This is a genomic window from Crystallibacter permensis (genome assembly GCF_025960875.1).
Classification (GTDB): Bacteria; Actinomycetota; Actinomycetes; order Actinomycetales; family Micrococcaceae; genus Crystallibacter; species Crystallibacter permensis.
This window is the reverse complement of the sequence record NZ_JAODLR010000014.1, coordinates 56,989-114,659: the sequence shown is the minus strand read 5'-3', so window position 1 is coordinate 114,659 and position 57,671 is coordinate 56,989. Positions and strand designations below refer to the sequence as shown.

Annotated in this window: 56 protein-coding genes (2 of these 56 only partly in view); 39 read left to right on the top strand and 17 right to left on the bottom strand. The window is 62.8% G+C overall.

What is annotated here, in order from left to right; translation table 11 throughout:
• From B0G38_RS15865 to holA, 4 genes are all read left to right on the top strand, one after another.
• Positions 1-640: the 3' portion of a DegV family protein gene (locus tag B0G38_RS15865; protein ID WP_264670292.1), read on the top strand. Its footprint begins 314 nt before the window's first position; only the last 640 of its 954 coding nucleotides appear in the window; its start codon lies off the left edge, out of view; its stop codon occupies positions 638-640.
• Between the two features lie 86 nt (positions 641-726).
• Positions 727-1,512 (top strand): ComEA family DNA-binding protein, encoded by a 786-nt coding sequence (locus B0G38_RS15860; RefSeq protein ID WP_264670291.1) that lies wholly within the window; start codon positions 727-729, stop codon positions 1,510-1,512.
• Positions 1,509-4,232 carry a ComEC/Rec2 family competence protein gene (locus B0G38_RS15855; RefSeq protein WP_264670290.1) on the top strand — a complete coding sequence of 908 codons (2,724 nt, stop codon included), beginning with the start codon at positions 1,509-1,511 and terminating at the stop codon, positions 4,230-4,232. The genes B0G38_RS15860 and B0G38_RS15855 overlap by 4 nt, the downstream gene beginning before the upstream one ends.
• A gap of 69 nt (positions 4,233-4,301) precedes the next feature.
• Positions 4,302-5,309 (top strand): DNA polymerase III subunit delta, encoded by a 1,008-nt coding sequence (holA, locus tag B0G38_RS15850; RefSeq protein ID WP_264670289.1) that lies wholly within the window; start codon positions 4,302-4,304, stop codon positions 5,307-5,309.
• 85 nt (positions 5,310-5,394) lie between these two features.
• Here holA and rpsT read toward each other — a convergent pair whose 3' ends face one another.
• Entirely contained in the window at positions 5,395-5,655 is a 261-nt protein-coding gene (gene rpsT / locus B0G38_RS15845; protein WP_169997508.1) for a 30S ribosomal protein S20, read from the bottom strand.
• A gap of 186 nt (positions 5,656-5,841) precedes the next feature.
• On the bottom strand, positions 5,842-6,207 hold the full coding sequence (locus tag B0G38_RS23255; protein WP_319801257.1) for a type II toxin-antitoxin system PemK/MazF family toxin: 366 nt from the start codon (positions 6,205-6,207) through the stop codon (positions 5,842-5,844).
• 328 nt (positions 6,208-6,535) lie between these two features.
• On the opposite strand from B0G38_RS23255, the gene lepA reads away from it, so the two are divergent.
• On the top strand, positions 6,536-8,389 hold the full coding sequence (gene lepA / locus B0G38_RS15835) for a translation elongation factor 4 (RefSeq protein WP_264670287.1): 1,854 nt from the start codon (positions 6,536-6,538) through the stop codon (positions 8,387-8,389).
• A 41-nt stretch (positions 8,390-8,430) separates the two neighbouring features.
• Positions 8,431-9,660 carry a radical SAM family heme chaperone HemW gene (gene hemW, locus B0G38_RS15830; RefSeq protein WP_264670286.1) on the top strand — a complete coding sequence of 410 codons (1,230 nt, stop codon included), beginning with the start codon at positions 8,431-8,433 and terminating at the stop codon, positions 9,658-9,660.
• Between the two features lie 49 nt (positions 9,661-9,709).
• Here the strand turns inward: hemW and B0G38_RS15825 are convergent, their stop codons facing one another.
• Both B0G38_RS15825 and B0G38_RS15820 read right to left on the bottom strand, forming a co-directional pair.
• Positions 9,710-10,132, bottom strand: coding sequence for a DUF4870 domain-containing protein (locus tag B0G38_RS15825; protein ID WP_169997499.1), 423 nt, complete (start codon positions 10,130-10,132; stop codon positions 9,710-9,712).
• 136 nt (positions 10,133-10,268) lie between these two features.
• Complete coding sequence (locus B0G38_RS15820; protein ID WP_264670285.1) at positions 10,269-11,111, bottom strand: DUF3097 domain-containing protein; 843 nt, start codon at positions 11,109-11,111, stop codon at positions 10,269-10,271.
• Between the two features lie 181 nt (positions 11,112-11,292).
• Here B0G38_RS15820 and hrcA point away from each other — a divergent pair, with 181 nt between their 5' ends.
• The 3 genes from hrcA (at position 11,293) to B0G38_RS15805 (ending at position 14,285) form a co-directional block, all read left to right on the top strand.
• Positions 11,293-12,306 (top strand): heat-inducible transcriptional repressor HrcA, encoded by a 1,014-nt coding sequence (gene hrcA / locus B0G38_RS15815; RefSeq protein ID WP_169997495.1) that lies wholly within the window; start codon positions 11,293-11,295, stop codon positions 12,304-12,306.
• Between the two features lie 78 nt (positions 12,307-12,384).
• A complete protein-coding gene (dnaJ, locus tag B0G38_RS15810) occupies positions 12,385-13,512 on the top strand; it encodes a molecular chaperone DnaJ (protein ID WP_264670284.1) in 1,128 nt (375 codons plus the stop codon).
• A gap of 2 nt (positions 13,513-13,514) precedes the next feature.
• Positions 13,515-14,285, top strand: a complete 771-nt coding sequence (locus B0G38_RS15805) for a 16S rRNA (uracil(1498)-N(3))-methyltransferase (protein WP_264670283.1) — start codon at positions 13,515-13,517, stop codon at positions 14,283-14,285.
• Positions 14,286-14,301: 16 nt separating this feature from the next.
• Here the strand turns inward: B0G38_RS15805 and B0G38_RS15800 are convergent, their stop codons facing one another.
• Entirely contained in the window at positions 14,302-15,168 is an 867-nt protein-coding gene (locus B0G38_RS15800; RefSeq protein ID WP_264670282.1) for a Gmad2 immunoglobulin-like domain-containing protein, read from the bottom strand.
• Positions 15,169-15,558: 390 nt separating this feature from the next.
• Between B0G38_RS15800 and B0G38_RS15795 the strand changes: the two genes are divergently transcribed.
• The 5 genes from B0G38_RS15795 to B0G38_RS15775 all read left to right on the top strand — a co-directional run bounded on the left by B0G38_RS15795 (position 15,559) and on the right by B0G38_RS15775 (position 21,060).
• Entirely contained in the window at positions 15,559-16,596 is a 1,038-nt protein-coding gene (locus tag B0G38_RS15795) for a PhoH family protein (protein WP_169997487.1), read from the top strand.
• Between the two features lie 3 nt (positions 16,597-16,599).
• On the top strand, positions 16,600-17,073 hold the full coding sequence (gene ybeY, locus B0G38_RS15790; RefSeq protein ID WP_264670281.1) for an rRNA maturation RNase YbeY: 474 nt from the start codon (positions 16,600-16,602) through the stop codon (positions 17,071-17,073).
• Between the two features lie 20 nt (positions 17,074-17,093).
• Positions 17,094-18,413, top strand: a complete 1,320-nt coding sequence (locus B0G38_RS15785) for a hemolysin family protein (RefSeq protein WP_264670300.1) — start codon at positions 17,094-17,096, stop codon at positions 18,411-18,413.
• Positions 18,410-19,378 carry a GTPase Era gene (gene era / locus B0G38_RS15780; RefSeq protein WP_413542080.1) on the top strand — a complete coding sequence of 323 codons (969 nt, stop codon included), beginning with the start codon at positions 18,410-18,412 and terminating at the stop codon, positions 19,376-19,378. Before B0G38_RS15785 ends, era begins: the two co-directional genes overlap by 4 nt.
• A gap of 215 nt (positions 19,379-19,593) precedes the next feature.
• Positions 19,594-21,060 carry an LCP family protein gene (locus tag B0G38_RS15775; protein ID WP_264670280.1) on the top strand — a complete coding sequence of 489 codons (1,467 nt, stop codon included), beginning with the start codon at positions 19,594-19,596 and terminating at the stop codon, positions 21,058-21,060.
• Between the two features lie 96 nt (positions 21,061-21,156).
• Here the strand turns inward: B0G38_RS15775 and B0G38_RS15770 are convergent, their stop codons facing one another.
• A complete protein-coding gene (locus B0G38_RS15770) occupies positions 21,157-23,097 on the bottom strand; it encodes a M13 family metallopeptidase (RefSeq protein ID WP_264670279.1) in 1,941 nt (646 codons plus the stop codon).
• A 211-nt stretch (positions 23,098-23,308) separates the two neighbouring features.
• Here B0G38_RS15770 and leuA point away from each other — a divergent pair, with 211 nt between their 5' ends.
• The 3 genes from leuA (at position 23,309) to B0G38_RS15755 (ending at position 26,711) form a co-directional block, all read left to right on the top strand.
• A complete protein-coding gene (leuA, locus tag B0G38_RS15765) occupies positions 23,309-25,063 on the top strand; it encodes a 2-isopropylmalate synthase (RefSeq protein ID WP_264670278.1) in 1,755 nt (584 codons plus the stop codon).
• 95 nt (positions 25,064-25,158) lie between these two features.
• Positions 25,159-25,911 carry a DNA repair protein RecO gene (gene recO, locus B0G38_RS15760; protein WP_264670277.1) on the top strand — a complete coding sequence of 251 codons (753 nt, stop codon included), beginning with the start codon at positions 25,159-25,161 and terminating at the stop codon, positions 25,909-25,911.
• A complete protein-coding gene (locus B0G38_RS15755) occupies positions 25,908-26,711 on the top strand; it encodes an isoprenyl transferase (RefSeq protein WP_264670276.1) in 804 nt (267 codons plus the stop codon). Before recO ends, B0G38_RS15755 begins: the two co-directional genes overlap by 4 nt.
• Here the strand turns inward: B0G38_RS15755 and B0G38_RS15750 are convergent.
• A complete protein-coding gene (locus B0G38_RS15750; protein WP_264670275.1) occupies positions 26,708-27,775 on the bottom strand; it encodes an alpha/beta hydrolase in 1,068 nt (355 codons plus the stop codon). The genes B0G38_RS15755 and B0G38_RS15750 overlap by 4 nt on opposite strands.
• Before the next feature lie 85 nt (positions 27,776-27,860).
• Between B0G38_RS15750 and B0G38_RS15745 the strand changes: the two genes are divergently transcribed.
• Entirely contained in the window at positions 27,861-28,940 is a 1,080-nt protein-coding gene (locus tag B0G38_RS15745) for a quinone-dependent dihydroorotate dehydrogenase (protein ID WP_264670274.1), read from the top strand.
• 127 nt (positions 28,941-29,067) lie between these two features.
• On the opposite strand, the gene B0G38_RS15740 is transcribed toward B0G38_RS15745, so the two are convergent.
• A complete protein-coding gene (locus B0G38_RS15740; RefSeq protein ID WP_264670273.1) occupies positions 29,068-29,661 on the bottom strand; it encodes a DUF3043 domain-containing protein in 594 nt (197 codons plus the stop codon).
• Positions 29,662-29,722: 61 nt separating this feature from the next.
• Here B0G38_RS15740 and B0G38_RS15735 point away from each other — a divergent pair, with 61 nt between their 5' ends.
• From B0G38_RS15735 to B0G38_RS15710, 6 genes are all read left to right on the top strand, one after another.
• On the top strand, positions 29,723-31,147 hold the full coding sequence (locus B0G38_RS15735) for a dipeptidase (protein ID WP_264670272.1): 1,425 nt from the start codon (positions 29,723-29,725) through the stop codon (positions 31,145-31,147).
• Positions 31,148-31,301: 154 nt separating this feature from the next.
• The gene (locus B0G38_RS15730) at positions 31,302-31,688 is read left to right on the top strand and encodes a HesB/IscA family protein (RefSeq protein ID WP_074702333.1); all 387 of its coding nucleotides are present in this window, start codon (positions 31,302-31,304) and stop codon (positions 31,686-31,688) included.
• A gap of 191 nt (positions 31,689-31,879) precedes the next feature.
• Positions 31,880-32,725, top strand: coding sequence for an aa3-type cytochrome oxidase subunit II (gene ctaC, locus B0G38_RS15725; RefSeq protein WP_264670271.1), 846 nt, complete (start codon positions 31,880-31,882; stop codon positions 32,723-32,725).
• An 18-nt stretch (positions 32,726-32,743) separates the two neighbouring features.
• Positions 32,744-34,471 (top strand): aa3-type cytochrome oxidase subunit I, encoded by a 1,728-nt coding sequence (ctaD, locus tag B0G38_RS15720; protein ID WP_264670270.1) that lies wholly within the window; start codon positions 32,744-32,746, stop codon positions 34,469-34,471.
• A 3-nt stretch (positions 34,472-34,474) separates the two neighbouring features.
• The gene (locus tag B0G38_RS15715) at positions 34,475-34,876 is read left to right on the top strand and encodes a cytochrome c oxidase subunit 4 (RefSeq protein WP_169997463.1); all 402 of its coding nucleotides are present in this window, start codon (positions 34,475-34,477) and stop codon (positions 34,874-34,876) included.
• 215 nt (positions 34,877-35,091) lie between these two features.
• Positions 35,092-35,880, top strand: coding sequence for a GntR family transcriptional regulator (locus B0G38_RS15710; protein ID WP_264670269.1), 789 nt, complete (start codon positions 35,092-35,094; stop codon positions 35,878-35,880).
• A 305-nt stretch (positions 35,881-36,185) separates the two neighbouring features.
• On the opposite strand, the gene qcrB is transcribed toward B0G38_RS15710, so the two are convergent.
• From qcrB to ctaE, 4 genes are all read right to left on the bottom strand, one after another.
• A complete protein-coding gene (gene qcrB / locus B0G38_RS15705) occupies positions 36,186-37,862 on the bottom strand; it encodes a cytochrome bc1 complex cytochrome b subunit (protein ID WP_264670268.1) in 1,677 nt (558 codons plus the stop codon).
• Between the two features lie 2 nt (positions 37,863-37,864).
• The gene (gene qcrA / locus B0G38_RS15700; RefSeq protein WP_264670267.1) at positions 37,865-38,893 is read right to left on the bottom strand and encodes a cytochrome bc1 complex Rieske iron-sulfur subunit; all 1,029 of its coding nucleotides are present in this window, start codon (positions 38,891-38,893) and stop codon (positions 37,865-37,867) included.
• A gap of 96 nt (positions 38,894-38,989) precedes the next feature.
• The gene (gene qcrC / locus B0G38_RS15695; RefSeq protein WP_264670266.1) at positions 38,990-39,802 is read right to left on the bottom strand and encodes a cytochrome bc1 complex diheme cytochrome c subunit; all 813 of its coding nucleotides are present in this window, start codon (positions 39,800-39,802) and stop codon (positions 38,990-38,992) included.
• An 86-nt stretch (positions 39,803-39,888) separates the two neighbouring features.
• Entirely contained in the window at positions 39,889-40,527 is a 639-nt protein-coding gene (ctaE, locus tag B0G38_RS15690; protein WP_169997455.1) for an aa3-type cytochrome oxidase subunit III, read from the bottom strand.
• A gap of 148 nt (positions 40,528-40,675) precedes the next feature.
• Here ctaE and trpD point away from each other — a divergent pair, with 148 nt between their 5' ends.
• Entirely contained in the window at positions 40,676-41,728 is a 1,053-nt protein-coding gene (gene trpD / locus B0G38_RS15685) for an anthranilate phosphoribosyltransferase (protein WP_264670265.1), read from the top strand.
• A gap of 72 nt (positions 41,729-41,800) precedes the next feature.
• Here the strand turns inward: trpD and B0G38_RS15680 are convergent, their stop codons facing one another.
• Both B0G38_RS15680 and B0G38_RS15675 read right to left on the bottom strand, forming a co-directional pair.
• Complete coding sequence (locus B0G38_RS15680) at positions 41,801-42,082, bottom strand: Lrp/AsnC family transcriptional regulator (RefSeq protein ID WP_169997451.1); 282 nt, start codon at positions 42,080-42,082, stop codon at positions 41,801-41,803.
• Between the two features lie 42 nt (positions 42,083-42,124).
• Entirely contained in the window at positions 42,125-42,532 is a 408-nt protein-coding gene (locus B0G38_RS15675) for a DUF3054 domain-containing protein (RefSeq protein WP_264670264.1), read from the bottom strand.
• 67 nt (positions 42,533-42,599) lie between these two features.
• Between B0G38_RS15675 and B0G38_RS15670 the strand changes: the two genes are divergently transcribed.
• From B0G38_RS15670 to B0G38_RS15645, 6 genes are all read left to right on the top strand, one after another.
• A complete protein-coding gene (locus B0G38_RS15670; RefSeq protein WP_264670263.1) occupies positions 42,600-42,989 on the top strand; it encodes a VOC family protein in 390 nt (129 codons plus the stop codon).
• Between the two features lie 110 nt (positions 42,990-43,099).
• Complete coding sequence (locus B0G38_RS15665; protein WP_264670262.1) at positions 43,100-43,624, top strand: SatD family protein; 525 nt, start codon at positions 43,100-43,102, stop codon at positions 43,622-43,624.
• Positions 43,621-44,145: a hypothetical protein gene (locus B0G38_RS15660; RefSeq protein WP_264670261.1), complete on the top strand. Its 525-nt coding sequence runs from the start codon at positions 43,621-43,623 to the stop codon at positions 44,143-44,145. Before B0G38_RS15665 ends, B0G38_RS15660 begins: the two co-directional genes overlap by 4 nt.
• Before the next feature lie 104 nt (positions 44,146-44,249).
• Positions 44,250-44,726: an SRPBCC family protein gene (locus B0G38_RS15655; RefSeq protein WP_264670260.1), complete on the top strand. Its 477-nt coding sequence runs from the start codon at positions 44,250-44,252 to the stop codon at positions 44,724-44,726.
• A gap of 155 nt (positions 44,727-44,881) precedes the next feature.
• The gene (locus B0G38_RS15650; protein WP_264670259.1) at positions 44,882-45,076 is read left to right on the top strand and encodes a dihydrofolate reductase family protein; all 195 of its coding nucleotides are present in this window, start codon (positions 44,882-44,884) and stop codon (positions 45,074-45,076) included.
• Between the two features lie 3 nt (positions 45,077-45,079).
• Complete coding sequence (locus B0G38_RS15645) at positions 45,080-45,295, top strand: dihydrofolate reductase family protein (protein WP_319801258.1); 216 nt, start codon at positions 45,080-45,082, stop codon at positions 45,293-45,295.
• 121 nt (positions 45,296-45,416) lie between these two features.
• On the opposite strand, the gene B0G38_RS15640 is transcribed toward B0G38_RS15645, so the two are convergent.
• Complete coding sequence (locus B0G38_RS15640) at positions 45,417-46,781, bottom strand: MFS transporter (protein WP_264670258.1); 1,365 nt, start codon at positions 46,779-46,781, stop codon at positions 45,417-45,419.
• 281 nt (positions 46,782-47,062) lie between these two features.
• On the opposite strand from B0G38_RS15640, the gene B0G38_RS15635 reads away from it, so the two are divergent.
• The 3 genes from B0G38_RS15635 to B0G38_RS15625 all read left to right on the top strand — a co-directional run bounded on the left by B0G38_RS15635 (position 47,063) and on the right by B0G38_RS15625 (position 49,167).
• Positions 47,063-47,284, top strand: coding sequence for a hypothetical protein (locus tag B0G38_RS15635; protein ID WP_264670257.1), 222 nt, complete (start codon positions 47,063-47,065; stop codon positions 47,282-47,284).
• 495 nt (positions 47,285-47,779) lie between these two features.
• Entirely contained in the window at positions 47,780-48,451 is a 672-nt protein-coding gene (locus tag B0G38_RS15630; RefSeq protein WP_264670256.1) for a maleylpyruvate isomerase family mycothiol-dependent enzyme, read from the top strand.
• Positions 48,452-48,468: 17 nt separating this feature from the next.
• Positions 48,469-49,167, top strand: a complete 699-nt coding sequence (locus B0G38_RS15625) for a maleylpyruvate isomerase family mycothiol-dependent enzyme (RefSeq protein ID WP_264670255.1) — start codon at positions 48,469-48,471, stop codon at positions 49,165-49,167.
• 685 nt (positions 49,168-49,852) lie between these two features.
• Here B0G38_RS15625 and B0G38_RS15620 read toward each other — a convergent pair.
• Positions 49,853-52,240, bottom strand: a complete 2,388-nt coding sequence (locus tag B0G38_RS15620) for an excinuclease ABC subunit UvrA (protein WP_264670297.1) — start codon at positions 52,238-52,240, stop codon at positions 49,853-49,855.
• Positions 52,241-52,389: 149 nt separating this feature from the next.
• Here B0G38_RS15620 and B0G38_RS15615 point away from each other — a divergent pair, with 149 nt between their 5' ends.
• Together B0G38_RS15615 and B0G38_RS15610 are read left to right on the top strand one after the other, a co-directional pair.
• A complete protein-coding gene (locus B0G38_RS15615) occupies positions 52,390-52,953 on the top strand; it encodes a hypothetical protein (RefSeq protein ID WP_264670254.1) in 564 nt (187 codons plus the stop codon).
• A 135-nt stretch (positions 52,954-53,088) separates the two neighbouring features.
• Entirely contained in the window at positions 53,089-53,721 is a 633-nt protein-coding gene (locus B0G38_RS15610; RefSeq protein ID WP_264670253.1) for a peptide deformylase, read from the top strand.
• A gap of 2 nt (positions 53,722-53,723) precedes the next feature.
• Here the strand turns inward: B0G38_RS15610 and B0G38_RS15605 are convergent, their stop codons facing one another.
• Positions 53,724-55,808, bottom strand: a complete 2,085-nt coding sequence (locus tag B0G38_RS15605) for a S9 family peptidase (RefSeq protein WP_264670252.1) — start codon at positions 55,806-55,808, stop codon at positions 53,724-53,726.
• An 85-nt stretch (positions 55,809-55,893) separates the two neighbouring features.
• Here B0G38_RS15605 and B0G38_RS15600 point away from each other — a divergent pair, with 85 nt between their 5' ends.
• The 3 genes from B0G38_RS15600 to B0G38_RS15590 form a co-directional block, all read left to right on the top strand.
• Positions 55,894-56,781 carry a putative RNA methyltransferase gene (locus B0G38_RS15600; RefSeq protein ID WP_264670251.1) on the top strand — a complete coding sequence of 296 codons (888 nt, stop codon included), beginning with the start codon at positions 55,894-55,896 and terminating at the stop codon, positions 56,779-56,781.
• Positions 56,782-56,976: 195 nt separating this feature from the next.
• On the top strand, positions 56,977-57,450 hold the full coding sequence (locus tag B0G38_RS15595) for an NfeD family protein (protein WP_169998500.1): 474 nt from the start codon (positions 56,977-56,979) through the stop codon (positions 57,448-57,450).
• 97 nt (positions 57,451-57,547) lie between these two features.
• Positions 57,548-57,671, top strand: partial view of an SPFH domain-containing protein gene (locus B0G38_RS15590; RefSeq protein ID WP_264670250.1) — the 5' end (the start) only. Its footprint extends 833 nt past the window's final position; 124 of the gene's 957 nt are visible here — the first part of the coding sequence; it begins with the start codon at positions 57,548-57,550; its stop codon lies beyond the right edge, outside the window.

The following is a 57,671-nucleotide window of genomic DNA, read 5'->3' as shown; positions in this document are numbered from 1 at the left end:
AGAACTGCAGCGGCAGGGCTTCGACGCCGTCGTCTCCATCCACCTTTCCGGATCCCTTTCAGGCACCGTGGAAGCCGCGGCACTGGCTGCGGCAGAGGCGGATATCCGCGTGGAGATCGTCGATACCAGGTCGGTGGCGATGGTGGAGGGATTTGCCGTTGTCGCTGCGGTGCTGGCGGCGCAAGACGGCGCGGAGGCATCCGCGGTGGCGGAACGGGCCCGCGAAGCGGCGGCAGCGGGCGATGTCCTTTTCTATGTTCCCAGCCTGGACCAGCTGCGCCGGGGCGGGCGGATCAATCCGGCCGCCGGGTTCTTCGGGTCGCTGCTGGCTATCAAACCTATTCTCACCATCCGCGACGGTGCCATCGCGGAGGTGGAAAAAATCAGGACGGCTTCCAAGGCACTCGTCCGGATGCAGCAGCTGGTGGTCCGGCGGATCGAAGAACTCGAGTATTCACCGCAGCTGGCTGTCCATTATTTCGGCAATGAAGCAGAGGCGAGGTCGCTGGCCGAAGAGCTCAGTCCTCATGTCGGTGATGAAATCCTGGTCACCGCAGTACCGTCGGTGCTGGCCGCGCATGCCGGACTGGGAGTCCTCGCCGTCGTCATAGGACCCGCCATGCCCGACCCGGTGTCCTGATCTCCACAATGTGGGCCGGGATGCTCCTCTCCACAAGGCGCAGGAGCGTCCTGCCCGGCCGTTGATTTCCTCCATAGCGTAGTGCCATGGGCCGCCACCGCTGGGGAACAGCCGCTACAGAAGCCAGCCACGGCCTGAAAATATCTGCCCGCCGCCCGCGTCTGCGGGTGGCACTGGGAGCAGCGCTGATCGCTGCAGGACTGGCCGTCGGCTACGCTTTGGTGCTGCTCCTGACAGCAGATACCCACCGGGAAGAGAGCAATGTGCTGCTGTCGCTGCCCGTCACGAGCTCCGCGGCAGAGACCGGACCCTCTGGGGAGGGACAGGGCCCGGAGCAGGCCGCCGAGCCGGTACCCTCGGCCCAGGCGGACGAGGAGGGTGTTTCCCCAGGGCCGGAGGCCGGTCCCGGCGATGCTGCGCAGATCATCGTTCATGTCGCCGGCGCCGTCGGCCGTCCGGGCATTGTCCGTCTACCGGCATCGGCGCGGGTTTTTGAAGCACTGGAAGCCGCGGGAGGTGCCAGCGAAGACGCAGATCTGGCATCACTGAACCTGGCGGCGCCGCTCATGGACGGCCAACAGGTCTTCGTTTCTTCACCCGAGCACCAGTCCGCCTCCGGCAACAGCGGGAGTGCAGCGGGTCCCGAGGGCGATGCCGGCGGAGCAGAAGACCAGCCCGCAGCCAAGATCAATCTCAACAGCGCCTCGCTGGAAGAACTTAAGACGCTGCCGCGGGTCGGGCCCGTTCTTGCTCAGCGCATCATCGACTTCCGCGAGCAGCATGGCAGCTTTGGCCGGCCCGAAGACCTGGATGCAGTGCCGGGCATCGGCGAAGTCATGCTCGCAAGCCTCGTGGACTTGGTCACGGTATGAGCCCGGCGCCGCCCTGGCAGCACTATGCGCGGGCCGCCCGCCAAGTGGCCAGCGAAACGGTCAAGGACACCACCAGCGACCCGAGCCCCGCCGGAAAGCGAAGCTTGAAGGCCCGGTTGTTCCGGGAAAAATCTGCAAGTGATCCCGCCGCGGCCAAAGCGCTGCGGCCGGGAGTTGGAGATAGCGGTCCCGGAGCGGTCCGGCTGGATCTGAGATTAGCCGCCGCGGCGGCAACCTGCTGGCTAGTGGCGCTCGTTCTGCTGCGGCTACCGCCCGGCGTGGGGATGGCCGGCGCAGCCCTGTGTGGTGGAGCGGTAACGGCGTTCTTGCTGGCCGGGCTGCGACGACGCCGGCGGAAGTCTATTCCTTCGGTGACCGGCACAGTGTTCCTGATGGTGTGCACTGTCGGACTGCTGGCACTGGTCATCGGCGTCAAACACACGGAACGGCTCAGCGGGCCGATCGGGCCCGCCATAGAATCCGGAGCGTACATCACCGCCGAACTCACGGCCCTCTCGGATGCCTCTCGCTCAAAGACGCCGTCGATATTCGGCTCCGGTCCACGGTATCTCGTCACCGCCGAAATCACCGAGGCATCGCACGCGGGACGCAAATTCGAGGCTGCAACCCCGGTGCTTGTCATCGGTAACCAGACATGGCAGGCAGTCCGCTACGGGGATCGTTTGCACGCCGCCGGAACCCTGGCGCCGATGGAACCGGGATCGTCGGAAGCCGCCATGCTGAGTGCCTCAACGGCACCCGATGTGACATCGACTCCGCCGGCTGCTGAGGCGGTCAACGCGCTCCGGAGCTTATTCGTCGAACACACCGGGAGCCTGCCGCCGGATGCGCGCGGACTGCTGCCAGGAATGGTGTTTGGCGACAGGGAACAGCAGACTGACGATTTGGAAGAAGCCATGCGCCGCACCGGCCTGACGCATCTTATGGCGGTTAGCGGAGCGAACTGCAGTTACTTGCTCGGATTTGTTTACCTGCTGGCGACAGCCTGCAGGGCACCTCGGTGGCTGAGCTCGGTGCTGGGCATTGTCGCGCTGGCCGGATTTGTGCTGTTGGTGCGGCCGGAGCCGAGCGTCCTGCGTGCAGCCGTGATGGGAACGATCGGAGTGGCAGCACTGGTCTCCGGCCGGCGGCGGGCGTCGCTGTCCTTCCTCGCGCTGGCCGTCCTCATCCTCCTTCTGGCCAATCCATGGCTGGCCGGCGAATACAGTTTCATTCTCTCGGTGCTGGCTACCTTGGGGCTGGTGCTGCTCGGCAGCACGTGCTCGCGATGGCTGCAACACTTTATGCCGAAGCTACTCGCTGACGCCATGGCGATTCCGCTGGCTGCCCAGCTGTTCTGCACGCCCGTCCTCGTCCAGCTCCAACCGGAGTTGGCCATGTTCTCGATACCGGCTAACATCCTGGCGGCGCCGGTGGTTCCCTTCGTCACCATCGGCGGCATGGTCTCCCTGGCGCTGCTCCCATGGGCGCCACTACCCGGCGGTTGGCTCGTCCACGCTACAGGCTTTCTCACACTCTGGGTCGCGCAGATCGCCCGGACCTTCTCCGGACTTCCACTGGCCACTCTTCCGTGGCTTGGCGGACCGGCCGGCGCGGTCTTGGCGGCCGCGGCCGCGGTCGTCCTTCTCGCCCTTTTGTGGCTGGCTGCGCAGGGACGGGCCGGCATTTCCTCCTTGTGGTTCAGGGTCGAGCAGACGTCCTGCCGTGGCCGTGGCTCGGGGCGGCGGTACACGCCTGAACTGCCTGCGTCCGCAGACCAGGGGACCTCCCTGGGCGAGGATCAGGAAGCCCAACGCGGGAGGGGGACCACACGGCGCGCCGGAACGCGGTGGACCGGGAAACAGCGGGTGGGGGCTGCGTTTTGTGCGGCTGTCGTCGCCGGTGCGCTGCTGGGCTGGCTGCTCTCAAGCAGGGGTGTCCCCGCGCTGCCCGAACGCTGGGATGCCGTGGTCTGCGACGTCGGCCAGGGCGACGGGCTGGTGATCCGCACAGGTACGGGCCAGGCCATGGTTATTGATGCCGGGCCTGAACCCGGCGCTATGGATTCCTGCCTGGATTCGCTGGGAGTGGAGAGCATCGGGCTTTTGGTCCTCACGCACATGCACCTGGACCATTACGGTGGCCTGGACGGCGTGCTGGATGGACGTAAGGTGGCCCGGGTGCTCGTTGGAAGTTCGAAGAAGGAGCTGCCCGACCTAGTCGGGGGCACACTGGCCGAACACGGATTGGATCCTGAGCTCGGCAAGGCGGGACAGTCGGGCAGGACGGGCAGCGCTTCGTGGCAAATACTCTGGCCGACGGCGGCACGGACCGGTGCTTCGGAGAACGATTCAAGCATCGTCATGCTGGTCACAGTCACTGGCGCCGACGGCGGGGTACTGCGCATACTGCTGACCGGCGACCTGGAAGAGGAGGCCGCGGCCGACCTGCTCCGGGGCTTGGCTCTTGAACCGGGCAGCGTGGACGTCCTCAAGATCAGCCATCACGGCGCGCGTAACGGTGGGACAGCGATCTTGGACCGGGTGCAGCCGAGAACGGCGGTCATTTCTGTTGGCCGTGACAATGACTACGGCCATCCGGCGCCCACGATCCTCTCGGCCTTGGAACGGCTTCGGATACCGGTTTTCCGGACGGATCAAATCGGTACCATTGTCGTCGATCTCGCAGACGGCAGCCTGGCCGTGCGTCCGGCGGAATGAGCGGTTTTCGGCTTGGGAAAATCGGCTGCCCGTGACAATGTTGACTCTGATACTAGGAGGACCTGACCTGTGAATCCACCCCCGGCCCGTCCGGCCGCAGGCAGCAAGACTGCCGGCCGAATCGTTTCCTGGCGCGACGTTGAACCGGCTCCGGTCGTGCTCATCAGCGGGCCCGAAGAATATCTGGCACACCGGGCCAGAGACCGTATCCGGTCGATGACCCGGGGAGTTCATCCGGACGTCGAGCTCACTACGCTGGAGGCTGCATCCTACTCGTCCGGCCAACTGACCATGATTGCCAGCCCCAGCCTCTTCGGCGAATCAAAGCTGGTTGAAGTGGACGGAGTGGCACAGATGAACGATGAGTTCTTGGGCGACACATTGGCATATTTGCAGGCCCCGGCAGAGGACGTCACTCTAGTGCTGCACCATTCGGGCGGGGTCCGGGGCAAGAAATTGCTGGACGCTATCAAGGCGAGCGGGGCACCGGTGGTCGACTGCCAGGCGATGAAGAAGGACTCGGACAAACTGGACTTTGTCCGGCGGGAGTTCAAAGCTGCCCGGCGCGGACTTGATCCGGCGGCTGGTCAAGCACTGGTCGCTGCCGTCGGCGCATCCCTCCCGGACCTAGCAGCGGCGTGCGCCCAGCTGATCTCGGACGTTCAGGGAACGGTCACGGAAGAGACGGTCGAGAAGTACTACGGCGGCCGCGTGGAAGCCACCGGCTTCAAAGTTGCTGACGCTGCCGTCTCCGGCAGGGGAGCGGTCGCTTTGTCCACGCTCCGGCATGCATTGGCCACAGGCGTGGATCCGGTGCCGATAGTCGCTGTCCTGGCCATGAAACTTCGGCAGATCGCCAAGGTAAAGGGAGCATCAGTCAGTGCTAAAGACGCCGGCCTGGCCCCGTGGCAATTCGATCAAGCACGTAAGGACGCGAGGAACTGGGACTCGGCTGCGCTGGCTGCCTGCATACAGATGCTTGCCGAAACAGATGCCCAGGTAAAGGGCGCAGCCCGGGATCCCGAATACGCCGTAGAGCGTGCCGTCACGGTTATCGCAGCGAGCGTTGGCCACTAGCTGCCTACTCTTAATGCAATGAAGGCCCCCGCCGAGCGGCGGGGGCCTTCATTGCATCGGCGGTAAACGCCGGTGAAGCTGCTTCCTAGAGGGCGTTGACCTTCTTGGAGATAGCGGACTTGCGGTTAGCAGCGTTGTTCTTGTGAATAACGCCCTTGCTGACAGCCTTGTCCAGCTTGCGGCTGGCCGTAGCCAGAGCAGCGGTTGCACCGTCCTTATCGGAGGACTCAACGGCGCTGCCGACTGCGCGGATAGCAGTCCTCAGCTCGGACCGGACAGCGATGTTGCGCTGGCGGGCCTTCTCGTTGGTCAGGATGCGCTTCTTCTGGGACTTGATATTAGCCACGTATAAACTCTCTTTGTTGCGGACTGGTCGGTGAGGGCAGTCAGACCGGCCATTGACTGAGCGGCGTGGGGATACCGTAATGGCAGCCGGCCTGAGGTGCCCGTCGACCTGCGCGGACACACAGCTATAAATGTTAGCAGAAAAGCTTCCAGGGCTGCGTCCGCCGCCGAGGCGGCGCGCCGAAGCCTAATTCCAGCCGCGCGTCTGTCTCAGTGCTGCCGCCACCTGGGAAAACTCGCGTTCGCCCAGGACGGCTCCCTCGCGCCGGATATCCCGCGGATCCAACTGCAGTACACGGTCGAGTTTTACCTCGCTGGGCCGTCCGCGTGGGTCCCAGGATCCCTGGCCTATGTCTACGTAGTCCTCGTGGCTGTTCGAGCCGTTGTTCCGGTCCCTGCTGGTCATCATCAATGCCAGCAGCCATGGGCCGTTATGGCCTATCAGCAGCACAGGGCGGTCCTTGCCCTTGCTGTGGTCCTCTTGGTATGGCACCCAGGTCCAGACGATTTCCCCCGGATCCGGTTGGCCGTCCGGGCTGGGGGAGTAAGCCACGGAAGTCCTGCCGCGGAAGTCGCCGGGGTACGTCGCGCTCAGTTGCCCCTGGCCGTGTTCCGTTGCGGGGCCCGGCCGGCTGACAGGCGGCCGCCCTCGGCCTGCACCCGGGGGCCTGGACGTTGAAGAGCGGTTGACCGCCCGGAGGACTTTTGCGGCACCGCGGAGCAGCCGGCCAAGAGTGTTCACGTTGAAAGCCATGCACCAAAACTACCCGTCGAATCCGTACCTGCCGGGAAGAAACAGCGGGCATCTCATGGGAGACTGTTAACTTGGTATCTATCGAAGAGCCATCATCGAAGCCCCGTTAGAGAGTTAGGAAACCGCTGTGTCACCCATGGCCCGCACCGCACCGGTGCCTGCCGCCACAGATCCGGCGATCATCAGGAACTTCTGCATCATCGCCCATATCGACCACGGGAAGTCCACCCTGGCGGACCGGATGCTGCAGTTAACCGGCGTAGTTGAGCAGCGGGACATGAAGGCCCAGTACCTGGACCGGATGGACATCGAGCGCGAACGCGGCATCACCATCAAGTCCCAGGCTGTTCGTCTGCCGTGGGAGCTCGATGGCAAGACCTACGCGCTGAACATGATCGACACACCGGGGCACGTGGACTTCACCTATGAGGTGTCCCGGTCTCTGGCTGCCTGCGAAGGCGCTGTTCTGCTCGTCGACGCGGCGCAGGGCATCGAAGCCCAGACGCTGGCGAACCTGTACCTGGCGATGGAGAATGACCTGACCATCATCCCGGTGCTGAACAAAATCGACCTGCCGGCGGCACAGCCGGAGAAGTATGCTGCGGAGCTTGCCAACCTCATCGGCGGAGATCCCGAGGATGTGCTGAAGGTCTCCGGTAAAACCGGTATGGGCGTTGAGGACCTGCTGGACAAAATTGTCCGCGACCTCCCCGCCCCCGTCGGTAATGCCGATGCCCCGGCCCGTGCCATGATCTTCGACTCGGTCTATGACACCTACCGTGGTGTGGTGACCTACGTCCGCGTGGTCGACGGGGAACTCAAGCCCCGCGAACGTATCCAGATGATGTCCACCAGAGCCAGCCACGAACTGCTGGAAATCGGTGTCAGCTCCCCGGAACCGGTGCCGTCCAAGGGCCTGGGCGTTGGCGAGGTCGGCTACCTGATCACCGGTGTGAAGGACGTGCGCCAGTCCAAGGTCGGCGACACGGTCACCACCTTGAACAACCCTGCCCCGGAGTCCCTCGGCGGCTATGCGGATCCCAAGCCGATGGTCTTCTCCGGTCTTTACCCGATCGACGGGGCAGACTATCCGGTGCTTCGCGACGCCCTGGACAAGCTCAAGCTCAACGACGCCGCCCTGGTCTACGAACCGGAGACCTCGGCCGCCCTTGGCTTCGGCTTCCGCGTCGGTTTCCTCGGCCTGCTCCACTTGGAAATCACGCGTGAACGCTTGGAGCGCGACTTCAACCTGGACCTGATCTCCACCGCGCCCAACGTGGTCTACGAGGTGACCCTCGAAGATAAGAAGGTCGTCACGGTCACTAACCCGAGCGAATATCCGGATGGAAAAGTCTCCGAGGTCCGGGAGCCGATGGTTTCGGCCACCATTCTGGCCCCGAACGAGTTTGTCGGCGCCATTATGGAGCTCTGCCAGGGCCGCCGCGGCGATATGAAGGGCATGGACTACCTGTCGGAAGACCGGGTGGAGCTTCGCTACCGGCTGCCGTTGGCGGAAATCGTTTTCGACTTCTTCGACCTGCTCAAGTCCAAGACCCGCGGCTACGCCTCCCTCGACTGGAAGGCGGACGGTGAACAGGCCGCCGATCTGGTGAAGGTGGACATCCTGCTGCAGGGTGAGCAGGTGGACGCGTTCAGCGCCATTACCCACAAGGACAAGGCCTACAGCTACGGGGTGATGATGACCGGCAAACTGCGCGAGCTCATCCCTCGCCAGCAGTTCGAGGTGCCTATCCAGGCAGCCATCGGCTCGCGCATCATCGCCCGCGAAAATATCCGCGCCATCCGCAAGGACGTGCTGGCCAAGTGCTACGGCGGCGACATCAGCCGTAAGCGCAAGCTGCTGGAGAAGCAGAAGGAAGGCAAGAAGCGCATGAAGATGGTCGGCCGGGTGGAAGTTCCACAGGAAGCCTTCATCGCAGCGCTGTCGTCCGATGAATCGAAAGACAAGAGCAAGAAGTAAAACCGAAGTGATCAAAACAACGACGACGGCGGCGGTCACCTGTGCCTAGCGTCCTGCCGCTGGGAGACCCGGCACCGGCCGATGGCTTGCTGCCGCCACAGGCCGCTGCCGGCGCACAGGACAGGGACTTCTGTCTCTACGTCCACATTCCGTTCTGCTCGGTGCGTTGCGGCTACTGCGACTTCAATACCTACACTGCCAAGGAACTCGGTTCAGGTGCGTCGCAGGACGAATACGCCGGCACCCTCAACGCCGAACTCGACCTGGCGGCGAAGGTGCTGCCCGCGTCCGGGCTGCCCCGGCGCCCGCTGTCGACGGTCTTTTTCGGCGGCGGTACTCCCACTTTGCTGCCGGCGTCGGATCTGGCGGCCATTCTGGGCCGTGCCACCGAACTATGGGGTCTGGCACCGGGGGCCGAGGTCACCACGGAGGCCAATCCGGACTCCGTCACGCCCGAATCGCTGCAGACGCTGGCGGCGGCCGGGTTCACCCGTGTTTCCTTCGGGATGCAGTCCGCAGTACCCCACGTGCTCAAGGTGCTTGACCGCACGCATGATCCGGACCGTGTTCCGCAGGCGGTGCGCTGGGCACGCGAGGCCGGGCTGCATGTCAGCCTGGACCTGATCTACGGCACGCCGGGGGAGTCGGTTGCCGACTGGGAGACCAGTCTGGATGCGGCGATCGACTGCGAGCCGGATCACATTTCGGCCTATGCGCTGATCGTGGAGGAGGGCACCAAGCTCGCCGCCCAGATCCGCCGCGGCGAAGTACCGGGAATTGACGACGACGACCACGCCACCAAATATGAACTCGCCGAGGCGCGGTTGGCTGCCGCCGGCTTTGGCTGGTATGAGGTCAGCAACTGGGCCCGCACTGAAGCCGACCGTTGCCGGCACAATCTCTCTTACTGGCGTGGTGATGACTGGTGGGGTGCCGGCCCCGGGGCCCACTCCCACATGGGCGGCGTCCGCTGGTGGAACGTGAAGCATCCGGCCGCCTACGGCCAACGGCTGTCAACAGGGGTCTCTCCGGCGGCGGGACGGGAAACGCTTGACGCGACAACCCGCAAACTGGAACATGTGATGCTCCAGACCCGCATCATTGATGGTCTGCGGACACAGGAACTGGGCCCGCAGGGGCGGAAAGCGGTAGCAGGTCTGATCGCGGACGGGCTGGTGGACGGACCCGCGGCTTTCGCCGGCACCGTCCGGCTCACTTTGCAGGGCAGGCTGCTTGCCGACGCCGTGGTCCGCCGCCTCCTGGAAGACTGACAAGGCCCACGCTGGAGTAGCCCTCTTCGGCGCGCCTCCGCCTGCGGGCTTAGTGGAGCAGGCGGAGATTCAATGAGTAGCGGTAGGGACGGCCGCGGTTGACTGCGATGCCTGCCATCACAGAGAACACGGTGAGGAAAACCCAGATTGCCGCTGCAACGACGGCAAAGAAGCCGCTGATCACAGGCACCAGAATCAGGACGTTGGCAATAACGGCCACGATCGTTGGCGGGAGCGTGAAGTTCAGGGCTTCCTTCGACTCCTGGGCCGTGAAGGGGCCCCGGTCCTTGAAGATCAGGTAGATGACCAGCGAAGGAAAGCATCCCAGAATGCCGCCGAAATGAGCCAGAGTGGCCCACTGACGGTCTTCGGACGGCGTTAGCGGCAGGGCTGAGGAAGAGGCGCTTTCATACTGCGTCCGGGGAGCCGGCTGACGATCCGGTTGCTTCTTGCGCGCGGGGTTGTCTGACACAGGACCTACCTCAGGAGAATTCGTTTTCGTTCTAATGGCTATTACTTACGAAACTAAGATTAGCCGCAATGACCGGTAAACAGCGGACCGGGGTCAATCTGCCCGCGCAGAATGGGGTTGTCGCCATGCGCATTCCTCAGGCCGTGAGGAAGTCGATGACTTCTTCGACACGTCCCAGTAAGGACGGTTCCAGATCCGCATAGGTATTGACGCTGCCAAGCAAGCGCTTCCACCCGTGCGCGATGTCGATCTGGGTTTTGTTGGGCCACCCGAGGCCGGCAAGGATTCCGGTTTTCCAATCGGTTCCGCGGGGAACCACGGGCCATTTTTCCAGCCCGATGACGGCCGGCTTGATCGCCTGCCACACGTCCACATACGGGTGGCCGACGATCAGCACGTTGTTGCGCGCTGACGGAACTGCCATGGCGGCCTGCGCAATCCGCCACTCCTTGGTGTCGGGCAGCAGATGGTCTACCAGAATGCCCAACTTTCGCTGCGGCCCCGGGCCGAACGCCGATACCGCCGAAGCGAGATCATCCACGCCGTGAAGCGGCTCCACAACTATGCCTTCGACCCGAAGATCGTGGCCCCACACCTTCTCGACGAGTTCGGCATCGTGCTTGCCTTCGACCCAGATCCGGCTGGCCTTGGCCACCTGCGCGCGCAGTCCTTCTACTCTGACGGATCCGGAGGCCGTCCGCTGCGGACGTGCGACGGCGGCAGCGGCCATGGCAGGAACTACCTCCACGGGTTCACCTTCCAGTAGAAAGCCGAAGCCCAGGGGGAAGGAACGTTTCTTGCCCCGCCGGTCCTCCAGCGACACCAGATGGACCCCGCCGGACTTCTCTACACGCACCACCGCGCCTACCCAGCCGCTTTCGACATCCTCCAGTACCAGTCCGGGTTCGGCCCCGACCTTGCGAAGCTGACGCGACTTCGGAGCGGATAGATCCTGTGGTCCCCAGCCGTAGCTGCTCATCGGTTGTAGTCCTTCGGTCATGCAGCTTTCGGGTAGCTGCAGGCGATCAGCGGAGCCGCCGATAGGTGCATGGCAGCCTGACAATGCTAACAACGTGCCAAAGGTATTAGACTTAGCACTTGGACGTGTTGAGTGCTAACCGGCATGTCTACTGCAGCCGTACGAAATCAGGAGGTGCCCAGTGAGCGAAGGCCGTCGGCTCGAGGTGCTGCGCGCTATCGTGGAAGATTACGTGCATTCCCGCGAACCCGTGGGGTCCAAAGCACTGGTTGACCGCCACCATTTAGGTGTTTCCTCGGCCACAATCCGCAACGACATGGCTGCACTGGAAGAAGAAGGCCTGATCGTCGCTCCGCACACCAGTGCCGGCCGCATTCCAACGGACAAGGGCTACCGGCTCTTCGTGGACCGGATTTCGGATGTGAAGCCGCTCTCCTCCGCTGAACGCCGTGCCATCCAGGCCCTGCTCGAAAACGCGGGCGACCTGGATGATGTCATGGATCGCACCGTGAGGTTGTTATCCCAGCTGACCAATCAGGTAGCAGTGATCCAGTATCCGCGGCTGGGTCGGGCCTGCACCAGGCACATCGAGTTTGTCCTGCTCGCACCGCAACAGGTCCTCGTTGTCCTGATTGCCGATAACGGGAAAGTTGAGCAGCGGGTCATTTCCCTGCCTGATCCCGTCACGGATGAAGAATTATCCGATCTCCGATCGGCCTATCTCTCAGAGTTGGCCGGGCACCCCCTGGATTCGGTGGGCGGGCTGCTCCGGAACGGATTGAAAGACGCCAGGCCCGGCACCGAGGCTATCGTGCCACCACTTTCAGCGGCCTTGGAAAGTCTTGCGGCAGCCACGCAGGAGGAGCGTATCCTCATGGCCGGCACAGCCAATCTGGCCCGTTCCACCATGGATTTCCCGTTGAGTATCGGACCCATTCTCGAGGCACTCGAGGAACAGGTGGTCCTTCTCCGCCTGCTGTCGGAGATGCAGCAGGACGCGCACGGGATTTCCGTACGCATTGGGCATGAGAACCCGTACGGCTCATTGGCGGAAACGTCCGTGGTCGCAACCGGCTATGGTCCGGGTTCTTCAGCCAAGCTGGGCATCCTCGGTCCAACCCGGATGGATTATCCGACTACTATGGCCGCCGTGCGCGCCGTAGCCCGTTATTTGTCACGGATCCTTGCCGGATAGGCAGCCGGCCAACCAGCAGCACATGGACAGCGGGAGCCGCTGTCCGCAACCGATTCCCAGGAAGAGAAGTAATACAAGGTGAGCAACCACTACGACGTACTCGGTGTCAGCCGCGATGCCACTGCTGAGGAAATCAAGAAGGCCTATCGGAAGCTGGCCCGCAAGCTCCACCCTGATGTGAACACCGGGCCGGAGGCCGCAGAACAGTTCAAGCAGGTCAGCCATGCCTACGAGGTGCTGTCGGACCCGCAGAAGCGGCGGGTCTATGACACCACAGGCAATGAGAACGGCACAGACAGCGGCTTCGGCGGCGGTTATTCGGGTGCTGGGTTCGCCTTCCAGGATATTTTCGAAACCTTCTTCGGTGGGCAGGGCAGTGCCGGACCCCCTTCGCGCACGCGCCGCGGACAGGACGCGCTGATCAATGTCCGCATCGATCTCAAGGATGCCGTATTCGGCGTCAACAAGAAGATCGAAGTGGACACCGCCGTCGTTTGCCCTACGTGCGACGGCAGCTGCTGCCGTCCCGGCACCAGCCCGCGAACCTGCGACATCTGCGGCGGCTCGGGCCAGGTACAGCGTGCCGTGCGCTCCATCCTAGGGCAGGTTATGACCGCCGCACCCTGCGGAAGCTGCCAGGGCTTCGGCACGATCATCCCCGACCCGTGCAACGAATGTAATGGCGAGGGCCGCATCCGCAGCCGCCGCTCGCTGACCATCAAAATTCCGGCAGGTGTCGGAACCGGCACCCGGATCCAGCTGGCCGGGCAGGGCGAATCAGGTACGGCAGGTGGCCCGCAGGGCGACCTCTACGTCGAGATCCGTGTTGCCCCGGATAAGAACTTCATCCGTGAGGGCGACGACCTCCATGTGACGATGGCGGTACCGATGACGGCTGCGGCCCTCGGTACCGATGTGGACATGGACACGTTCGACGGGACGCAGTCGCTGAACATCAAGCCCGGTACCCAGGCCGGCGAGGTCATCACCCTCAAGGGACTCGGCGTGACGCATCTGCGGGGCTACGGCCGCGGCGACCTGAAGGTCCATGTGCACGTGGAAACGCCTACCAGACTCGATTCCGAGCAGGAGGAACTGCTCCGCCAGCTCGCAGCGTCGCGCGGCGAGCAGTTCACCGAAGGCAAGCTTGCGGGCAGCGGCAGCGGCGTGTTTGCCCGGCTGCGGGACAAGCTCGGCAATCTCTAACAGTGACCAATCCCGTTTTCTTCACCGAACCTGGAACACTGGCGGCGGTGGCATCCGGCGAGGAATTTGTCCTGACCGGTGCCGAAGCCAGGCATGCTGTCGCGGTTAAGCGCCTGAGCCCCGGCGAGAGCGTGGACGTCGTGGACGGACGGGGCATGCGGCTTTCGGGAACGGTCGTCTCGACGGGTACGGAGAGCCTGACGGTCTCCGTCGAGACCGTTGTCCCGGAGCCGCCGGCACCCTTCCGGCTGACGCTAGTCCAGGCCTTGGCCAAGGCCGACCGTGACGAACTCGCGATCGAAGCTGCCACTGAACTGGGTGTGGACGAGGTGGTTCCGTGGCAGGCCGAACGGAGCATTGTCCGCTGGCGCGACGCCAAGGCTGCCAAGGGGATGGCGAAGTGGGAATCGACGGTCCGGTCCGCCGCGAAGCAAGCGCGCCGCGCCACCGTCCCTGACGTGGCGCCGCTGGTTGATTTGAAATCGCTCTGTGGACGTATCGGCGAGAGCAGGTTGGCGCTGATCCTCCACGAGGACGCGCGGCTGTCACTGGCGGAAGCGGTTCAAAGAAGCGGGTTGGAATCGGAAGCAGCCCTGGAGCAGAGCATTCTCATGATCGTTGGGCCCGAGGGCGGCATGAGTCACCGCGAGGTTGAGCAGATGCGTGAGGCCGGGGCGGTGCCAGTGATCCTGGGACCGCATGTGCTCAGGTCCTCAACTGCCGGACCGGCCGCCGTCGCGCTGCTCAGCGAGCGGCTGGGCCGCTGGAACTGAACGCAGCCTGGCCCGCTTACCTGACCGTGAAAACCTTGCTGTCGGCATTCTGAGGCTCTTCGGTACGGCCGCTCATGTCCTGGTGGAAGACCATGACCCGGTATGTTCCAGGATCGAGCTCCTGGCTGAACCGGAACTCACCGGTTTCACCTGCCGCCGAGTCAACCTGCACCGTACCCTCTTCGACGATGGTTCCTTCGCCGGTGTCTTCCGCCGACTCCAGCCGCGAAATGCGCCAGGACAATTGGGATTCAAAGGCAACGCCGCGCCCATAGACTTCCACTCGTCCTTCAGTGGAAGCCCCTTGCTGTGGATCTATGATCCAGATCGGTGCACTGAGATTAGCGTCCCGAGACATCGGCTCGCCGAGCTCCACATGGCCGAATGCCTTGTAGCCGGAATGTCCGTCAACCAGGATGACGACGTCGAGCGGGTTTTCCGCGGTACTCAAACCGGCATTGGCTGCTGCCGCGGTGGCGGTGTAGACCAACTGCTGCACGGCACGTTCCGCAATTCCGGCGTCCACGTCGGCCTTGAACGCGTCGGAGGAGATGTCCAGCGTAATGACGGATCCGTTGGTGATGGAGGCCCCGACCTTGGACGCCGGCTGCCAGGGATTGAAATAATCCGGGTCCAGCGGCTGCAGTTTGGTGACCGCACTGACGGCACTAGTGATCGGATCACCAAGATCCTCCGCTTCGCGGAACTCGCGGTAGAGAAACACGGTTTCGGCATTCGTGCCCAGCCAGTAGACCGGGGAAAGAGCGGTACTTTGCAATGTTTCAACCGGAGCGCTGGTGACCAGGGGACTGCTCTGAGTGGTCGGCTGGCCGCTGCTCGCCGGCATGGAAGTCTGGCCGTTGGGGCCGTTCCCGGAAGGCATGCAACCAATCATGACCATGGAGCCAAGGGTCAACACTGCCAGCCACGCGCGGAATCGGCGCGGGGCTGCGTGGTGCGGCCGGTGGTGCTGCTCGGTGGAAATGACCGGATTCCTCCTCAACTCATGGCGGCGTCCTGAACGCGAATGGAAGTCTGATGGCGGCACCTGTCGGTACCTGAAAAACCAGCTTGGCATACTGCCGGCGTCGCGACGCGCGGTTGGGCCGTCTCTCAACCGGACTGATGCACGATTGAGACAGGATCGATATCTACCGGTCATGCATGGATTTCGGGAACGACATCCGGCCGTTGCCGTAGCATTGAGATGTATAGCAAACCCACACAACAGTCGTACTAGCTAAGGGGAGATGGAAGGCCTGCCGGCCGCTTTATGTCGGAAACACGTCTGGATGTGGATCCGCTCGGATCCAGTAACCGTTCCATCCACTTTGAATCGTCGGAACATATGGTCAAGGCACTCGGAGCCCAGGATGAGGTGCTCCGGCTCATAGAATCCGAGTTCAGCGACGTGAATCTGCATGTACGCGGCAACGAGCTGTCCATCTCCGGCCCGCCCGCCGTCGTCGACCGTACGGAGCGCCTGCTGGAGGAGATCCGCACGCTGGCCGCCAATGACACGCATGTGTCGCCGCAGGTAGTTGCGCAGCTGCTGCGAATGCTCAGCGAGCAATCTGTTGCCAGACCGGCCGAAGTGCTGACACTGAACATTCTTTCCTCGCGTGGACGGACCATCCGTCCGAAGACGCTGAATCAGAAGAACTATGTGGACGCCATCGATGACAACACCATTGTCTTTGGGATCGGCCCGGCCGGAACGGGCAAGACGTATCTGGCGATGGCCAAAGCGGTCCAGGCTCTGCAGCACAAGGAAGTCAACCGGATCATCCTGACGCGTCCGGCCGTTGAAGCGGGGGAGCGGCTCGGCTTCCTGCCCGGCACGCTCAGCGACAAGATCGACCCCTACCTGCGTCCGCTCTATGATGCCTTGCACGACATGATGGATCCGGATTCCATTCCCCGGTTGATGGCAGCGGGCACCATTGAGGTCGCACCATTGGCTTATATGCGCGGCCGGACCCTCAACGATGCGTTCATCATTTTGGATGAAGCGCAGAACACCACACCGGAACAGATGAAGATGTTCCTGACGCGGCTCGGATTCGGCTCGAAAATGGTAGTTACGGGCGACGTCACGCAGATTGACCTTCCGGGCGGCACGAGCTCCGGACTCAAGATCGTCAGTGAAATCCTGCAAGGTGTGGATGACGTCAATTTCTCCATGCTGGAGGCTACGGACGTGGTCAGGCACCGTCTGGTCAGCGACATCGTAACCGCCTACGGCCGTTGGGATGACGAACACCGCAAGCCCTCGACAGCCCGGCGGCGTCGGACGGAACAGGAGAGCTAGCACGTGGCAATCGAAGTCAACAACGAGACAGAGTACGACGCCGACGAAGCCGGCCTGGCCCGCCTCGGTCGCTTCGTGCTCGAAAGCCTCTATGTGCACCCCGAAGCCGAACTCTCCATCATCCTGGTCGACACGGACGCCATGGAACGGCTGCACATCGAATGGATGGACGAACCCGGGCCCACGGATGTGCTCTCCTTTCCCATGGACGAGCTGCGGCCGGGCACGGCTGCGCAGCCCAGTCCCGCCGGGGTCCTTGGCGACATTGTGATCTGCCCGCAGGTCGCGGATGAGCAGGCCCAAAAGGCAGGCCACAGTATTGGCGAGGAGATGCTGCTGCTGGCCACCCACGGCCTTCTGCACCTGCTCGGCTACGACCACGCCGAGCCGGACGAGGAGCAGGAAATGTTCTCCCTCCAACGGCAACTGCTGGCTGCGTTCCTGGGCAAGGACGCGCCCACGGAGACCACGCGTTGATCATTGGCTCCCTGGCCGGCATGGCGCTGGCCTTTACGCTCTTCGCGGCAGTACTTACCGCCGCTGAGGCAGCCTTTACCTACCTGCCGAGGCAGGAGGCGGAACAGCTTCTGGCCAGCGGGCGCGTACGTACGTTGGCTATGGTGCTCCAAGCGCCGGTAGCCCACATGCACGCCCTGCGGTTCTGGCGTGTCTGGTTTGAAATGGCAGGCGCGGTAGCGGTCGCTCTGCTTTTCCATGACCTGCTGGACAACATCTGGATGGCGGGGCTGCTCGCCACGGTGACAATGGCGGCGGTGGGCTTCGTGCTGGTGGGTGTTTCCCCACGCCAGTTTGGCCGCATTCACGCTCCCGCCGTGGTTAAGTGGACGGCTCCCGCCATTCGCTTCCTGTGCGGAATTCTCGGACCGGTACCAGGCTGGCTCGTGCGTCTGGGCAGCGCGATCGCGCCGAACGCTCCACGGGCAGATGCCGCGTTCTTCTCAGAGGAGGAGTTCCGCGACCTTGTGGATCGTGCCAGCGAGGCTGAAATGATCGAAGACGCGGAAGCGGAACTCATCCACTCGGTGTTCGAACTCGGAGATACCAAGGTCCGTGCCGTGATGGTGCCGCGCACCGACATGCTCACCATCGATTCCGGCTCTACCCTGCAGCAGGCGATGTCCCTGTTTCTGCGCTCGGGATATTCCCGCATTCCCGTCATCGGGGAGAACGCGGACCAGGTGCGCGGTATCCTCTATTTGAAGGACGTAGCCGCCCGGCTGCATTCGAGGCCCGGAACGGCGGCATCGACCATGGTTGATGAAGCTTCGCGTGACGTACGGTATGTGCCGGAGTCAAAAGCGGTTAGCGATCTGCTCAAGGAACTGCAGCGTGAGTCTACCCACGTGGCTATCGTCATCGACGAATACGGGGGCACTGCCGGTCTGGTCACTCTGGAAGACTTGATTGAGGAAATCGTCGGCGAAATTGTCGACGAGTATGATTCCGAGAGTCCGGAAATCGAGCCGCAGCCGGACGGGCGATACTTGATCAGCGCACGTACCAGCATTGACGACGTCGGCGAACTCTTCGATCTGGATCTGGACGACGAGGAAGTCGATACAGTAGGCGGCTTGCTGGCTAAAACCCTGGGGCGGGTCCCCATCGTGGGTAGCCAGGTGGAGATCGACGGGCTCCACCTGTATGCCGAGCGGCTTGAGGGCAGGCGGAACCGCGTCTCGCATGTCCTTGTTTGGTTTCAGCCACCCACACACCAAGAGAATTCAGCGGCTGCCGACAACGGCGCCGCTGCCGCCAGCCAGGCACCCGCAGGTGCGGAATCGGAGACAGAACGATGAGTCCAAACAAAGGCAAAGTAGTTGCCATGGCAACCGAAGGCTGGCCGGAAAATTATCGCGCCGGTTTTGTCTCGCTCGTGGGGCGGCCGAACGCCGGCAAATCGACACTGACCAACGCGTTGGTCGGGCAAAAGGTGGCCATCACCTCTGCCAAGCCGCAGACCACCAGGCACACCATCCGCGGCATTGTGCACCGCGAGGATGCCCAGCTGGTGCTGGTGGATACCCCGGGATTGCACCGGCCTCGGACGCTGCTGGGGCAGCGTCTGAACGATCTGGTCGCCGACACGCTCTCCGAGGTGGATGCGATCGGCTTCTGCCTTCCCGCAAATGAAAAGATCGGTCCCGGCGACCGCTTTATCGCCAACCAGCTGGCCGCGCTGGCGAACAAGCCTGTCATCGCGCTGGTTACCAAGACCGATCTGGTGGACCGCGCGGCCCTGGCGGAGCAGCTGCTGGCCGTCACTGCGCTGGGCGCTGAAGTCTTTCCGGATGGCTTTGCCGACGTCGTTCCGGTCTCGGCAACCGACGGTTTCCAGGTCGACACGGTTAATGATGTGTTGATTTCCCGCATGCCGCTGTCACCGCCGCTATATCCCGACGGTGAGTTGACCGATGAGCCCGAGGCAGTGATGGTCGCCGAGCTGATCCGCGAGGCTGCTTTGGAGGGCGTCCGGGACGAACTGCCGCACTCCCTGGCCGTGGTCGTGGAAGAGATCGTTCCGCGTGAGGGGCGCAGTGAGGACAACCCGTTGTTGGATGTCCGGGTCAACCTCTTCGTCGAACGTTCCAGCCAGAAGGCCATCATCATCGGGAAGGGCGGTGCCCGGCTTCGCGATGTCGGCACCAAGGCACGGCGTGGCATTGAGGCACTGTTGGGTACGCGGGTATATCTTGATCTTCATGTGAAAATCGCCAAGGACTGGCAACGGGACCCGAAACAGCTGGTACGCCTCGGCTTCTAGCCAGACCGGAGGAACTTTCCACGGCTTCTGCCCGTAATATGTGTAGCAATCTATTGACTTAACCGTAGTAAGGGGGAATATCCGTGGGTCGTCGCGGCAGTTCCAGTGATGATCCACTGTTCCAGGAAGGCCGTGCGCCTGATCAGTCTGCACGTGGGGGACAGACACTCCAGCCCCGACGCGACACCGCCCGGCATCTGCGCTCCTCCAAGCGCATGGGTTGGCTGAAAATCGTTGCGGTGGTTCTGGCCTGCGCATTGATCGCAGGAATCGGCGTCGTCGTCGTCAAGGTCATGGGTCTGCGCGCCAGCCTTACGGCCGAGCCCCTGAACCTGGGTACCGGGGCCACCGGCCTGCCCGTGGATCTTAGTACCGACCCGGTCCAGATCCTCATTCTGGGCACCGATTCCAGGGCCAATACAGACGGTGCCTACGGCAAGGACCCTTCGTCCGACGGCAAAGGCAACTCCGATGTCATGATGCTGATGAACCTGTCCGCGGACCGGGAGCGGGTGACCGTGGTCAGCCTGCCGCGGGACTTGCTGACCGACATTCCCACCTGCGAGGATCCCCAAACCGGGCAGATCTATCCCGCACAGGAGTTCGCCCAGCTGAACACCGCCTTGAGCTATGGCGGTCCCGGCTGCACAGTCGCGGCCATCAATGAGCTGACCGGGATGGAAGTCGACCATTTCATGATGGCGGACTTCAACGCCGTCAAGGAGCTCTCCCAAGTCATCGGCGGCGTGGAGGTCTGCGTCAATGAGCCGATCAACGACACCTATTCCGACCTGGTGCTGCCCGCCGGCGTTAGCACGGTGCAGGGCGAGCAGGCGCTGGCTTTCCTGCGGACGCGCCATGCGTTCGGAGACGGCGGAGACCGCGGCCGCATTCGCGCACAGCAGAGCTTCCTGGCCTCGATGGCCCGCAAGATCACGTCTGAGGGCACGCTCACGAATGTACCCCGCCTCTACAACATCGCCGACGCCGTGGCCAGGAACCTCACGGTCGACGAAGGCCTGACTGACATCACCAAGCTGCTGGCCCTGGCAGACCGCCTGAAGAATGTGGATCTGGGCAAAGTAGCTTTCGTCTCGCTGCCCACGTCGCTGTACGAGCCGAATCCGAACCGCCTGGTCATGGACGAAGTAGAAGGACAGAAGCTGTTCGAAATTCTGAGGAACGACGGCGACGTGACCGCTGGTTCCGAGCCCGAACCTTCCGCTTCGCCCACCGAGGCTCCGGAGGAGACCGAAGGGCCGTCCGAGACGGCCGAGCCTGAACCGGAAGAGACGCTCTCCTTCGACCCATCGGTGCAGCCGGTCCAGGTCCTTAACGGATCCGGCGCCGAAGGCCGCAGCGAGGAGATCGCTGAACAGCTGCAGTTGCTGGGATATCTGCTCAGCGCTCCGGCGGAAACCGTGGCCGGGGCCGAGAGCACCAGCCCTGCTACCCAGATCTTCTATTCAGCCGGCTTCGAGGACGTTGCGCGTGCCCTCGCGGAGGAGCTGAACGTGCCCAAGGCAAACGTCCTGTCGTCCGAGACCCGGTACGGCGTCACCGTTTCTGTCGGCAAGGATTTCACCACCGGCGAGAAGCTGGATCCGACCGGGGGAGTGAGCGGTAACTTCACCGGACAGACTGCCGATCAGGTTACCTGTCAGGGGTCCGGCGGCATCTAGGTCTCGGTGCAAGCCGCTACTGCACCAAAAATATGCTAAATGGCTGTGGGACCTGCCGGAAAGGCTGGTCCCACAGCATTTAACGAGACACAGCGGTCACCAGATCCGTACCCGCTCCAACGGAGCAAGCCATAGTCCGTCGGTCTCGCTGACCGAGAAGGCATCATGGAACTCGACCATGTTGCGCACGATCTGGTTGCAGCGGAATTCGTTCGGTGAGTGCGGATCAATGGTCAACCGCCGTACCGATTCTTCGGTCCTGATCTTCTGGCGCCAGCACTCGGCCCACGAATAGAAGAACCTCTGGTCACCGGAGAGACCGTCAATCTCGGATGCAGGTTCACCGTTGAGGCTCAGCCTGTACGCCTTGAATGCAATGATCAGACCACCGAGATCACCGATGTTTTCACCCAGCGTCAATTCGCCATTGACGGTATTGCCGGGGGCTTCTTCGGGGCTCAGGACCGAGAACTGGTCTACCAGACGGGAAGTGAGCTGCTCAAAAGCTTCCCGGTCACCGTCTGTCCACCAGTTGCGCAGCGCGCCAGTACCGTCGTACTGCGAACCCATGTCATCGAACCCGTGGCCGATTTCGTGGCCGATGACGGCACCGATTGCGCCGTAGTTCGCAGCCATGTCTGCGTCCGCATCGAAGAACGGCGGCTGGAGGATGGCCGCCGGGAACACGATCTCATTCATCGTCGGCATGTAGTAGGCATTGACCGTCTGCGGAGTCATATGCCACTCCTCGGCATCGATCGGGCCTTCCAATTTGGCCAGGTTGCGGCGGACCTCGAAGGCGTTCGCCTCCAGCACGTTCTGCCACACATCACTGCCCGCGGCGAAACCCGAGTAGTCGATCCACTTGGTCGGGTAACCGATTTTCGTCCGGAAGGCCGCAAGCTTCTCCAGAGCGCGCTCAATCGTCTCTGCACTCAGCCAGGCCAGGGAGGTGATGCTTTGTCTGTATGCCTCGATCAGATTCGCGACCAGTTCTTCCATCCGCTGCTTGTGTGCCGGCGGGAAGTGCCGCTCCACGTATTCACGGCCGATGGCTTCACCCAGGGCGCCTTCCACGAACGCCACGCCTCGTCTCCAGCGCTCCTTCAGTTCCGGAATGCCGCTCAGCGTCTTGCCATAGAAGCTGAAGTGGGTGTCCACCGCTTCCGCGTGCAGGTAAGGTGCCGACGCGGTCAGCGCTTGCAGCCGGAACCAGGATTTCCAGACTTCCAGGGGCTCATCTTCGAGCAGGCTGCCAAGCGTCTTCACGAAATCCGGCTGGCAGACCACCACTTCGCTCACGTCCTGGCCCTCCGCGCCCAGGCCGGCAAGCCACGAACGGACCCACGGCAAGGATTCGGAGAGCTCGCCTACAGTACGAAGGTTGTACGTCTTCTGGGGATCCCGGCAGGAGACCTTGTCCAGGTGCCCGGCCGCGAGTTTGTGCTCAAGCGAGATAGCCGCATCCGCTTCGCCTGCATCGAACCCGGCCAATTGCAGCAACCGGACCGCGTATGCTTGGTAAGCCGTCCGGATGTCGGCAAAATCCTCGTCGCGGTAATAGGCCTCGTCCGGCAGCCCCAGTCCGGACTGATAAAGGTAGACGAGGTATCGAGTGGGATCTCCGGCGTCGTTATTGACGAAGAAGGCCAGCGGGAAGGCGGCGCCGTTGCGGGTGAATTCCGGCAGCAATGCCAGCAGCCCCTCCCGGTCCGAAACGGCGTCGATGGCGTCGAGTTGCGGCTGGACCGGCGCGAACTTCTTCGATTCGATCGTCTTCGTATCCATGAATCCGGAATAGATCAGGCCGATCTTGCCTGCCGGTGACTGGGGGTCGGGGCTGGCAGCCGACTCTTCGACGATCTCGCGCACCGCGGCTTCCGATGCGTCCCGCAGGGCGGTGAACGAACCTTCCAACGGCCGGTCCGCCCGGATGACAGTTTCCGAGAGCCATTTCCCGTTAACATGCCGGAATAGGTCGTCCTGCGGACGGACCGCGGGATCAACGTGGGTCAGGGCAATGCCGGAATGAACCAAGGCAAACTTCCTTTCGTAACGGACCGCTGACACGGTTTCCCCTTCATCCTACGCACCGTGCTAATGTGAAATTGTGCGCGCAGATCTGCTTCTTCTTAGCTGCCGCGGCGAGGCCACGCGAACTTCTGTTTGACAGGCCGAACCCTCGCTGCGGAGTTCGTGTTGCCCGGCCAAAATCTCAAAAAGAACTCTGAAGAAAAGGCCAACGAACATGCGTAACGCACAGAAGCCCTCCGGAATGCCCATCCATAAGTACATTCCGTTCCAGGACCAGATCACTGTCGAACTGCCCGACCGCACCTGGCCGGACAAGCTGATCACCGCCGCCCCGCGGTGGTGTGCCGTGGACCTGCGCGATGGCAACCAGGCCCTGATCGATCCGATGAGCCCCGAGCGCAAGCACAAGATGTTCGACCTGCTGGTGCGCATGGGCTACAAGGAAATCGAAGTAGGATTCCCCTCCGCCTCCCAGCTGGACTTCGACTTTGTCCGCCAGCTGATCGAAGGCGACCGGATTCCGGACGACGTGACCATCCAGGTGCTGACACAGTCCCGCGAACACCTGATCGAGCGGACATACCAGTCCCTGGAAGGCGCCGACCGAGCCATCGTCCACCTCTACAACTCCACTTCCGTCTTGCAGCGCCGCGTGGTGTTCAACCAGGACATGGACGGCATCGTCGATATTGCCCTGCAGGGCGCGCGGCTGTGCCGGAAGTACGAAGAGGGACTGAAGGGCACAGAGGTGACCTACGAGTACTCGCCGGAGTCCTACACCGGCACAGAACTCGAGTTCGCGGCCCGGATCTGCAACGCCGTCACCGACGTTTTCGAAATGTCGGCCGACCGCAACGTTATCCTGAACCTGCCGGCCACCGTCGAAATGGCCACCCCCAATGTCTACGCGGATTCCATTGAATGGATGTCCCGGAATCTGAACAACCGTGAAAACGTCATTCTCTCGCTGCACCCGCACAATGACCGGGGGACCGGCGTGGCCGCCGCCGAACTGGGTTACCTGGCCGGTGCGGACCGCATCGAAGGCTGCCTGTTCGGCAACGGAGAGCGGACCGGCAACGTGGACCTGGTGACGCTGGGCCTGAACCTGTTCGGCCAGGGCATCGACCCGATGATCGACTTCTCCAATATCGACGAGATCCGCCGCACGGTGGAGTACTGCAATCAGCTGCCGGTGCCCGAGCGTTCGCCTTACGGCGGCGACCTCGTCTTCACGGCGTTCTCCGGCTCCCACCAGGATGCTATCAAGAAGGGCTTCGAGGCCATGGATAAGGATGCCGCCGCCGTCGGCAAGACGGTTGATGAGATCCCCTGGGCCGTTCCTTACTTGCCGGTTGATCCCAAGGACCTGGGCCGCAGCTACGAGGCAGTCATCCGCGTGAATTCCCAGTCGGGCAAGGGCGGTGTGGCGTACCTGCTCAAGAACGAACACAGCTTGGATCTGCCGCGCCGTGCGCAGATCGAATTCTCCGGCGTCATCCAGCGCCGGACCGACACCGTCGGTGGCGAAGTCAGCGGCGCGCAGCTGTGGGAGGTCTTTAACGACGAATACCTGCCGACGCCGGAGCGCGTCTGGGGCCGGTACTCGCTTGGTTCGGTCAAGACGGAAACAGCCGAGGACGGTTCGACGCATCTGACGGCGTCGATGGTCATCGACGGCGTGCAGCACCGGCGCAGCGGCGAAGGAAATGGCCCGATCGCGGCCCTGCTGGATATCTTCAGCCAGGACGGTGTGGATCTGCGGGTCCTGGACTACACCGAACATGCGCTCTCCGAGGGTGGCAATGCCCGGGCGGCGGCCTATGTGGAATGCGCCGTGGGGGAACGCGTGCTGTGGGGCGTCGGCATCGACACGAATACCACGATGGCTTCGCTGAAAGCCGTGATCTCGGCAGTAAACCGCGCTGTGCGCGACGCCGCGGCTACTTCCCCCGCCGTCGCCAGCTGAAGCGCGCCGGCCGAGATTGATGCAACCGGTTCCCCTGGCAGACCCGGCTCCGCGCTGTTGTGCGGAGCCGGGCCCGCCGGTGGGACAATAGCTACGTGTCCAACAGATCCTTTGCCTCCCGCACCTACCGGGACGAAGGCGTTATCCTGCGCACGCACAAGCTCGGCGAGGCAGACCGCATCATTATCCTGCTGACCAAACGCCATGGTCAGGTCCGGGCGGTTGCCAAGGGGGTGCGCCGCACGAGCAGTAAATTCGGCGCGATGCTGGAGCCCTTCATGGTGGCAGACCTGCAGCTGGTGAAGGGGCGCAATCTCGACATCGTGACGCAGGCCCAAACGCTGGGACCGTACGGGCGGGACATTGCCGCCGACTATCGAAAGTACACGTCTGCCGCAGTTATCTGCGAGACAGCCGAGAAATTGACCGATATCGACGGCGAGTCCACCTCCGCACACTATGCGCTCGTCATCGGGGCGTTGTCGGCGCTCAGCCGCAACGTCCATGCCCCCGAGCTGATCCTGGATTCCTACTTGCTGCGGGCACTCGCCACGGCCGGCTGGGCCCCGAGTTTTACCGACTGCGCGCGTTGCGGAGAACCAGGCCCGCATGGTGCTTTTTCGGCACCGCTGGGCGGTGCGGTGTGCCATGACTGCCGGCCTCCAGGTTCGGCATCGCCCGCGCCGGCCACCATGACGCTGCTGGCGGCTTTGCTGAGCGCCGACTGGCCCGCGGCGGACAGCTCCGTTAGCGGGGCCCGGAACGAGGCGGCCGGGCTGGTCGCCGCCTATTTGCAGTGGCACCTGGAACGATCCCTGAAGTCCCTCAAACACGTGGAGAGAGTGTGAGTCCCAAAACCCCGCGCAGGCCCGATCCGCACCCTTCGGGCGCCACGGCGCCGGCTGTTCCGGCAACATTCGTCCCCGAACACGTGGCGATCGTGATGGATGGAAACGGCCGCTGGGCGAACCAGCGGGGGTTGCCGCGCACCGAAGGCCACAGGGCGGGTGAAGCAGCACTGCTCGACGTCCTGGCGGGTGCAATCGAGATCGGTGTCAAGTACGTCAGCGTCTATGCTTTTTCGACGGAGAACTGGAAGCGCTCACCGGACGAAGTGCGTTTCCTCATGGGCTTCAGTAAAGACGTGCTGCGCCGCCAGCGGGACCAGCTCGACGAGTGGGGCGTCCGCATCCGCTGGTCCGGCCGGCGCCCCAGGCTCTGGCAGTCCGTTGTCAAGGAACTCGAGGTGGCCGAGCGGCAGACCATCGGCAACAGCACCTGCACATTGAACATGTGTGTGAACTACGGCGGCCGGGCCGAGATTGCCGATGCAGCCGCAGCCATTGCGGCCGACGTCGCTGCCGGCCGGCTGAAGGCGTCGTCGGTCTCGGAGAAGACCATCGGGCGGTATCTGGACGAACCGGACCTGCCCGATGTGGATCTGTTCCTGCGCACTTCCGGCGAGCAGCGGTTCTCCAATTTCATGCTCTGGCAGTCCGCCTACGCCGAAATGGTCTTTATGGATACCCTGTGGCCGGACGTGGACCGGAGGACGCTCTGGGAGGCCATCGAGATTTATGCCCGCCGGGACCGCCGCTACGGCGGCGCCGTGGACGCGGCAAAACCGGCAGGGCGGGCGGCACGCTAGCTGTCCAGCACGTAGGCTTTGATCCACCGCTCGAGCCGGCGGTACGCGTCCGCCCGGACCTCGGATTTGGAGAGAAAAACGTCATGCAGGGCCGAGTCGATCCGCTCGACGGTCACGCTTGAGCCGAGTTTGACGGCGCTGGCGGCCATCGTCTCGACGTCAAGGACGGCGTCTGCCGACTTCATTTCCTCATGCCACAAGGGGCCGTAGACGCTCCGGGCAGAGGTCAGCACGAGGATGGGCACGGTAATGCCCAGGCCCTTGTCCACGGCGGCCTGCCCCTGCCAGATGGCGCTAAGCCAACCGGCCCGGACGGGGAATGCGTACTGCGGGCGCATCTTCGGGTCCAGGTCCCATTCGCCCTCCGCCTCGCTGCTGATGCTGCGCCAGTAGAAACCCCGGGCCGGGAGCCTGATTTCGGCTTCCGGCCTGATCCGTGAAATCGGATCGATGACGGTGGCGGCAGCCCGGCGTACCAGTGAACTGCGGTGCATTTCCAGCCAAGGGCTGTTCAGTACCAGGGCATGCACGGCGCCCGGGTTGCGGTCCGTCCACAACGCTGCCACCAAACCGCCGGTGGAATGGCCCATCAGGATGGTCTTCACCACGCCAGGCTGCAGGTCCAGCCGGGACGCGGTGTCCTCGCGCACCGCATCCATTGCGGCCGCTATCTCGTCGTCGTAGTCGGCAAGGTCGCTGGCATAGCCGGCAAGATCGCCCGCACCCACGGTCCTGGCGCCGGGATCCGCACCTTCGGGGGCGGGAGCGCCGTCGTCGTTCTCCTCCTGCCCAGCGGCGCGCAGATTGCGCCCGTGGTTGTGGACGTCCAGCGCGTAGAAGGAAACGCCTTGCCGGTGCCAGAACGCGGCGAGTTCGGCATTGAAGAAGTAGTCGCTCCAACCGTGCAGGTACAGCACGGCCTGCGGACCGGGCTGTATGCCCGACGCCTCGGGCAGGTGCCGCACAAGCGTTGCGCGCCGGCTGCCGCCATCAGCAGCCGGGACTTCCAAAGTTGCCGATTCGAAACCCGCGCCGAGAATGTCCTCGGTCCAGAGAGTTGGCATGCGGCTCCTTCCACTTCTTGCACTCATGCTAAGCCTTTCACCGGGCTGGTTTGGTTGCCGGGGCAATTACCGTAAAACTAGGATCATGCGCCTGTACCCCCTGTTCTTTCGTGCCGCCTTTTCCTGGATGGATCCCGAGCGTGCCCACACCATCGGCTTCCGGCTGATCCGTCTGGCCCACAGTGCCGGTGCCGGCGCCCTGCTCCGGCGTGTCACCGCGCCCGATGCTTCGCTGCGGACCCAGGCGTTGGGCCTGTCGTTCCCGTCGCCCTTCGGCCTGGCAGCGGGCTTTGATAAGGAAGGGCACGGCATCGAAGCGCTGTTCGACCTGGGTTTCGGCTGCGTTGAAGTCGGCACCATCACGGGCTCGGCCCAGCCAGGTAACCCTCGCCCCAGGCTCTTCAGGCTGGTCGAGGACCGGGCGGTGATCAACCGCATGGGCTTCAACAACGACGGCGCAGCGGCAGTTGGACCACGCATTTCGGCGGCACAGCGGTCGCTGCAGCGCAGCCTGGGCGCCAGCCGTCCCGTGGTCGGCGTTAATATCGGCAAAACCAAGACGGTGGAACTCGATGACGCGGTGGAGGATTATCTGAAGAGCACCCGCCTGCTCGCGCCCAACGCCGATTATCTGGTGGTCAATGTCAGTTCGCCCAACACCCCGGGGCTGCGGTTGCTGCAGAGCGTTGACACGTTGCGGCCGCTGCTGAAGGCAGTTGGGGAGACCGCCGATTCAGTGGCACGCAGGCATGTGCCGCTGCTGGTCAAGATCGCTCCCGATCTCAGTGACGAAGATATCGACGACGTGGCGCGCCTGGCGCTAGAGCTGAAACTGGACGGCGTCATCGCCACCAACACCACAATTTCGCGCGATGGCTTAAAGTCCGACGCCGACAAAGTCGCCTCCTGTGGCGCTGGCGGCCTTTCCGGCGCCCCGCTCAAGCAGCGTTCCCTTGAGGTGCTGCGGCGGCTGCGGGCCGCCGTCGGGGATTCGTTGACGCTGGTGGCCGTCGGGGGAGTCGAAACGGCGGAAGATGTGCAGGAGCGGTTGGACGCCGGAGCCACCCTGGTCCAGGGCTACACCGCGTTTCTTTATGAAGGTCCGTTCTGGGCCGCCCGCATCAACCGCGAACTGGCACGCAGCCGTAAGGCGGCCGCCGTCTGACTGCCATCGGCTCCCAACCGCTGACTGGTCGGTTGAAAGACCTGCGCCGCTTGGGAGCTGGGAGCGGTTAAAACACTGGGGGCCGGATCGTGATGATCCGGCCCCCAGGCGGTGGTACTGGGGTTGCTTACGAAGGGTACTGGCCGCGCTTGACCTGCGGCTTAGGCAGACGCATCCTGCGCAACTGGAGTCCGCGCATCACGCCGTACCAAACCGCGCCGCGTTCCGACTCCCCGAACTTTGCCACCAACCGCTTCTTGAGCTGGCGTCCCAGGATAAAGGCATCAATCGCAACGCAGGCGAGCAGGATCCAGAAACCGACCAGTATGATCGCCTGGACGTTCAAGTCGCGGATGAAGCTGAGGACAACGAAGATCAGCGCGAACACGATCAGGAACTCGCCGAGGACCCATCGGGCATCAACAAAGTCGCGGACGAAGCGCTTCTGCGGCCCCTTGTCGCGGAACGGCAGATGGCGCTCGTCCCCGGTGTCCATGGCCTGGCGCATGCGGATCCGTTCTTCGCGCTGCGCATCCCGGCTGGCGGCCCGTGCCGCTTTACGGTCGTTCGGAACGAGCGGACGCTTGCGCGCGGCTTCCTGGGCCTTCCGTTTGGGCGTCGGCGCGCCTTTGCCCGTCACCTGGTCCCGTTCAGGGACGGCCTGGGCCTGCTGGTCTACGGTTTCCTGGGGCGAGGGAGCCTCTTTTTTTCGTCCAAACACCCCTACAGAATACCTTGCAGTCCTTGCCGCCCGTGCCGGGGCCGAGGGTAGGGTGGCCGGTATGACAAGTCCTTCTGATTCCGGCCATCATCCGGTGGCAACAGGCGCCCAACCTGTCGACGTCGACGCCCTTGCCCGGGCACTCGACGCCAGGATGGGCCAGACCATCACGTCCTTGAAAGAACTCGTCGCCATACCGGGCATCGCCTGGGAGGCATTCGACCCGGCCGAGTTGGCGACCAGCGCCGAAACTGTTGCCGAACTGATACGTGGTCTGGGCCTGACCGACGTACAGATCCTCAGCGTTTCCAACGGAGAGATCGAAGGCGGACCCGCTGTGGTGGCCCGGCGTCCGGCCGCGCCCGGCAAACCCACCGTCCTCTTGTATGCGCACCATGATGTCCAGCCCCCGGGTGACCCGACGCTTTGGAAAACTGAGCCCTTCGCCGCAACCGAGAAGGACGGGCGGCTCTTCGGCAGGGGCGCGGCCGATGATAAGGCCGGCATCATGGCCCATGTCGCGTCTTTGGAAGCGCTGCTGGCGACAATGGGGGAGGAGTTCGGCGTCGGAGTGACGTTCTTTATCGAAGGGGAAGAAGAAGCAGGTTCCCCGACGTTCCGCACCTTCCTGGAAACGCACCAGGAGCTGCTCCGCGCGGATATCATCATCGTCGCCGACTCAGCCAACTGGAAAGTAGGCGTACCTGCCCTCACCACGAGCCTGCGCGGGCTGGTAGACGGGGTCATTGAACTGCGGGTACTGGAACACGCCGTGCACTCGGGTATGTTCGGCGGACCCTTGCTGGATGCGCCCACGCTCCTGGCCCGGCTCATTTCCACCTTCCACGACGACGCCGGTGAAGTGGCCATTGAGGGACTGGTGTCCGCGGGTCCCGCAACCGTGGACTACCCAGAGGAAGATTTCCGTCGGGACAGTTCGGTACTGGAGTCAGTGCAGCTTGCCGGGACAGGCAGCATCGCAGACCGGCTTTGGAACAAGCCAGCGCTGTCGGTCATTGGAATGGACGTGCCCAGCGTGGCGTTGAGCTCCAACACTCTCTTGCCCTCTGCTCGCGCAAAAATCAGTGTGCGGCTGGCGCCTGGCCAGAACCCTGATGCAGCCATGGAAGCCATTGCCGCCCATATCGGCAGCCATGCTCCCTTCGGGGCTGAAGTGTCCTTTGTACCCGGCGAGCGTGGCAACGCATTTGCCACCGATACAAACGCCTCGGCGGCACAGGCCGCGCTCTGGGCGCTTGGAACAGCGTGGAATACGCAGCCGGTCGAGGCCGGCATGGGAGGGTCAATACCGTTCATCGCGGATCTGACCGAACTGTTTCCGCAGTCGCAGATCCTGATTACGGGCGTCGAAGATCCCGATTCACGTGCGCATTCCGCGAACGAATCGCTTCATTTGGGCGATTTCCGCAACGCGGTGCTGGCCGAGGCACTGCTGCTGGCACGCCTAAACGTTGCCGGGCAATGAATCGCTTCATATTGCTGTGCGCAAGCAGACCACGGCCGCAGATTGGCCGGTTGCCCGAAATAACTGCCCGGGTCGTAACATAGAAGGGGAGCCAGAGCACCGCTGAGTGATAGCAGCAGGTCACCTGCTGGCCAGTCAAAGATAAGGAATAGCAATGAGTGAAACCACCAGCACTGCAACCGACACCACAACCCAGACCGAGGCTGAACTGCCTACGCACGAGGTTGCCCTGAGCGACGTTGCAGCCGGCAAGGTCCGCAGTCTGCTCGAACAGGAGGGCCGCACAGATCTTCGTCTCCGCGTCGCCGTACAGCCCGGCGGATGTTCGGGGCTCATTTACCAGCTCTACTTCGACGAGCGCATGCTGGACGGGGACGCAGTGCGCGACTTCGACGGTGTGGAGGTCATCGTGGACAAGATGAGTGTTCCTTACCTCAGCGGTGCTTCGATCGATTTCGAGGACACCATTTCAAAACAGGGCTTCACCATCGATAACCCGAATGCCGGTGGGTCCTGCGCCTGCGGAGACTCGTTCCACTAAAACGGGTCCTGTAGGCAGCCCGGGGACCGGGATCCGACGCCGACGCACTGAGGCAATCTGTCACATCCACGTCATCGGTGAGGGTAAGCTCTACAGAGAGTAGTAAAACTGAATATGCGTGCGCGGTCTCAGCGCGGAAATCTCCGTGCCGCGTGCGCATCACTTGCACGAAACAAGAGGAAGGGCCGTCTGTGAGTTCGCACGACCGAACCGGCAGTCGGCGCGCCAGAATCACCAAGGCTACGGGCCTTGGCGTAGTAGGCGCGCTGTTGTTGACGGGATGTTCAGAAGAAGTCCGATTGGGATGGTTGCCCACTGAACGGGGTACGACCAACCACACCGATCGGGTCATCGATTTGTGGGTGAACTCCTGGATTGCCGCACTGGCCATCGGCGTCCTCACTTGGGGCCTGATTATCTGGTGCATCGTGGCGTACCGCCGCCGGAAGAATGAAACGGGTTACCCCCGGCAGCTCAGCTACAACCTGCCGTTGGAAATCTTCTACACAGCTGTACCGCTGGTCATGGTCATGGTGCTGTTCTACTTCACCGACAAGGACATGAGCGCCATCACGGCTCGGGACGACAACCCGGACCAGATCATTGACATCCGCGGTAAGCAGTGGTCCTGGGACTTCAACTACGTCACGGAAGACAAGTACTTCGCAGGCGTTCAGGCACACCTGACCGGCGAAACCGGTGTCCCGGAGACCCTGCCCACCCTTTACCTCCCGGTGAACCAGAGCGTTGAGCTGCAACTCAACTCCCGCGACGTCATCCACTCCTTCTGGGTACCTGCGTTCCTGCAGAAGGTTGACATGATCCCGGGCAAGACCAACTACATTACGCTGACCCCCCAGCGTGAAGGCATCTTCGATGGAAAGTGCGCCGAGCTTTGCGGCGAATACCATTCGGAAATGCTGTTCCGCGTGGAGGTCGTCTCCGAAGCCGAATTCGAGCAGCGCATGAGCGAGCTTAAAGACGGTCAGATCGGTGAGGAATATGACCGCAACCCATACGCCGAATCGGCTGAGTAAGGAAGGCAGGGAGAACTAGTGTCTACTTACGAGTACACCGCCGATGAAACCGGCACGACAGTAGCGCCGCGCGTCGTTCCCCGCTCCAAGGGACGTATCGTCGTCAACTGGATCACTTCGACGGACCACAAGACCATCGGGTACATGTACCTGATCGCGTCCTTCATCTTCTTCTGCCTCGGCGGCGTGATGGCGCTGGTCATTCGGGCCGAGCTGTTTGAACCCGGTATGCAGATCCTGCAGACCAAGGAGCAGTACAACCAGCTGTTCACCATGCACGGCACCGTGATGTTGCTGATGTTCGCAACGCCGCTGTTCGCCGGCTTTGCCAATGTGATCATGCCGCTTCAGATCGGTGCGCCGGATGTTGCCTTTCCGCGGTTGAACGCTCTGGCTTTCTGGTTCTTCCTCTTCGGCAGCACCATCGCAGTTGCTGGTTTCATTACCCCGCAGGGTGCCGCGTCCTTCGGCTGGTTTGCCTATGCGCCGCTGTCCAGCACGACGTTCTCGCCCGGTGTGGGCGGAGACCTCTGGGTCTTCGGTTTGGCGTTGTCCGGTTTCGGTACCATTCTTGGCTCGGTCAACTTCATTACCACCATCATCTGCATGCGTGCCCCGGGCATGACCATGTGGCGTATGCCGATCTTCACCTGGAACACCCTCGTCACCGCGATCCTCGTGATGATGGCTTTCCCGCCGCTGGCTGCCGCGCTGTTTGCGTTGGGAGCGGACCGCCGATTTGGGGCCCACATCTTCAACCCGGAGAACGGCGGCGCCATTCTGTGGCAGCACCTGTTCTGGTTCTTCGGACACCCTGAGGTCTACATCATCGCCTTGCCGTTCTTCGGCATCGTCTCCGAGATCTTCCCGGTGTTCAGCCGGAAACCGATCTTCGGTTACAAGGGCCTGGTGTTTGCAACCATCGCCATCGCCGCCTTGTCCGTTACCGTGTGGGCTCACCACATGTACGTCACCGGCTCGGTCATGCTGCCGTTCTTCGCCTTCATGACCATGCTGATCGCGGTGCCTACCGGCGTGAAGTTCTTCAACTGGATCGGCACCATGTGGCGTGGCTCGATTACGTTCGAAACTCCCATGCTTTGGAGCATTGGCTTCCTGGTCACCTTCCTCTTCGGCGGACTGACCGGCATCATTCTGGCGTCGCCGCCGCTGGACTTCCATGTGTCGGACACTTACTTTGTCGTCGCACACTTCCACTATGTCGTCTTCGGAACCGTGGTCTTCGCCATGTTTGCCGGTTTCTACTTCTGGTGGCCGAAGTGGACGGGCAAGATGCTCAACGAACGCCTCGGCAAGATCCACTTCTGGCTCCTGTTCCTTGGCTTCCACGGCACCTTCCTGATCCAGCACTGGCTCGGAGTTATCGGCATGCCGCGTCGCTACGCGGACTACCTGCCCGAAGACAACTTCACCGCGATGAACCAGTTCTCCACCATCTCCTCGTTCGTGCTCGGCGCGTCCCTGATTCCGTTCTTCTGGAACGTGTACATCACGTGGCGTAATGGCAAGAAGGTCGAGGTCGACGATCCCTGGGGCTTCGGTGCGTCGCTGGAGTGGGCGACCTCCTGCCCGCCGCCGCGTCACAACTTCACGTCCATGCCTCGGATCCGTTCCGAACGGCCCGCCCTGGATCTGCACCATCCGGAGCTCGCTCCCAAACACACGCCGAAGCAGCCCGCTCCGGCCGCCCAGGTCTTCGGACCTGCCGACCGAGAGGATGCATAGCCCATGAAGGTTGAATCATGGCTCTTTATCGGGCTGTTTCCGTTCTTCGCGATCGTCGCCGTAGTCTACGGTTTCATGGTTGATTGGCAGGAACCCGTCGGCTATCTGGCGCTGCTTCTGACAGCGGGTCTTTCAGCGATGATCGGCGGGTACCTGTGGTTCACCGGCCGTCGTGTTGGTGCCCGCCCTGAGGACCGTGTGGATGCAGAAATCCACGAGGGGTCCGGCGAGCAGGGGCACTTCAGCCCCTGGAGCTGGTGGCCCCTGGTGTTGAGCCTTGCGGCTGCAACCGGATTCCTCGGCCTGGCCGTGGGCTTCTGGATCACCTACATCGGAGTCGGCCTGCTGATCGTCGCACTCATCGGTTGGGTTTATGAATACAGCCGCGGAGATCACGCACACTAAATGACAACTGACCAAAGGGCCCGGAGCATCATGCTCCGGGCCCTTTGGGCTTTAACCGCACAAAACAGCGGCTGCAGTGCGCGCACGCCCCGCTCGGCGCGAACGGCGCCACTATGTGGTTCCAACCGGGCGTGCTGCCGCAACAAACATGGAACCGGGTGGTCTAGACCGGGCTAGAATGGTGTCGTTGCATCAGCTCGGAGCAGGGGAGTGTCTTGGTATCAAAAGCAGCAGCGGCGATTCCCGGCGAAATCGACGACGCGTCCAGAACCTCCAAGCACGTTCAATTGCGGGAGATACTCCGGCGCCATGCGAAAGAGAATTGCGAGCCCGGGGGACCGTTTCCTTCTGAAAGGGAGCTCACCGAACGTTTCGGCGTGGCACGTATGACAGTGCGGCAGGCCATTGATTCACTGGTTGCGGAACAGGTGCTGGAACGTATTGTGGGACTTGGGACTTTCGTGAGCCAGCCCAAACTGGATCTGCAGGTGAAGCTGACTTCCTACAGTGAAGAGATGCAGCGACGCGGCATGGTCCCGGACGCCCGGGTCTTGAGCTTTGAGCAGATCGGTGCAGCACCGCTGGTTGCACGGGAGCTTCAGATCGAAGAGGGGCAGCCTGTGGTCCGTTTCCGCCGGCTCATGCTCGCCGATGGCGATCCAATGAGCGTGGACGAGAACTTCATTCCTGCCAGCCGGGTTCCTGGCATTCTGGATGATCCGCCTCCTACCTCCCTCTATAACGTCCTCAGTGAGCGCTATGGGTTGGTGATGGAATGGGGCGAAGACACTATCGAGGCGACAGCAGCGCAACCGTCTATAGCTAGACTGCTGAACGTCGACATCGGCGCCCCTTTGCTCAAAATTCAACGCCATGCCTACGTATCGAGAACGATGGCAGACTTTTCGATTTCGTACTACCGCGCCGATCGCTACAAGCTGTGGGTGCCTCTTCAGCGGCCCGGCGGGCGGTCACCGCGTTCCTACAACGTCAAGCGGTTCTAAGGCCCTGCTAGGCAGCAGGGACGGCTTCCGAGGGCGTGCTAGCCATGCACGTTGTGAGGAGTCGGTCCAACACAAACCGGAGATAAGGCGGCATCCGTTGATGGCCCCCGGACGGTCTAATCATCCTTCCCCCAATGGCTCAAATTTTTGGGCTAGGGGCGGAGACCGGGCAGGTGACCGGAATTCCGGGGGAGCTCTGGATCCACGCTGCCCATTATTCTCGGTTGTTTTCCACATAGGCGTGCATTAAAACGGAGGGCGGCTCCGGACCACTGGTCCGAAGCCGCCCTCCGTGATGTTGCAGATCAGCGGCTGGAGATTTCAGCCTTGCTCTCTGCGGTTTCGACTTCGTCGTGGCCGCCATGGCTATGCGCGGCTGCGAGTTCGGCCGGTGTAACCGGAGCAACTCGATCCTCGAAGAAGAAGCGGGACAGGCGTCCACGAAGCTTCTCCGTGCCGGAGATCTTTCCCTTGGCGTCCGGCTCGGCCGGCTGGACCTCTGGGGATTCGAAGCTGACCAGGCGGTGCAGCTTGTAGTCATTCAGCGGCTCATGGACCTCGATGAATTCACCGTGCGGGAGACGAACGATACGTCCGGTCTCACGGCCGTGGAGAACGATCTCCCGGTCCTTGCGCTGCAGGGCCAGGCAGATTCTCCGGGTCACAATGAACCCGATGATCGGCCCGATGAAGAACAGCGCGCGGAGCCAGTAGGTGACATCGTTCAGCGACACGAGGAAGTGTGTAGCGATGAGGTCGGAGCTGGCTGCTGCCCACATGACGCAGTACCAGATCACGCCGGCCACACCGGTTGCCGTACGGAAGGGAGCGTTGCGCGGACGGTCCAGGATGTGGTGTTCGCGGGTGTCCTTGGTTACCCAGCGTTCGATCCACGGCCACGCAAACATGACGCCGAACAGTATGCCCGCAGGGACGAGGGCCGGGAGCAATACGTTCAGTGACAGGGTGAAACCGCCGAAGATCACGTATTCAAACGGGAAGCCCCAAAGGACACCTGGCATGAGTCGAAGCGCACCGTCCACGAATCCGATGTACCAGTCAGGCTGGGTACCGGCGGAAACGGGGGAGGGGTCATAGGGCCCGTAATCCCAGATCGGGAGGATCTGGAAGTTCCCGGCGATGACTGCGACCACACCGAAGACGATGAAGAAGAACCCGCCGGCCTTGGCAGCATAGACCGGTCCAACAGGGAAGCCGACGACGTTGGTTTCCGTGCGGCCCGGGCCGGGGTACTGCGTGTGCTTGTGGATAACAACCATAAACAGGTGAATGGCGATCATCAGAAGGATCAGCGCGGGCACTACGAGTATGTGCATCACATACAGGCGGCCCACAATTGCCGTGCCCGGGAACTCGCCCCCGAAGATCAACATGGATAGGTAAGTACCGATGAGCGGAATCGCCTTGATAACTCCATCAATGATCCGCAAACCATTGCCGGAGAGAAGGTCGTCCGGCAGCGAGTAACCGGTGAAGCCTGCAGCCAGAGCCAGGATCAGGAGGACACAGCCGACGAGCCAGTTGAGCTCACGCGGACGACGGAAGGCGCCGGTGAAGAACACACGAAGCATGTGAACCGATACTGACGCTACGAAGAGCAGCGCAGACCAGTGATGCAGCTGGCGCATAAAGAGTCCACCGCGGATATCGAAGGAGATATCCAGGGTCGATGCATATGCGACGGACATTTCTACACCCTTGAGCGGGACGTAGGATCCGTCATATTGCGTATGTGCCATCGAGGGATCGAAGAACAACGTCAGGAACGTTCCCGACAGCAACAGAATGACGAAGGTGTACAGCGCAACTTCACCGAACATGAACGACCAGTGGTCCGGGAAGATCTTGCGGCCGAATTCCTTGACGATGGACGAACCGCCAACTCGCGTATCGACGAAGTTGGTGACGCGTCCGAGATTGGTTTTCGGCTGATAGGTATCAGATGATGTCGAAGCACTCATGGCTATCCACGCTCCCAGAAGCTCGGTCCGACAGGTTCGTGGAAGTCGCTGGTTGCAACCAGGTAGCCCTCATCATCGACGCTGATAGGCAGCTGCGGCAAGGCATGTGTCGCCGGACCGAAAATGACTTTGCATTCCTGGGTCAGGTCGAACGTCGACTGGTGGCAGGGGCAGAGCAGGTGATGTGTCTGCTGCTCGTAAAGAGCGACCGGGCATCCCACGTGGGTGCAAATCTTGGAGTAGGCAACGATGCCGTTGTAGTTCCAATCTTCGCGGCCGGGGGATACATGTAGATCCTCCGGATTGAGACGCATAAGCAGGACGACGGCCTTGGCCTTTTCTTCCAGCTTGTGCTCAACTTCGTTCAGGCCTTCCGGAATCACGTGGAAAGCCGATCCAATCGTGACGTCGGATGCCTTGATCGGTGTACCGCTCGGGTCGCGGGTCAGGCGGACTCCCGCGTCCCACATTGTGTGCCTGAGTACGTCGGGATTCAGATCCTCGGAGAGGTCACGCAGGATCCCAATGGCAGGCAGCGGCGCCAGAATCATGGCGCCGAGGAGCGTGTTGCGGATCAGCGGGCGGCGTTTGATGCCCGTTTCCTCGATGATCTCCGTGACCATCGTTTCCGCAATCACACGGTCTTCTTCGGTGCGGACCGCGTGACGCTCTTCTGCGATCTCATGATCGGGCATCAGGGTCTTTGCCCAGTGGACAATACCTACGCCAATTCCGAGCATGGCAAAGGCAGTGCCCATACCGAGCAAAAAGTTCTGCAGTCGCAGCGTTGCAATGGTCTCATCCAAACGGATGGCAAAGTATCCCACGAAGAAAAGCAGGGTACCGATGATGGAGATTACGAACAGAATCGCAACCTGTTTCTCGGCACGCTTTTCGGCCCGGGGATCCTTGTCGGCAAGGCGCGGGCGGTGTGGCGGAAGTCCAGGATCCTGGAACTTCTCCACTTCGCTCTGACCAGCCGTAGCAACGGTGCCCGAGGATTTCGGACTGCCGTGACTATGGTCGCCCATGATCCCTCTCATCCTTCTCTTGATATGTCTCTAAAGATTTTCAGTGCGTGTGTTGTCAGTAAATTTCCCGGCGGCCCTACGGCCGCAGGGAGGAGATCAGGATGACCGCTGGGTCAGCCAGATCGTGAAGGCGATGATGACTCCAAGGCCCGCTGTCCAGATCAGGAGACCTTCGGAAACGGGGCCGAGCGACCCAAGGGAATTACCACCGGGTGATCCCTGTTCTTCAATGGTCTTCAGGAAGGCGATGATGTCTTGCTTGCCTTCGGGGGAGATGTTGGCATCGCTGAAGACAGGCATGTTCTGCGGGCCGGTCACCATGGCTTCGTAGATGTGCTTCTCGCTCACGCCAGCGAGTGCCGGTGCGTACTTACCGCGGGTGAGGGCACCGCCAGCTGCTGCAGCGTTGTGGCACATGGCGCAGTTGACTCGGAACAGCTCGCCGCCGGCAGCGGGATCACCTTCACTGGCATCGAGGTACTGTTCCTCGGGAATGGCCGGACCGGCGCCCAGCGAAGCAACGTAGGCTGCCAACTGCATGGTCTGCTCTTCATTGAACTGCTTGGGCTTCTGCTGCGCCTGTGGGCCGGTCATCTGCATCGGCATACGACCCGTGCCGACCTGGAAGTCGACGGCCGCTGCGCCGACACCGATCAGAGAAGGACCTGCCTGATTTCCGTGGGCACCTTCCGGAGCGCCAACTGCACCCAACCCGTGACAAGTGGCGCAGTTGGCAACGAAGAGCTTTTCGCCCTCTTCGATGTCCTGTGCCGAGAATGTGGTGGTTGTCGCCTGGGCCTCGTTGACCGTACCGGCTACGGCGTAAAGACCGCCGGTAACCAGCAGACCCATAAGCAACAGGGCAATGGCCGCCAGCGGATGTCGCCGCTTTTGCGAAAGTGCCTTCACTTCGTGGTTCCTAACTCTGTGGTGCGTGTGCGTCGAATGCAGCTTCTTGAAATTCTGTCCTTCGTAGAAGAACAGTCAAGTAAGGCTTACTTCAGGAAGTAAATGATGATGAACAGTGCGATCCAAACCACATCGACGAAGTGCCAGTAGTAGGAGGTGACGATCGCTGAGGTCGCTTCAAAGTGACCGAACTTCTTCGCGACATAGGCGCGGCCAATGATCAGCAGGAACGCGATCAGACCGCCAGCGACGTGAAGACCATGGAAGCCTGTGGTGATGTAGAACGCCGAGCCGTAGGCGTTGGAGGAAAGCGATACTCCTTCGGAAACAAGATGGGCGTACTCGTAAGCCTGCACAGATACAAAGATGGCGCCCATGATGAAGGTGAGCAGGAACCACTCGACCATTCCCCACCTGGCGACATTGAAGGGGCTGCCGGTTCGGCGGGCCTGAAGGCGCTCGGCCGCGAATACACCAAACTGGCAGGTGAAGGAGCTGGCCACCAAGATGATGGTGTTGGCCAGCGCGAACGGAACGTCGAGTTTTTCCGTTTCGGTGGCCCACATCTCCGGTGAGGTGGCTCGCAGGGTGAAGTACATAGCGAAAAGGCCGGCGAAGAACATCAGCTCGCTGGAAAGCCATACAACGGTTCCGACGGAAACGAGGTTTGGGCGGTTCAGCGTAGGATGCGCCGGGGTACTGGGGGCGTGGGTTGCAGTTGTCACATAGTCATTATGTCTATAAATCCGTCCAGTTCACCAATGCATCGGAACGCGTGGCGGGCGCCGAACGTTCCCAACCCCCGGTATTCCGCGGATTGTCGGCAAAGTTAATATTCAGGCAGTTTCTACAATTCGTAGATAACCTAGGTGTGTGAGCCCAATTAGTGATGCCCAGACCGCCCTCCAATGGCCCGTTCTGATCTCGGCGCTGATCGCCGGCGAGGACCTCAGCCGAGAGCAAACTCACTGGGCGATGAACACGATCATGGCCGGCGAAGCCACTGACGCGCAGATGGCTGGGTTCCTGGTGGCGCTCCGGGCGAAGGGCGAGACGGTCGACGAACTGACCGGCTTGGTCGATGCAATGGTCAGCAATGCCCGTCCGATTGACATACCGGGCGAGAAGCTCGACATCGTCGGAACCGGCGGCGACCGGCAGAACACCGTCAACATTTCGTCGATGGCCGCACTGGTATGTGCAGGAGCCGGCGCGCAGATCGTCAAACACGGTAATCGTGCTGCATCTTCGTCCTCGGGGTCGGCGGACGTTATCGAAGCACTGGGCGTACGCCTGGATCTACCCATCGACAGGGTGGCTCAAGCCGCGGTCGAGGCCGGCATCACTTTCTGCTTTGCCCAGGTGTTCCATCCCTCCATGAGGTACGCGGGTCGCGTCCGCAGCGAGCTCGGGGTGGCCACCGCGTTTAATTTCATGGGCCCCATGACCAATCCCGCGCATCCCACAGCATCCGCCATCGGCGTCGCCGACGCCCGGCTGGCCCCTCTGATCGCCGGCGTCCTTGCTACCCGTGGCCAGCGCGCGCTGGTCTTCAGGGGCGGGGACGGTCTTGACGAGCTCACCACCACCGGCCCATCAACCGTCTGGGAGGTCCGGGACGGCAAGGTAACTGAAACGGAACTCGACCCGCTCGATCTGGGTATCGCGCGTGCCACGCTCGATGACCTGCGCGGAGGGGATGCGGACGCCAACGCAGAAGTAGTCCGGCGCACACTCGCAGGAGATCACGGTCCGGTGCGTGACGCCGTCGTTCTTAACGCTGCTGCTGCTTTGGTCGCATTGGACGAGTCGGCCGAGGGAACCCTTCAGGAAAGGCTGGTGGCGGGCCTCGCCCAAGCAGTAGAAGCCATCGACAGCGGATCAGCCGCTGCGGCATTGGACCGTTGGATCAAGGTCACACAGTAGCGGCGGCCCCAGGAAAAGCTTAAATGCGCGTGGGCCGGAGGATGCTTCCTCCGGCCCACGCGCATTGGTCAATTAGTGGTCGAATCCCAAAGAGAACGCCGCGTCAAGGTCATGTTGGGAATAGGAGCGGAAGGCGATCTGCGTCGTCGTGGCTTGTACGCCCTCAACCTTGGAGAGCCGGTCCGCGATCACATCGGCGAGGTCCTCATGCTTGGTGACCCGGGCAACGGCGATCAAGTCCCATTCACCGGTAACCGAGTAGACCTCGCTGATGCCTTCGATCTCCGATATCTCCTGCGCGGACTCCGGGATCCGGGATGCATCAGTCTGGATGAGTACAAACGCTGTAACCACTTTTACTGCCTTTCATCGCACCATTTATGCCTACAACCGAGGTTATGCCACGGTTCGGCTTTTGCGTATCTTCATGACCAGTGCCGCGACGAGGCGCCAGCCGACAATAAAGGCACCCAGTACCAACAGGGTCACGATCTGGAACGACACCGCCAGTCCTCCGCCGGCAAGACCGCGCAGGACGAGTCCAAAAACGACCGCGGAGAGCCAAACAACGACGGCGGCCGGCCACAGCGCCAGAGGCCTGCGCCAGGCTCGGCCAAGGAGCCAGCCGATGGCAGCGCCGCCGGCAAATGGCGCGGCGGTCAAGAGGATTCCCGGTACGTCCAGGCCGTGTTCATGCGTGTCGCGTCCGATCGCTGCAAAAAGGACGACGCAGGCTATGTCTCCCGCGAAAGCGAGGACTATGCTGGCCGTAGATTGCCGGGGAGCGATTGCAGAAGTCTTCACGATTCAAGCCTACGTCGCGCCGCGGCGCTTCCCGGGCGGCGGCCGGCAATGGGGAGGACTGAGGGGTATGGCAAGAATCACACAGATTGCGCAGCATGCCTCGGACCTCGACCGGGCCCGGGCGTTCTATGGCGACTTGCTGGGACAGGAGGCAGCGGCCGTTTTTGACCCGCCTGGACTGGTCTTTTTCGTGCTCGACGGCGTCAGGTTGCTCCTGGACAGGGGGGCCCCTTCCGCGCTCATCTATCTGCAAGTACCTGATGTGCACACGGAGATGGCACGGCTGAAGGGCGCCGGGGTCGAAATAGTGGCGGAGCCGCAGATGATCTTCCACCATGACGATGGGGAGCTGGGGCCCTCCGGCAGCGACGAATGGATGGCGTTCGTCAAGGACTCCGAAGGCAATACTGTCGGTCTGGTAAGTCATCTGCCGGCCGAACCCCTTGTTCATAGCTAAACAAAGCTATAGCATTGTTTGTATGCTTACAAGGTTGTTGTTTTGTTGTGTACGTTCTGACCGTTGATCAGCGTAAGTCCAGGACACGCGAGGACCTCGTAGGTCCCGTCATGGACGAGCTCAACAAGGACGCCCTGCGGCCATTGGTTCTCCCGTTCGACCGAACGGCAGGGGATGAGATGCAGAGTCTCATTGATGATGCCTCCGTAACGCTGAGCATCGCTATGGAGTTAGCAGTGAGTGGGCAGTGGAGTGTTGGCATCGGCATCGGCGAAGTGCGAAAGCCTTTGCCGAGTATTACGCGCGCCGCCTCAGGAGAGGCGTTCGAGCGAGCCCGCGAGGCAGTCACAGCGGCTAAGAATGCTTCCGGGAATATCGCCGTGTCAGGTCAGAATCCGATGGCTGCACAGGCGGAGGCATTACTACAGTTGCTGGTCTCCGTGGCGAGGAAGCGCAGTGCCATGTCAGTCGAGGCTGGTATCCTCAGCGACCAGGGCCTGACGCAGCAGCAGATTGCGCGTCAGTTGGGGATCAGCCAGCAGGCCGTCTCCAGCAGGCTGCAGAGTGGATTGTGGCAGGAATCGAGGAGGGTTCGTGCGGTCGCAGAATCCCTTCTGGAAGGTGCAGATCTGTGAGTCTCGCCAGCCTGATTCTGCTGTGTCTGGCTGCCCTCATTGCGGTACCTATGTATGGGGAGCGGTTCCATGGCAAGGGGAACGCCCGGTTGTATTCGCTCAGTGCCATTTCGCTTCTCTGGCTGGGGGTAGCCGCGTTGCTGGCCAGCATCAGCGAGGGTGGCCTCGGAGCCGGCGTCTATGCATTTGCCGTGGCCGCCGCTGCGGTGGGCGGCGGACCGCTGACCGTCAGTATCCTCACACTGTCCTTCAATGCCTTACACCCGGAGAACAGGGAGAAAGCGGAGAAGGAACCCGTCCTGCGCGGCGGTGCTTGGATCGGCGTACTGGAGCGGACAGGCATCTCAGTGACGCTGCTGGCTGGCTGGCCGGAAGGACTGGCAGTAGTGCTGGCGGTGAAAGGCCTGGGTCGATACTCCGAACTGGGCCAGTCCGGAGCCGCAGAGCGATTCATCTTGGGAACCTTTGCCAGCGTGCTGTGGGCCGCGGCCGCCAGCGGAATCGCCGTATTGCTCCGGTAGGAGGCGCGGCGCTGCTTGGCGTCGTCGTTGTTCGTAGGGCTGGCGGCGACGGGCGGGGGAGCGGTGCCATTGCGGTTGAACCGGACGTATGACATAAAAGGCACATGACCGCCGTCGACCGCATCCAGGCAGAAGTGTTTCTTAGCTGCTCGGTTGCCCATGCGTGGACAGTGTTTGTGCATGAAAAAGGCCAATGGTGGCCGGAGATGGACTTCTGGCCCGTTGCCGGCTCGCTACTGACGGAGCACTGGGAACTGGATGGCGTTTCGTTCCAGGCCACCGGAGTGGTCGAAGACGTGGTGGAGGGGCGCCGGCTCGTCTTCTCATGGCGTGAGGGCGATTGGGAGCGGCCGACTACTGTCGAGTGCACCTTTGATTCAGACGGAACGGGCGCACGGATCTGCCTCACTGAATCAGGTTTCGCAGCGCTCTCTGATGGAGAGTCACTTGCCGCCGATCATCGTGCCGGTTGGGCCTATCACCTGCAGACGCTCAAACAGCACGTGGACGAAACCAAGACGCCGCATGGCGTGGGGGAGAGGCAATCAACAGAGGGAGTGCCGGGGCAGCCGCCTTCATGACAGACCACGAGGCTGGATGGTGTCCGGTATTTACGGCGGTTGTTTCGGAGAGGTGAGGACGGCACGAGGTTGACGACCACGACCAACGTCTCCGTGGACGGCGTGATGCAGGGGCTCGGCGGACGTACGAGATCTTCGCCGGCTACTGGGGAGCGGTGGCCGATCCGAGCACCAACCCGATCGCTGCCGCGCTGAACAGCCGGCCCAAGTACGTCGCATCGACCAGCCTCGCCGACCCGCAGTGGACGGGCACGACTGTCCTGCACGGAGACGTCGCAACGGCCGTCGGTGATCTGAAGGCACATCAAGGCGGCACACTGCTAGTGCCCGGCAGCGGCGCTCTCGTCTGATGTCTGCTCGCCAACGACCTGGTCGACCAACTCGACCTGCTCACCTATCCCGTCGTCGTCGGGCAGGGCACACGACTGTTCCCCGACTCCGGCCCGAATGTCGCGCTCGAGCTGATCAGTTCGCGGACCACGTCCCGGGGCATAACCATCCAGAGTTACCGGCCTCTCGGACGTCCGGAGTACGTAACGTCTACTGTCGACCCGGAGGACGTGTTCTAGCTGCACCGAACCGCACGCCTACGGAGACCGTTGCCGCAGGTGGCCTCTTCTACGCGTCCGGAAGCGGCATTATTAAGCGCCAGCCAATCAAAGGCTGGACGGTCCCGGCGACTTTGGATGGTCAGAGGTTGTGGGTGGGGCCAGGCGTGTCGTCGTCCTCCAACGGCTGCAGTTCGCTGTCCTGCGGGTAGAGGTTGGACCCGGTGCGGTCCTTTAGGGTCAGCGTTGCGATCAGAGAGGCCGCCACGAGCAGGAATAGGTACGTCGAGACGGCGACCGTGGTGTTGAACGTGCCCACCAGGGCGGTGGCGATCGTGGGGGCGAAGGCCCCGCCGAGTACAGCGCCCATGGCGTAACTGATGGAGGCGCCACTGAGCCGGATGCGGGCCGGGAACAGCTCGGCGTACAGGGCCGGCAGCGGTCCGTAGGACAGGCCCATGACCGCGCCGAAAACCACCAGCGCGGCGACGACGAGGCTCATCTCGCCGGTGTCGATGAGCAGGAAGAGCGGGTACAGCCAGGCGAGCATGCACGCCCATCCGATGATGTACATCTTGCGCCGGCCGATGCGATCGGAGAGCACCGCGGAGACCCAGGTTGAGATCATCCAGGCCACCGAACCGAGTGTGATGATGTTGAGGATGGCATCGGCGTTCATATCCAGGCGTGTGGTGGTGTAGCCGAGGATGAAGCCGCCGGTGAGCATGTAGCCGGCGGCGTTATTGCCCATGAAGATGAACGTAGCCTGAATAACCTTTTTGGGGTGGTGGCGGAAGAGGGTGGACAGCGGCGCCGTCTCGGTCTGTTTCGTGGCCTCCATCTCGTGGAACACCGGAGACTCCTCGACCCGGGTGCGGATGTAGTGGCCGATCAGGATCAGCACGAAGCTCAGCAGGAACGGCACCCGCCAGCCCCAGGCCAGGAACTGTTCGTCTGTGAGCGCGGCGGCGAAGACGGCCGTGACCCCGGAGGCCAGGAGCATCCCGGCCGGTACGCCGAGCTGCGGAAAGGCCCCGAACCGGCCGCGGCGTTCGGCCGGGGCATGTTCGACAGCCATCAGCGCCGCCCCGCCCCATTCGCCGCCGGCCGAGAATCCCTGGATGATGCGCAGGATCACCAGCAGGATCGGAGCCCACACCCCGATGGTGGCGTAGGTAGGCAGGACGCCGATGAGGGTGGTGCCTAGACCCATGAGGATCAAGGTGATGATCAGTACTACCCGGCGGCCGTACCTATCGCCCACCCGGCCCATGATGACGGCTCCGAGGGGGCGGAACAGGAAGCTGATGCCCACGGTGGCGAATGAGACGATCGAAGCCATGGTCCCCTGCAACGGGGAGAAGAACAGCGGGGCGAGGACCAGGGCGGCGGCGTTGGCGTAGATGAAGTAGTCGTACCACTCAACCGTCGTGCCGATCATGGTGGCCCCTGCCACCCTGCGCTGTTGCGGGGTCATGCGCGCGGTGCCTGTCGATCTGGTGTTCACGAGGGCTCCTTCGTCCGGAAGCGACGGGCGCGGGCGGGGAGGGCCGACCGCCGATTGTCTGTCAAGAGGTGGCGGACAGGATGATGGCCGGCGTCATTGCCCGCTACAACGCCAGTCTACGGCTTGTGCGCCGCCGAATGATAGGGCGCTCAGCTCCCGGACGAGACGGAGACCATAAGCGCCATGAACGACCGGGGGCCGTGATGCGTCCCGGCCGGAGTTCGATCACGATCCGGCCAAGAACCTAATCATTCGACAGTGCATCTGGCAAGATTGCGAGCATGATCGAGATGCCTCGGCCACCTGAGCCTCCCACCCTGCCACAGGAAAAAATCCGGGAGCTGATCGCCTATGCCGACGGGATGGCCGTATTCATGGAGGCTGAAGTAGAACTGATCAACGAGCTCGGCAGGTCGACCACCGGGAACGACTTGGCACGGATTATCGAGGGCTGGAAGTTCGCCGCCCTGGCCCTGCGTGAAAGCTACGACGGACAGCTCTGAGGCGGGCAACTGGTCCTTCCGGTCAGCGGGCCACGCCATCAAGTGCGTCCTATGCCCCGCGCCTGCCGCGGAAGCGAACGTGGAGCGTCGCAAAAATAGGGCCGATTACCACGCGGTCACTGAGCTGTTGGGGGAGACCAGCGGCCCGGCCTTCGTCGTCTTTCGGCCGTGGAGCAGAGGGCAGAGTACGGGGAGAAGCTCAACATCTCACCAAGTTCGGCGCTTCCGCGAAGCTGGATAGCGCCGCCTGGGGCGACTTTCCTGCCGCAGACCGTGACGCGCGACCCGGACGCCACCATCTGGAGGTCAAGGAGCAGAGTGGCAAGGACATCTGGCTGTGGGGGAGCTTGGAGCTCACCCGAGAAGCCGCGAGTGACGCAGGTGGCGGGCAGCGCCATAGGGGGAGTGCAGGCGAGACGTGCCTTCCTCGGCAGGCCGCTTCAGTATTAAAGTGCCAAGGAGCGGTGATCTACCTAACCCCGAGAAGGAGTCGAGATGCGCAAGTCCGCGGCAGCGATCTGGCAAGCTGTGCATTCCGAAAGGCGGCGGCTCGCGGCTGATCTCACTGAGCTGCGCGACGACCAGTGGCGCGTCTCCTCTCTCTGCCCGGGATGGGATATCCACGATGTCCTTGCGCACCTGGTCGACACTGCACTAACAAGCCGGGTCTCCTTTGTCCGTGACCTGCTGATCGCCCGCATGGACTTCGACCGGGCAAATGAGAACGGCATTGCCCGAGAGAAGCGGGAGGATCCGCAGGACACAATCGGCGCGCTACAGGAAGCTGTATTGCTCAGGCGCACACCGCCGGCGAACCTCGCAACACGCCTGGTCGAGGCCATTGTGCACGGCGAGGATATACGCCGGCCTCTGGGCATTGCCGGATGCTACCCAGAACGTGCCGTCGCCCAGGCACTGGACTACCAACTGCGCACCCCTGTCTCCTTTGGAGGTGGACGCGAGCGTGCAGCTGGTCTGCTGCTGATCGACCGGAAGACCGGCGGGGCGTGGGGGCAGGGTGACGAGGTTGAGGCCGACTCGATCGACCTGCTGCTGGCAGTCTCCGGGCGCCTGGTGCCGCAGGAGAGGCTCAAAGGAACCGGCGCATCCCGACTGGTCGCGGCGGCAGCAGTCACGTCAACTGCGCACGAATCGCGTCACCGATGAGAAGTGGACGAAGCGTTATGACGCGATGGCAGAACGACCGGCTCTGGGCGTTGGCGCACGCCGAGCGAGCCGCCCTGGCAGAAGACCTGGCGGGCCTCAGCGCAGAGCAATGGAGGCGCGGCACATTGTGCGGACATTGGGATGTCGAGCAGGTCGTGGCCCACCTCACGGCCGCTGCCAGCTTGAACCAGTGGCAGTGGCTTCGCAGCATGCTCGGCGCGCGTTTCCGCCCCCACGTGCATAACCAGCGTCGGCTGACCGAGCGGTGCGGCCAAACACCGGCAGAAACGCTGGACCTGTTCCATACTGTTGTCGAAAATACAACGGCACCTTCCGGACATATACCCGCCTACCTTGGCGAGGTTGTCGTGCACGCCCAAGACGTCCGCCAGCCCCTGGGGATTCACCGTGCACCGAGTGTCGAGGCGCTGACACCCGTGGCCGAATTTTTCGTCCGCCGCGACTTCACCGTTGCCAGCCGGACGAACGTCGCCGGTCTGCAGTTGCGTGCAGATGACGGACTGTTCGTCGCAGGTAGCGGTCCTTTGGTGACCGGTTCGACCCTTGCTCTGGTGATGAGCATGGCCGGCCGCGAGATTTATCTCGACGAGCTCGATGGCCCGGGCGTGCAGACCCTGAGGATGCGCCTCCAAGGTGCCAAGGGCTTCTCGTCAACGTTCAGAACCATCCGGGAGCACGAGGGCGAGCCTGAGTGATTGCACCAGATGCGAAAGCCAAACTGCTACTTGACATAATGTAGATTATCGGCGAATTATTTGAGCGGCTGGGAGTGGCGGAATATCAGTGTTGCTCAGTGGCATTCAGGCGATGCGGTGAGAACTTGGTTCCGTCAGACGGCAACGCTGCACAGTAACTTTGCTGATGCTATTCACGGTGCGATTCGTGCAGCCAATCAACGACGACGATTGATCGCGTTACTTTGCATAAACGGTATTTTGGACATCTGCTTATGTGGTTGTCCGAGCATGAACCAGATGAACCTCGAAGATGCTGGTTTGGCCGGCTTTTGCGGGGATGCCGGCACACTTGTGGCAATCTACTGCAATACAGCCGCACCGTGAGGGCCGTACGCCAGGCTTGCTGACTTAGATAGCCCCCAACCAGAACAACTTGACATAACTATTACAGCACCTCTGTCCGCCCGGCCCCGCCGTCGTCGTCGTTCGACTCGGCAGGTCCTGGGGTCCGGTTGGATCGCAGGACCTGCCGAGCAATTTACTGCGGGGCCTTCTTCAGATGGCGAGCAGGTGAGGGACATGTCGTAGTGGTGATCCGGGATGTCAGCGCCGCCATTCAGGGGGCGTTGCCCCACCACTCCCCCGGCCAAACTGCCGTCAGGGCGGCGACGCCGCACAGCACAGTAGCCGCCGCCCTTGGAGATCAAGCGCCCACGTAGGCCGCGAGGTGCTCGCCGGTGAGGGTGGCGCGGGTGGCAACAAGGTCAGCGGGTATTCCCTCGAAGATGAGCCGCCCGCCGTCGTGGCCGGCGCCGGGGCCGAGGTCGATGATCCAGTCGGCGTGCGCCATGACCGCCTGATGGTGTTCGATGACGATGACCGATTTGCCGGCGTCGACGAGTCTGTCGAGGAGGCCGAGCAGTTGCTCGACGTCGGCCAGATGCAGCCCGGTGGTCGGCTCGTCGAGGACGTAGATGTCACCCTTTTCCGCCATCTGCGTCGCGAGCTTGAGCCGCTGCCGTTCGCCGCCGGAGAGCGTGGTGAGGGGCTGGCCGAGGCTGAGGTAGCCCAGCCCGACGTCGGCGAGCCGGTCGAGGATTTTGTGGGCGGCAGGCGTGCGTGCTTCGCCCTCGTTGAAAAACGCCTCGGCTTCCGTCACCGACATCGCGAGTACTTCGGCAATGTTCCGGCCACCCAGCGTGTATTCCAGCACTGCTGCCTGGAAACGCTTCCCCTCGCAGTCCTCGCAGGTGGATTCCACAGTGGCCATGACGCCGAGGTCGGTGTAGATGATCCCGGCGCCGTTGCAGGTGGGGCAGGCGCCTTCGGAGTTGGAGCTGAAGAGCGCGGGCTTCACGCCGTTGGCCTTCGCGAAGGCCTTGCGGATCGGCTCGAGCAGGCCGGTGTACGTGGCCGGGTTGCTCCGTCGCGAACCGCGGATGGCGCCCTGGTCGATCACCACCACGCCGTCGCGGCCGGCAACCGAACCGTGGATCAGCGAGCTCTTGCCGGAGCCAGCTACGCCCGTGACGACACACAGCACGCCCAACGGGATGTCGACGTCGACGTTCTGGAGGTTGTGCATCGACGCGCCGCGTACTTCCAGCGCGCCGGACGACGGGCGCACTGCTTCCTTGAGGCTCGCCCGGTCATCGAGGTGTCGGCCGGTGATGGTCTCACTCCCCCGCAGCCCCTCCACGGAGCCCTCGAAACAGACGCTGCCGCCCGCCGTGCCGGCGCCGGGACCCAGGTCGACCACGTGGTCGGCGATCGCGATCGTCTCCGGCTTGTGCTCCACAACGAGCACTGTGTTGCCCTTGTCCCGCAGCTGCAGCAGCAACTGGTTCATCCGCTCGATGTCGTGCGGGTGCAGGCCGATCGTCGGTTCGTCGAAGACATACGTGACATCGGTGAGCGAGGACCCGAGGTGGCGGATCATCTTGGTGCGCTGTGCCTCTCCCCCAGACAGGGTGCCAGCCGGCCGATTAAGCGAGAGGTAGCCCAATCCGATCTCCTTGAAGGAGTCGAGCAGATGCTGCAGCCCGTTGAGCAGTGGGGCCACCGAGGGCTCATCGAGTTTCCTGATCCAATCGGCGAGATCGCTGATCTGCATCTCGCAAAGGTCTGCGATGTTCTTACCCTTGATTTTGGAGGACAGGGCTTCCTGGCTCAGCCGGGTGCCGTTGCACTCGGGGCAGGTCGTGAAGGTCACGGCGCGCTCCACGAACGCACGGATGTGGGGCTGCATTGCCTCGACGTCCTTGGAGAGCATCGACTTCTGGATCTTGGGAATCACGCCTTCAAAGGTGAGGTTGACGCCTTCTACCTTGATCTTCGTCGGCTCCGAGTAGAGCAGCTTGTGGAGCTCCTTCTTGGAGTACTTCGCGATCGGCTTGTCCATGTCCAAACCGGCGCCACTGAAGATGCGTCCGTACCAGCCGTCCATGCTGTAGCCGGGAACCGTGAGCGCTCCTTCAGCCAGCGACTTGGTTTCGTCGTACAGCGCCGTCAGGTCGAAATCGTTGACGGCGCCCATGCCCTCGCACCGCGGGCACATGCCGCCCAGCCGGTTGAAGGTCGCCTTCTCTGCCTTGGTCTTGTTGCCGCGCTCGACGGTGATCGCTCCGCTGGCCTTCACCGTGGGAACGTTAAAGGAGTAGGCATTGGGCGAGCCGATGTGCGGGTCGCCAAGCCGGCTGAAGAGAATGCGCAGCATCGCGTTGGCATCGGTGGCGGTGCCGACGGTGGAGCGCGGATTGGCGCCCATCCGCTCCTGGTCGACGATGATCGCCGTTGTCAGGCCCTCCAGATAATCGACGTCGGGGCGCGCCAGCGTCGGCATGAAGCCCTGCACGAAGGCGCTGTAAGTCTCGTTGATCATGCGTTGGGACTCCGCCGCGATCGTGGCGAAGACCAGCGAACTTTTGCCCGAGCCTGAGACGCCGGTGAACACCGTCAACCGGCGTTTCGGGAGCTCGACGCTGATGTCTTTGAGGTTGTTCTCGCGTGCGCCCTGTACGCGGATCAGGTCGTGGCTGTCGGCAACGGGCAGCGCAGGCGACTGGGTGTCCGTGTTGGTGACCATGCTCATCGTGTCTCCATCTGTCATGCGGAGACGCCTCTGCTGTCTTCGACGGCGTCGTCCGAATTGGTCTGACCAGGTTCGTGCAGTGCTTCAACGGTCCACTGTCTACCTTAATCGACGACGCCGCCGTCGTGATTGGACCCTACGATGGCTGCATGTGGACCGGCCGGCAGCTCCTGCCGTTACAGGCCAGGAGATGGCAGGGATTCCTGCTGCTTCTGCTGGCGGCTTTTTCGCTGGCATCCTGCGGTTCCGGGAATCCGGAATCCCCTCGCGATGCCGCGTCCCCGGACCTGTCCGGCGGGCAATCCGCGCAGCAGGACGGGCTGCCGGCCACCGTCGAGCAGCTGAGCGCGTCTGTCGGGGCCACGGACGGCAGCAACAACGACGACGACGTTGTGCTGCTGACAGTGGCGAATAAGTCCGAGGCTACCGTGCTTGTGCTTGCCGTGACTCTGTACTCACCGCGCTTCAGCGGTGGTACGGACTGGGTGCCGGACAGGGCCGGCGGAACACGGCTCAGCCCCGGGGACAGCCTGTCCGTACCTGCATCCTTGCAACCGGTCCGCTGCCAGGAGGACCCGGATCACTCTGAGGCGACCATTGCCATCACCGTGGACCGGGCCGAAACGGGATCGCTGACCGTGGAAGTCGCCGCCGCCGATCCCCAGGGTGTGTTGGAAGCCCGTTACCAGTACCACTGTTCCAGCAAGGCGTGAGCTCTGTTCCATCAGTTCGTGAGCAACGCGGCGCAGGCACCGCACCGGCAGCCTCCGCCCAGGCCGCCGATCGCCTGGGCCGTGGATAGGATCGAGGCTGACGGACATTACCGGAACGGATGGAGAAACCGAATCGTGTCAGCACTGAAGGCAGCAGACATCCGCGCAGCAGTGGCAGCAGTGCTGGAGCGGGAGCAGCTGCCCCAGATTGTCCAGCTGGGACACCCGGTCCTGAGGCAGGCTGCGGTTCCCTATGACGGCCAGATCGAGGACGCCGAGCTCCACGCCCTGCTGGAGCTGATGCGCCGGACCATGCATGCCGCACCGGGCGTCGGTCTCGCGGCGCCGCAGATCGGCATCCCCTTGCGCCTGGCGGTATTGGAAGATCCCGCCACCGTGGGGCCCGAGATAGCCGGCGCACGCGAACGGCAACCGCTGCCGTACTTTGCCGCGATCAATCCGCACGTCCGCGCCATCGGCGAGCACACGGCGTCGTTCTTTGAAGGTTGTTTGTCCTTCGCAGGCTACCAGGCCGTCGTGGAGCGTCACCGGATAGTGGAGTTCGAATATCTCCGCGCGGACGGAACGGTCAGGACCGAAGAGTTCACCGGCTGGCAGGCACGCATTGTGCAGCACGAAACAGACCACCTTGACGGCGTGGTCTACATCGACAAGGCCATCACGCGCTCGCTGTGCACCAGCGCGGAATACAGCAGCCGCTGGGCACAGCCGACCATCGAGCGCGCCCGCGCGGAACTGGACTTCTGAACTTAGCCGGCGGCGGGCTCCAGTTCCGCGGCTTCGCGGGACTCGGGCTGCCCAAGCCGGTTGCGGGCGGTGGGCAGGTAGGTGGCCCACCAGCGCAGGATCTCGCCGAACCGCTGCTTGCGGTGCCAGGGCGTCCCGGTGCGCGAAAGCTCGTGGTTCTCCCCCGGGAAAATCAGCAGCTGGGCCGGCACACCGCGCTGTTTGAGCGCTACGTAGTACCGCTGGGCCTGCTCGAGCGGGCACCGCAGGTCTTCTTCCGAGTGGATGATGAGCGACGGCGTCTGAACGTTGCCGATCTGGGCAAACGGGTTCTGGCTGCGGATGCACTCCTCATCGGTCCCCGTATATTCGCCGGAGAAGAACCAGCCGATGTCGCTGGATCCCACGAACGATGGCGGATCCAGATAGCCGCGCTCAATGATCGCGGCCGCGAAACGGTGGTCCTGGGAGATCGTCCAGGCGGTGAGGTAGCCGCCGTAGGAACCGCCCATCACGCCCATCCGGTCGCGGTCCAGCTGCGGATACTTCGCCTGCGCCCCCTCCAGGAACGCGAGCACGTCCACCAGGTCCACGGTTCCCATGGCCTCCTTGATCGCCCGGCCGTGCGCCTGCCCGTAGCCGGCAGCACCACGCGGATTGCACATCAGCACGGCATACCCGGCCTCCACATAGACCTGGGCCTCGTCGAAAAGCCCCCAGCCGTATTGGGCAAAGGGCCCGCCGTGAATGTTCAGCAGTACCGGATGCGGCCCCTCCCCCTCCGGCAGCAGCACCCAGCCGTGCACCGGGTACCCATCGGCCGCGGTAAAGGTTTCCTCCCGCAGTTCGGCCAGCGGCGACTCGGCACGCAGGGCGGACGAAAAATCGGTGAGAACCTGCAGCCCCGCGGCGGTCACGAGGCCCACGTCCCCGGCGGTGCCGGGATCGGTAAAACTCACCACGAGCGCACCGCCGGCAGCACCTGCCCCGGTCACCTGGCGTTGACCCTCCACCAGAACCTGCAACTCTCCAGCGGCGTTCAGACGCAGCAGTTCCACAGATCCGCGCGTGCTGTTCATAACGACGACGGCGTCATCCGCCACCGCGACCAGCTCGCCGCCGGTAGCGCTCAGGTCCATCGTCTCGGCGTCGGTCAGCCTGCGGGCCGGAGCACTGGTATCCGCGGGCGCCACATAGAGGCCGGTGTTTCGTGCCACGAAGTCCATGCCGCTTTCGCCGAGTTCGCTGCCGAGGAAGAACAGCCAGCGGCCGTCGGGGCTGGGCGCCGGCAGGTCTGCGGTAACCCGCGCCGTCGGCTGGTCCTGCAGGTTCGTGTGCTTGCGCAGATCCAGACCGTCCGTGTCGATGGAGTAGATGTCCGAGACCAAATCGCTGTCGGCCTCTGTATGCAGGGCGGCGCTGAAGTAGATGCGGCCGCCGTCCGCTGAGAAATGCGGCGACTGGTGGTCCGCCGTGCCGTGGGTCAGCTGGACCGGTTCCGGCACCGGCTGGAACTTGCGGCCCTCATCTTCAGCCTGCTTCTTCGCCCGGCCTGTCGGGGTTATCGGTGGTTCGGCCTGCAGATCGGGCGCATCCAGGCGGAAGAGCTGGGCGCGTTTGTCGTTCGTGTAGCCGGCTCCGTTCAGGCGGAACTTATAGCCCGTGATCAGCCGGGCGTCCTCGGCGTCGGCGCCAAGTCCCTCCACGGTGCCGTAACGTCCTTCTTCCGGTACCGGTGCGGCAAAGACCAGACTCGCCGAATCGGGCGACCACGCAAAGCCGGAGACCCCGAGCTTCCGGTCAGTCAACTGGACCGGTTCCCCTCCGCTGCTCTCGACGGCGAAAAGCTGGGGCGCTTCCCCAGGTGCAGCGCGCAGGAAAGCCAAGGCGCCGCCGTCGGGCGCGTATTTCGGGGCGGTATCACGGAAACCGCGGGTCAGGCGCCGCGGTGCACCGCCGTCGTCGTCCAGCGGTATCTCCCACAACTGTCCGACGTAAGCGTCGGCAGCGAAGTCCGGGCGGGTAACGGACACCACGGCGAGGTTCCCCTCGGGATGGACGGACGGCGCGGAAACGGAATTAAGTAAAACGATCTCTTCAGACTTCATCTTTGTGAGCTTAGTCTCAGGCCGGTCGCTTGGGCGAGTCACCTTTCGGTAACGCCGGCGGCCGTCGTCTCGCTAGGATCGGTTTATGCCTTCACTCAGCGTGCCCTTGGAATCGGTCGACCTCCTGCTGTGCCCGGTGTGCGCGGAGGACATGCGGCCCAACGAGGATTCGGTTGCGGGTGGGATCAGCTGTGCCGCAGGCCATCGTTTCGACGGCGCCAAACAGGGCTACGTTAACTTGCTGACTGGGCGCGGTACGTCTTTCATCCCGGACACTGCAGACATGGTTGCGGCCAGATCCGCCTTCCTGGACGACGGACATTATGACCCGTTGCTCCAGCAGGTCGCCGGAACCGTTTCGGCACTGCTGGAAGGCGTCGAACGGCCAGTCATCGTCGATGCCGGGGCCGGCACCGGCCATTATCTGGCTGCCGCCCTTGGGGCCGTGCCTGCAGCCAGGGCGGTGGCGCTGGATCTGTCCAAGTTTGCCCTGCGCCGCGCAGCGCGTTCGGTTCCGCGGGCGCTGTGCCTGGTGTGGGACCTCTGGCGGCCCCTTCCCCTGGCCGGTGGTGCCGTCGATCTGATCATCAACGTTTTCGCCCCGCGCAACGCCGAAGAATACGCGCGGATCCTCAAACCCGGGGGCCATCTGTTGGTGGTAACCCCGGCGCCAGGGCATCTCGACGCCCTGCGGGCACGGCTCCCCCTGCTTGCCGTCGACGACGACAAGTCTGACAGGCTTGCTGCTGCCCTGGCACAGGACTTCACACCGGTGTCCGCGGACTCCCTGTCGGTGCCCATGCAGCTCAAGGGCGAAGATATACGGAATGTGGTGATGATGGGCCCGAACGCCCACCATGCCGGCGCAGCTCTTGAGCAGCGTGACGGAGCAATTGTGCTCCAAGACCCGGAGACACCGCTGGCGGTCGACGCCCGGTTTACCCTCAGCGTTTTCCAAAAGGGCGCCCGCTAGCGGCGTAGGCACGAGGCGCATTTCCCGTGCTGTGCCTGCTGTGGTCACGAGTTGGCCACAGTTTCCGCGCTACAGCGAAGTTCGGGCTGGAAAGCGCCACAATCGCCGGCAAATCGGGCATGATGGTGCTGTGGACCACATGTCCTCTGTGGCATGTTTGTGGTCCCGCGTCTCTACCTGCAACAGGGGGAACCGATGCTTGAATGGCTCGTCATCAACAGTTGGGTCCTATGGCTGGCTCTGTTCCTTGTCCTGGCGATCGTCGAGATGATGACGCTCGACCTATTCTTCATCATGATGTCCTTCGGGGCCCTGATCGCCTTATTCACCGCGCTGCTCGGCTGGCCATTCTGGATCCAGGTGGTCGTGTTCTGCGTGGTGGCGCTGCTCATGGTTCTCGTGGTGCGTCCCGTAGGGCTGCGCCACCTGCGCCGCGGTCCCCGGGACCAGGCCACGAACGTCGACAGGTTGATCGGAGAATCGGCCATGGCGCTGGAACCCGTCACGGACCACTCCGGCATGGTCAAGATCGGTGGCGACACCTGGACGGCACGTTCGAGCGACGGTTCGGCAATCCCGGCCGGAGCGCGGGTAGCCGTGGCCCGGATCGAGGGGGCCACCGCCGTCGTCTACCCTGCCGCGGAGCCAGGCCCTTACCCGGCCCAGTAAACCGGCGAAGGTCCAAGGGCGCATCAACGCACTCAGCCTCACGGATGGCTCAGCATCCGAACCACAAGCTGATGCGAATAACAACTGAAGGGGAGCTATGGATAGCAATATCGGCATTTGGATAGTGCTGCTGGTCCTGATTATTTTCGTGTTCATTGTGTTGGTCCGCGCCGTCCGGATCATTCCGCAGGCGCGCGCCGGCGTAGTCGAACGTTTGGGCA

Excerpts from the sequence above, each read along its gene's own strand:
- B0G38_RS15785 (WP_264670300.1), top strand. The coding sequence starts at position 17,094 with ATGGCGCTGGCCTTTACGCTCTTCGCGGCAGTACTTACCGCCGCTGAG.
- qcrA (WP_264670267.1), bottom strand. The coding sequence starts at position 38,893 with ATGGGCGACCATAGTCACGGCAGTCCGAAATCCTCGGGCACCGTTGCT.
- B0G38_RS15600 (WP_264670251.1), top strand. The coding sequence starts at position 55,894 with ATGCCTTCACTCAGCGTGCCCTTGGAATCGGTCGACCTCCTGCTGTGC.
- B0G38_RS15800 (WP_264670282.1), bottom strand. The coding sequence starts at position 15,168 with ATGCCTTCCGGGAACGGCCCCAACGGCCAGACTTCCATGCCGGCGAGC.
- B0G38_RS15775 (WP_264670280.1), top strand. The coding sequence starts at position 19,594 with ATGGGTTGGCTGAAAATCGTTGCGGTGGTTCTGGCCTGCGCATTGATC.
- B0G38_RS15625 (WP_264670255.1), top strand. The coding sequence starts at position 48,469 with ATGACGCGATGGCAGAACGACCGGCTCTGGGCGTTGGCGCACGCCGAG.
- B0G38_RS15855 (WP_264670290.1), top strand. The coding sequence starts at position 1,509 with ATGAGCCCGGCGCCGCCCTGGCAGCACTATGCGCGGGCCGCCCGCCAA.
- qcrB (WP_264670268.1), bottom strand. The coding sequence starts at position 37,862 with ATGAGTGCTTCGACATCATCTGATACCTATCAGCCGAAAACCAATCTC.
- B0G38_RS15745 (WP_264670274.1), top strand. The coding sequence starts at position 27,861 with ATGCGCCTGTACCCCCTGTTCTTTCGTGCCGCCTTTTCCTGGATGGAT.
- B0G38_RS15715 (WP_169997463.1), top strand. The coding sequence starts at position 34,475 with ATGAAGGTTGAATCATGGCTCTTTATCGGGCTGTTTCCGTTCTTCGCG.
- leuA (WP_264670278.1), top strand. The coding sequence starts at position 23,309 with ATGCGTAACGCACAGAAGCCCTCCGGAATGCCCATCCATAAGTACATT.
- B0G38_RS15635 (WP_264670257.1), top strand. The coding sequence starts at position 47,063 with ATGATCGAGATGCCTCGGCCACCTGAGCCTCCCACCCTGCCACAGGAA.
- B0G38_RS15665 (WP_264670262.1), top strand. The coding sequence starts at position 43,100 with ATGGACGAGCTCAACAAGGACGCCCTGCGGCCATTGGTTCTCCCGTTC.
- B0G38_RS15630 (WP_264670256.1), top strand. The coding sequence starts at position 47,780 with ATGCGCAAGTCCGCGGCAGCGATCTGGCAAGCTGTGCATTCCGAAAGG.
- B0G38_RS15735 (WP_264670272.1), top strand. The coding sequence starts at position 29,723 with ATGACAAGTCCTTCTGATTCCGGCCATCATCCGGTGGCAACAGGCGCC.
- B0G38_RS15820 (WP_264670285.1), bottom strand. The coding sequence starts at position 11,111 with ATGAGCAGCTACGGCTGGGGACCACAGGATCTATCCGCTCCGAAGTCG.
- B0G38_RS15860 (WP_264670291.1), top strand. The coding sequence starts at position 727 with ATGGGCCGCCACCGCTGGGGAACAGCCGCTACAGAAGCCAGCCACGGC.
- B0G38_RS15595 (WP_169998500.1), top strand. The coding sequence starts at position 56,977 with ATGCTTGAATGGCTCGTCATCAACAGTTGGGTCCTATGGCTGGCTCTG.
- B0G38_RS15620 (WP_264670297.1), bottom strand. The coding sequence starts at position 52,240 with ATGAGCATGGTCACCAACACGGACACCCAGTCGCCTGCGCTGCCCGTT.
- B0G38_RS15605 (WP_264670252.1), bottom strand. The coding sequence starts at position 55,808 with ATGAAGTCTGAAGAGATCGTTTTACTTAATTCCGTTTCCGCGCCGTCC.
- B0G38_RS15730 (WP_074702333.1), top strand. The coding sequence starts at position 31,302 with ATGAGTGAAACCACCAGCACTGCAACCGACACCACAACCCAGACCGAG.
- B0G38_RS15615 (WP_264670254.1), top strand. The coding sequence starts at position 52,390 with ATGTGGACCGGCCGGCAGCTCCTGCCGTTACAGGCCAGGAGATGGCAG.
- B0G38_RS15795 (WP_169997487.1), top strand. The coding sequence starts at position 15,559 with ATGTCGGAAACACGTCTGGATGTGGATCCGCTCGGATCCAGTAACCGT.
- B0G38_RS15655 (WP_264670260.1), top strand. The coding sequence starts at position 44,250 with ATGACCGCCGTCGACCGCATCCAGGCAGAAGTGTTTCTTAGCTGCTCG.
- B0G38_RS15750 (WP_264670275.1), bottom strand. The coding sequence starts at position 27,775 with ATGCCAACTCTCTGGACCGAGGACATTCTCGGCGCGGGTTTCGAATCG.
- B0G38_RS15670 (WP_264670263.1), top strand. The coding sequence starts at position 42,600 with ATGGCAAGAATCACACAGATTGCGCAGCATGCCTCGGACCTCGACCGG.
- era (WP_413542080.1), top strand. The coding sequence starts at position 18,410 with ATGAGTCCAAACAAAGGCAAAGTAGTTGCCATGGCAACCGAAGGCTGG.